This is a genomic window from Paenibacillus eucommiae (assembly GCF_017874215.1).
GTDB classification, from domain to species: domain Bacteria; phylum Bacillota; class Bacilli; order Paenibacillales; family NBRC-103111; genus Paenibacillus_AI; species Paenibacillus_AI eucommiae.
In genome coordinates this window covers 1-57,671 of sequence record NZ_JAGGLB010000035.1, presented here as the reverse complement: position 1 = coordinate 57,671, position 57,671 = coordinate 1, and the positions used below count along the sequence as shown (strand labels likewise).

The window sequence follows — 57,671 nt, the reverse complement described above, 5'->3', positions numbered from 1 at the left end:
TTAAAATTAACAAAGTACTAAGTTCATATTTTTGGAGGAATTTGGAGTTGAAAAAGGCATTTACCTTTCAAGATGAGAAATCTAGTAAATTTTGGTGGATAGATTATAGTGGCTGTGACTTAGCTGTTAATTATGGAAAGACAGGCTCTACGGGAAAATATGAACTCAAAGAATTTGATTCTGAAGAGGAATGCACCAAACAAGCTGAATCGCTTATTACCAAAAAACTGAAAAAGGGCTATCAGCCTGCCTATGATTTTGATTTTATAGATCGTTTTTATTTTGATGATGAGGAAATAGGGCCGCATTCAAAGACTTCCCATCCAAATTTTGTAAAACATTTTAACGACGATTTTTATTATGACTGCGCGGATGAAGAAGCACCGTTCGGTAGTGATGAAGGTTCAGATGCATTGTCAATACTAAGCGAAAATCTGAGAAATAAAAGTCAGCAGAACTTTGTTGATTTTCCTAAATATATGATCGAACATGAATGGGGAATGAAATATATTCCCGTTAGCAGCCTTAAAGAAGAGGAAGTAAAAAAATTAGTCGAAACTGACGAGATGGACATGACGCAAAGTGATATGATCACTTATGCTGTGGCTTTTGGTCAGATAAAAATAACAGGGAAAGTGGATAATCAACTAAGGCAATGTGCGATCGACTCCATGGAAAGGATGAAAATAACAGCAAAAGTTTTGAACTGGGGCGAGCATTCGGAACTATTAAATAAAATGATTGAAGATTTGAAATCTTTCTGAAAAAAAGGAGTTTTAGTTATGACCGATGATTGTAAAGCCATACTAGATTTTTTGAATTGTGATTATGAGCTGTTTGAAAATGAAAAGAGTGGCGAGAACATTCTCCGCCGCTTTAACGAACTCACTGAGCTAGGCAAAGAAGATGGATTCATCCCATTGATTGTTGTTGCAAGTGATACGCTGGCTGAAACAATTGAATTTATCTTTGATGATTTTGATGTGGAAAACACGACAGAGGGTATTGCTGCTTATCGTGCAAATGTCATCAAGGAAGCTGAAAAGCTGGATGTGGGTGCGTTCTTGGCTGATCGGCTTGCGGAATACATGGATATGCACAAGGATATAAATGTATTAGGCGAATTTTCGGAGGTCGAATCAAGCGGCTATTTCTACAGCCATATGGATGGAAATACACCTCATAAGGAAATTATTCTAGCTAAAATTCCTACTCGAAACCCTTGGGAGCTTGCAGCATGGATTCCTATGGGCGGTTTTAATGACTGTCCAAATCCTAAGGAGCAAATGGCGGTTTTCCGCCGCTGGCACCAGAAATATGGGGCAGTTCCTGGTCTAGTGACTTATGAGAATTGGGAGTTGGAACTTACAAATCCGCCAAAGTCCGAAGTGGAAGCAGAAATACTGGCAAAAGAACAGTTCGCTTTTTGCTATGATATTGTGATGCAGGCAGGAAAAGGTGGAGACAGTATCCGTGCGCTTGCAAGCCAATTAAAAGGTTCTACAGCATGGTACTTTTGGTGGGATTGATGAACATGATATACGAGTGATGATGAGGGCTGTGCCCACGACAAGATGGGCTGCAGCCTCTTCCACAGAAACGGTTATTCCAACAGCTTCAAACCAACCACACAAAAGATAACACCAAGTATGCAAACCATCCTCATCAGGCTTTTTGATTCTTTAAAGAAGAGCATCCCCACAACAGCGGCACCAACTGTGCCAATCCCCGTCCAGACTGCATAACCAGTGGAGAGTGAGATGGTCTCAAGTGCGCCGAGCAGTAATTGAAAGCTGCATATGAACCCTCCAATCAGGATAATGTTGTTGGTCCAGTTGTTCTTCTCAGCAACCCGCTTAATCCCGATGACTCCAACGATCTCCAACAGTCCAGCTGCGATTAACATCCCCCATGCAGAACTCATCGGATTCCCTCCTTGCCAGCCGTTAATTTCAATCCGAAAATAAACAACAGCAGCATCAAGATAAGCCCTATCTTTGCTGCACTAATACTGCCTTCTGCGATAGCTTCGACGATCACGGTGCCTACTGTCCCCAGTCCGGCGAACACCGCATAAACCGTGCCGACAGGCAGTACCTTGGTAGCTCTGATAATCAAATCGAAGCTGGTCAATAGCGAAATCAGTACGAGGATTTGGGGTACCGCCTCGTATTTAAACCCGGACGCCCAGACGATTTCCAGAGCGCCGCCCAGCGCCACATAAAGCCATGCCTTATTTTTTGAAATGACTTTATCTTTTTTATCTGTTTTCTCTAACGGGATCTTATCACTCAAGATTCATCTCGTCCTTTCGTTGTATTCTCTTGCTGTCTGAGCAAATAAGCATCTACGATCCTATCGATGTAGGCCATTGTTTCACCATCGAGTCCAAGCACCTTCTCATGTTTGCCTGGTTCCGGCCGGACCCATTCCCAATATTTTTCGAATAATTGGTCGCTCCCCTGAAACAGCTCTTCGCCAACAGTCAGCAGCTTTTCAGCTAGTCGATCCTCTGACTCCAAGTCTGATTCCGAATCGGAATCATGGGGAACATTCAGCCTCTCGTGCACCTCTTTCAGCAGCCGCAGCCAATTCAGATTCCGCGGGTCATCTGTGTCAAGTGAAGGCAATGCTTCGAGGATGGGCAGCTCTTCCTGCGTGAAATTCGCCTTTCGAAGCGCATCCCGCAGCTTACCGTTTTCCCCGGTTGCTGTATTTGCTTCTGTAATCTGGATAAATCCTAGCACTTCTTCGGCATTTACGTCCCCCCGGACCTCTACCGTATGAAGTGTTATGTGCAGCATGCGGTCCAGGAGGTGCAGACGTTTTTGCTCCTTGCGGACTTCCTCGATCTGCAGGCGAATGGCATGCTTCCAGCTTTCAGCCCGATTACCTTCTTGCTCTGCTGAAGATAGCACATTCGCAATTTCCGCGAGAGTAAAGCCGAGCTGCTTGAGCGTCGATATATGCTGAAGCCGCATAACGTCTTCGTTGGTGTAATATCTGTATCCGGATTCAGATACCATAGTTGGCTTAAGCAGCCCAAGCTTGTCATAATACCGCAGTGTCCTTATAGAAATGCCAGCTTCCTGCGCGAGCTTCCCAATTCTGTACATCGGCTCCCATCCTCCGTGTCTGTAATATGAACATAGTAAACCATGACGTATAGGGGAGAGTCAAGGTGTTGGTGGGGAAGAGGAGCGGGAGGGATTGGACCTTGCTTATTTCAACTTGGGAAACAACTTAGATAAAGTTCCTAATTACTAATATTTACAGTATACTAAGGGCACTTGAACTTCAAAAAGGGGGCACAGCATTGCTTCATCCAGCGAGTCTATGGATACCGTTTATGATATTGTTGCCGAACCTGATTTTCTTAAAATTAAAGCCGCAGATTGTGCCTAGTGAAAAAAAGAAAAGCCTGATCTTAGCGGTAGTAGAAGGCATTGGGAGATTTGGGGTGATCATAGTCCCCATATTTTTTTCTATACAAATTCAAAATGTATACGAAATAATCTCACTAATTGTGATGTTACTATCTCTTTTTATGTACTATTTTGGATGGGTAAGATATTTTAGGAATAATAGGGAGTTTAAATTGCTGTTCTCTCCATTGCTGGGTGTTCCAGTGCCTTTAGCTATTTTTCCAATTCTTTATTTTCTGTTCGCCTCAGTCATTACTCACTCCACCTATTTATTTATCTTCAGTGTGATTTTTGCCATTGGGCATATTCCAAATAGTCTTAGTGATTATTACCGGAGTATAAAAACTAAGTAAAGTGTAGTAGCACGTGAAGGGGCGATCCATAGGTCGCTTCTTTTCGTGTACTTTCAAGGAAGCGAATAAGCACACATTAACCAAACATCTATTCATCAATTGATCTTTACCAGGCACAATACCAGAATGGGAATAAAAGTACGGAAATTGCATCTATCAAGGAGAGAACATGCACCTATATAATCAAGGTGTGCTCAGATGGAAAGCTCAGGAGTACCCACTATTCTGATTGGCCAACTTCGATACAGGGGGAACTGGAAGTGAAAAAAGGGAGCATATCTTTGAACAGGTTTATGTTTGTGGTGGTTTTGGCAGGTTTTTTGGTCTTGTCAGCTTGCAGCAGTAATAGCAGCAATAGCGGTAACAGTGGAGGGAATGAAGCGGAAACTCCTGGCGCGAATACTGCGCAAAACAACTCTGAAGCTTTACAGGTCATAGAATCGGAGAATGCGGTCAAAGACGGGAAATATGATCCGCCTATTACATTGACGACGGTGAGAACTCAGGAAAACACAGTCAAGTTCACAGATGGGGATTCCATCCAGAATAATGTTTGGACTCGTGCTTATGAAGAGGAATATGGCATTAAAGTTAAGACCTTGTGGGCTGTGGATTCAAGCCAAATAGATCAAAAAATGAATTTGACCATTGCTTCCGGCGACATTCCGGATTTCTTCCGGGTAAATGCAACTCAGTTCAAACAGCTTGCCGAAGCGGGCATGCTTGCTGATCTTTCTGAGGTATATAATGAATACGCTTCCGAAAGAGTAAAGAGTTTGCTGACTGAAGAGGGAACCATGGCATTAGATTCTGCTACCATTGACGGCAAGCTAATGGCCATTCCTTTTACGAATCCAAGTAGGGAAGGTTCACAAATGGTTTTCATTCGTACGGATTGGCTAGATGCCCTCAAACTTCCAGAGCCAAAGACGATGGATGATCTCATGAAAATCAGCGAGGCTTTCTCCACCCAAGATCCTGATCATAACGGTAAACAAGATACTTTTGGTTTGGCGGTAGATAAAGATTTTATGCTTTTGAACGGTTTCTTTAACAGCTTTCATGCCTATCCGGACATTGTGGTAAAAGATAGCGATGGCAATTTGACCTTCGGAGCTACTCGATCTGAAATGAAATCCGCATTAGCCAAATTGAATGAGATGTTTAAATCGAAGCAAATCGACCCTGAATTCGGAGCAAAAGATATTACCAAAGTATTCGAGATGATCGCTAACGGCAAGATCGGAATGATGTACTATGCGTATTATGCAGGGTTGTATCCTCTGCAAGCGGCTAAAGACAAAGACCCTTCCATGGAATGGAAAGCGTTTCCGATCATGTCGGTTGACGGTAATCCTGCCAAATCCCAAGTGTCCTTGGGCGTAAATAGCTATTGGGTTGTGAAAAAGGAAGTCGAGCATCCCGAGGCGATTCTTAAAATGCTCGATTTCTGGGTTAAAACGTTTTATGAAAATACGTCGGACGAGATTTATCAGAAGTTTAATACTGCTCCTGAGGATGGCAACCAGGTCTGGCTTCTCAATAATATGGCTGCGTATAAGGCATTCAAGAATATAGAAGAAAGCTTAAGGATCATTAATGCGCTAGAAACTAACGAAACATCCAAATTAACCCCAGAAGATAAAGGTGTTTATGAGAAAATTCTGAAATTCCAATCCGGAGATCTGACCAACTGGAGCTGGAACCTGATATTCAGTAAAGGGCAAGCCTTGTCGGTATCCAACTACTATCGAACGAACAATCTCTATATGAATGATGAATTTTCAACATCACCTCTTGAATCTATCGTGCAAAATGCTCCAGCACTATCCAAGTTGCAAGCGGAAACATTCACCAAGATCATACTTGGGCTATCTCCCATCGAAGAATTCGATACATTCGTTAAGCGATGGTTGGAGCTAGGAGGAAATGAGATCTTGGCCGATGTGAATGAATGGTATAAAACGAAAAAATAAGCCGGGATCAAAGAAGGGGGGCGACAGTTGTGTAACAGATCATGGATGGGATTGAAACGCCTGCCGTCGTTATGGATATGGATAGTGCATAAGTGGGGAATGTTACCAAAGAATCTTTATCAATTCTCATATTCAGGAGGAGTACAATATGCCAGAAACCATGGATCATTTCAAGAAAAGTGATGAACAGCAAGGAACAGTTAGAGAGCAAGGCCAAGGTTCAGACGGAGATAAAGAGCTGCTTCTTTCAACGCAAGCTTTAGGCAGGAGGAAATTTCTAGCTGCGGTGGGGAGTTTGGGGGCGGTTGTTGCGGCTGGCGGTTTGCTGCTAAGCAGTCCTCAGTCCGTCCATGCATCCAAAAAAAGCAGCATTGGTGATGTCATTTCTCTGAAAAGTGTTGCAGATATTCAAAATCTTAATTTAACTTCGCTTACTGATGGCCAGCATGTCATTATAAGTGGCTTTCATCCGAGCACAAAAATGGGCGGCGGCATCTTCTATGTGGATAAAACCCGCGCAAAATCAGCTCATAATGGTGGCACCATTATTTCTGCCACTGTTCCATGGAATGGAACAGCAGCGGGTCTGGTGGGTTTTCTCAATAAAACAGGAGAAACAGCTCCAACAGGAACCGGCTGTCTGATTCGTTTGTATGAGGAAAGGTTTACCCCGTATATGTTCGGTGCACGGGCAAATGGTACGGCGGATGATACAGCAGCCATTCAGGCAGCTATTGACGCAGGCAGCCCTCTTTATTTCCCGGAAGGGACCTATTTATTAACGCTGGCAAAAAATATTACGCTTGCTGGCGGACCTTCTGTTTGTTCTTTAATTGCGCGGGATAAAATGAATCTGATAGGGGCAGGTATTGGAAAAACAATATTCAAGCTAAAGAATAATGAATCTACCGATGCTAGCCCCAAATACTATAATATAATAGCTGGAAATACGGTAATAAATAATCTTTATGTCGAAGGTATTACATTTGATGTGAACGGGGCTAACAATAGAATTAGTCCAAATAGAAGCAGCGGCAGCTATAACGCTTTTAATTGTGCAGGAATCTTCATCTCTGGAACTGTAGCCACTTCCGGCGCTGACGCGAGGTTGTATAACTCAAAGATTACTAATTGCGAATTTATTAACTCCCCTGGAGTTACTTGTATTGCTACAGGGCAGCAAGAAGCCCCCGGTGTACATAGCAATAATGTGGAGATAAGTTTTTGCAGATTTTACAACAACGGTATCGATAGTAGTGACCACTCTTCTATTTACATGTGGGGCGATTCCATAAATGTTCATGACTGCGTATTTGATCATCCTACAGTTTCCACAGGTATTGCAGGACCAGTAGTCGCTGCTGAGCTTCATGGGTCTGAAAATCTCTTCACTAATAATATTGTAAATAATTATACGCAAGGGCTATGGATTTCTGGTAATCAGCAAACACCTTCAAGGGGAATTAGCATAACAGGGAATTCCTTTACTGTTTCGTGGTTTGGTGTTGGTTTGTTCAGCATTAATCCTATAGGTCTCGGCACATCGGATGTTCTGATTGGACAAAACAGAATCCACATTATTGCAGGTGAAATTCTAAATCCGGGTATGGGCTTCCCAAAGACCGCTGTATTCCTGAATATGCAAGATGGCGGGGGTGACCGGATGACGGTTACTGGGAATCAATTGTATTGTACCGACAGATCTTCTAACATTGGAATTTTGGTCTGTGCTGCTGCAAATGGTTATATGAAAGATACGATGATAACTGATAATTTGCTCAATGGTTTTTGCAGAGGGATTTGTGTAGGGCTAGGGGCTCTTGGATCCGTTTACAATACGATAATAAAATCTAATGTAATTTGCAACCTCCAAGGGGCCACAAGTGTACCCACTCCACAAGGTATGCATGTGTCTGGAACGCAAGGTGGTATGATCATATCATCCAATGATATCAGCGGAGGGACAGGAACTACATATCAGGGCATTTTTCTAGGTAATTATGGAGCACCTGCCACACTAGAACGCCTTCACATGGAAGGAAATAGAATAGATATATCCGCATCTTACTCTATAGAGGACACTATCGTTGTAAATGGACAGAGGTCAGGTAGTCAAGCGCTTACCTTTGCAGCTCTTCCTGCACAATCCACATGGAAGATCGGTGATTCTATAACATTAGCCACCCCTCTACAAGCAGGAACAGCCCCAAATAAATACATGATTGTCGGCTGGCAAAGGATAACCAACGGCACTGGTAATGTCCTAAACACAGATTGGCTGGAGCGAAGAGTTCTTACTGGCAATTAGGTACGTGGTTTCCCCAATGATTTCATTAATGATTACAAAAAGATCCCATGCAGAACATCCCATAGATTTTATGGGATGTTTTTTTTTTGTGAAACTTATTAAAGTATAAGTTTTGGGGATGCCTGGAGTGAAAGGAATTAGTAGCATGGTGCAGCTTTATTGTGATGAAGTACTCGGTGTGACTGTTCATTCACCAAGGGAATCAGAAAGGAAACACAGATTTCCCTATTGCCACTATCCACTTCCCTCAGGAAGCAGCCTCTATGGACAGTCCTTTTGAGCGTGCGATTCATTTAACGATGTTTGAGAGTAGTATTTTTCATTGTCTGGATAAAATTGATAGCTTTTAGAATGCGTCTCATGTAAAATGTATCTTACTGAAATTTGAAACAATTTCCAATATTAAGGGGGAGAAAGACATGAAACAGACATCACACGATTCACTAGACTACTCGAAATGGTTTGAACAAGCACCGGCTAAACGTCTAAATCCTCTTCGTTTATTAGGGCGTTTGTATCATGGTCATCGTGGTAAATTATCGTTATCAGGATTATTTTATGTACTTAGAACATCTCCGCTTTGGATTTTGCCAATTGTGACAGCTAATATTATTAATATTCTTAGTTACCCAGACAATCACACTATGTTTGAATTCTGGATGAACCTAATTGTGATTGTGTTAATCACTGCGCTGAATGTTCCAACACATGTAATTCACATTCGTTTTATGAGCAAGTCTGTGCGGCATGTGGAAGCGGGTTTACGGAGTACACTTATCAGAAAGCTTCAGAAATTGTCTTTAAGCTATCATGGAGATATGAATGCAGGTAAGATACAATCCAAAGTGCTTCGTGATGTGGAAGCGGTTGATTTCTTGTCGAGGCAGATTATACTTTCTATCATTCCTGCGCTCATAAGTCTTAGTGTAATTATATCGATTACTTTAGCACATAGCTGGTATGTGGCGGCGTTTTTTGTGTTTATGGTGCCTACAGCGGCTTTTCTGGTGCGATTTTTTCGTAAGAGAATTACATTGTACAATCGGGAGTTTCGGCAAAATATTGAAAATATGTCTGGCAAGGTGTCTGAAACGGTAGAGATGATTCCTGTTACCCGGGCGCATGGATTGGAAGATTCCGAAATAAAGAAGGTTGATCATGCGTTAGAAAATATTCGTGCTGGTGGATTTAAAATGGACATGATTGAAGCGACCTTTGGCTCTATTAGCTGGATGTTGTTTCAGCTTTTCCAAGTCATCTGTTTGTTTTTTACGGCTTATCTGGCACATCTTGGATACATGGAAATAGGCGATATTATTATGTATCAAGGATTTTTTAGTATGATGATTGGCTCTGTAACACAGATTCTCAATGTTTATCCTAATTTAATGAAAGGTTTCGAATCCTTATATTCAGTGACAGAGGTGCTTCTTTCTCAAGAAGTAGAGGAATATAAAGGGAGCCATAAACCAGAGCATATTCATGGGGACTTCAAGTTTGAGGGCGTGAGCTTTCAGTATAGTGATTCCGATAAACATGTTTTAGAAGATTTTAATCTTCATGTCAAGGCGGGGGAGAAAATTGGTATTGTTGGAGAATCGGGAGCAGGTAAATCAACGATATTAAATCTGATTATTGGGTTCTATAAGCCTCAAAAAGGCAGGATTATCATGGACAATCTTCCAATGACGGAGCTAAGTATGAAAGAATATCGTCAATCCCTGGCTTTTGTTATGCAGAACAATATCTTATTTTCTGGAACTATTCGCGAGAATATCACCTATGGTCTGGATACGGTTTCGGAAGAAAGAGTTCAACAAGCCATTTGGATGGCAAACCTTCAGGATGTAATCAATGATCTGCCGCAAGGCATGGATACTTCCATCGGGGAGCATGGGGGTAAGCTATCAGGTGGTCAAAGACAGCGAATTGCGATTGCGAGAGCGTTAGTTAGAGACCCAAAAATAATTATTCTGGATGAAGCAACATCCGCACTGGATAATATTTCTGAGAAGCATGTGCAGCAAGCGATGGAACAGCTGATTAAAGGAAGAACGACATTTATCGTAGCCCATCGTCTATCAACCGTTCGTAATGTCGACCGGATTGTGGTCATGAAGAAGGGACGGATTGCCGAGGTCGGAACCTATGAAGAACTGATGGATAAGCAAGGCGATTTCTATAAATTAAAAAGTCTTTAGTATGAGTGTGGTAGATTAAGATGCCTCCACCATAAGAGCCATATTGGCTTATTGTTAACTTAAAGCAGCTCATTTGAGCTGCTTTAAGTTTTTTTAAATGTTTTTAATTGTACTTAAATGTTCATTAGTTTTTTCTATGGTCAATCGATAACAGCAATTATTTCGCTACAGGAATGGCCAGTACTTCTTTTAGATATTGTCCTGTATATGAGGCTTCAACCAACGCGACTGTCTCAGGCGTACCTTCAGCGACGATCTCGCCGCCAGCTTCTCCGCCTTCCGGCCCCATATCGATCACCCAGTCCGAAGCACGGACTACGTCGAGGTTATGCTCAACCGTAATGATGGTGTTGCCTGCATCAACCAGCTTGTTCAGAAGAACAAGAAGCTGCTTTACATCAGCAGGATGCAAACCCGTTGTCGGCTCGTCCAGCAGATAGAGCGTGTGATTCCGTGATTTCCTGCCAAGCTCCTTCGCCAGCTTGATTCGCTGACCTTCGCCACCGGAGAGGGTGCTTAAGGACTGCCCCCATTGCAGGTAGCCAAGTCCTACCTCGCACAACAGTGTGATGGCTTCGGCAATCTTGGGATTGTCCTGCAGCAGCGGCTGGCTCGTCTGCACGGTCATGTCCAGCAGATCGGAGATCGTCGAGCCTTTATAAGAGACCGCCAATATTTCATCTTTGAACCGTCGACCGCGACAGGCCGGGCAGCGGACTTCCAGGTTGGCGATGAAGTACATGTCCATCGATACGACACCTAAGCCTTGACAGTTCTCGCAGCGGCCGCCTGGTGTATTGAAAGAGAAGTGCTTGGACGTCAGTCCGGAACGTTTAGCTTCTGGCAGACCAGCATACAGATTACGTATCAATGTGAAGACGTCTGTATAGGTGGCAACGTTGGAACGACTCATCCGGCCAACTGGTGACTGGTCCACGGTAATCATCGTATCTATTGCACCCAGCCCGGTAATACGCTCGCAGCCATGCCGGTGCTGATTGTCCGTTCCACCAGCTGCAAGCAGGTCGAATAGCAGTGTGGATTTACCGGAACCAGACACACCCGTCACGGAGATGAGGCATCCTAAGGGGAAGGAGGCTGTGATATGCTTCAGGTTCCGTTCATATGCGTCGTGAATGGTCAGCACGTTTCCGTTCCCTTTCCTTCGTTTAACCGGTTTTGCATACTGAAGACTTGCTTCCCGCAGATAGGAGCCTGTGACCGATTCCGGGAACTCAGCCAACTCTGCCAGACTGCCCTCCCCAACGACGCGCCCGCCGAAGCTTCCAGCTCCAGGCCCCATGTCGATGACATGATCGGCAGCGCGCATCATCTCCACCTCATGTTCAATGACGAGCACTGTATTTTCAAGGTCTCGCAGTTGCTTGAGCACCTTGATCAGGCCTGCTGTATCCCGGGGATGCAGTCCAGCAGTAGGCTCGTCGAGAATGTAGAGCACTCCGGTCAAGCCTGAACCAAGGATCGAAGCAAGCCGAAGACGCTGCGCCTCTCCTCCGGAGAGCGTTACCGTCTGACGGTTCAGCGACAAATAACTGAGCCCCACATCAACGATCCGATTTAGTCTAACGATCATGTCGTGTAATAGTGATTCTGTTAAAGATAGGCTGTCTGGAGACAGCTCTGCCTTCAGCTGCTTCATCCAATTAAGCGCGTCATCAAGCGGCCAGCTGCCAATCTCTGCTATAGAAGCGCCACCGACTTTAACGGCAAGGATTTCTGCCTTCAACCGCAGGCCTCCACAGTCTCCGCAGGTTTGCTCCCGGAACATCGCCGCTTCACCAGGCTGGCCGTCCTTTTCCTTGTAGCGCCTCCAGATGCCGGTAACGACGCCCTCGAATTTACCCTGTGTTACGGTTTTTGGCGGCTTCTGCTCTGGAAAATGGCTCTTGAACGAATCGCTTTCTACCCCATAGTAAAGCAGATCCCGCAGGGCGGGTGTCCAATCACGAAGTGGCAGGTCAGGATCGAAGCCGAGGCCGTAATGCCGGGCAGCTGCTGACAATATACTCGTCTGGTAGGCGATTAGTGATTCGTACCAGAAGGTGACACAGCCTTCGCGCAGACTGCGGCCCTCGTCAAAGACGGCGTCGAGATTCAAACTGATCGTATGTCCTAATCCACCACAGCACTCACAAGCTCCATCCGGCGTGTTGTAGGAAAAGTGCCGACGGGTAAGCTTCTCTAAGCGGTGCCGGCAAGCCCGACAGTCGAAGAATTGCTGATCAACGGGAAGCTCTTCCTCACTGCCTGAAGCAAGCAGGTTTGCTCCGTGATCGTATGAAGGGGCAAGAGTCGTGCCGCAGTGGGGACAAGGGCGCTCGCCCAGCTTTTCGTAGATGACACGCAGGTAGGTATGTATGTCTGTTACGGTACCGACGGTGGAACGCGGATTTCGGTTCGTCACATGCTGTCCTACACTGATGGAGGGTGATAAACCAACGATGGCATCCACCTTTGGCCTGCCTACTGCATCCGAAACCATCCCCATCGATTCCATGTACTGCCGCTGACATTCTCTCTGCAGCGTATCCAAGGCGAGAGTGGATTTCCCGGAGCCGGAAGGTCCGGTCAGAACGACCAGCTTATGCTTGGGAATCTCCAACGTAATATTTTTCAGATTGTTCTCACGAGCGCCTGTTATGACGATCTTATTGTTCAAATAACATCTCTCCGTTTCAAAATGGGTTTAGGGTATTTGTTCTTATTTGATCATACGTCTTTATATTACAACATTAGTGCAAATGAGAAGGTTGGGAAAAGATTATCTAGTTATAACACAGCAATAAGTAAAGAAAGCTTAGCAATGTAGTTTAAATTAAAGTGATAAATAATTTCATTTAAAACTCCTCCTTTTAGCATGTTCGCTGCTATAGGGAGTGCGAATGCAATTTGAGGATAGTGTTCGTATCGAACTCAGTTTTAAGCCTGTCAAAAATATTCCCGAGGTTCATGACGATTCTTTGAGTAAAAGGGGCCTTTATCCGCAAAATTGGTATCCCGCTTGCAGAAAGAACGTCTGGGATACGAATATCCGCGGCAGGAGGACCTTCGTGTGACGGCTTATATCACTAAAATTAGACAACTGCCAGCTGACGCGCAGTCTTTGGTTGGATAAAAGTAATGGATGTCTTAACTTCCCTCATATACTCATAGTGCTGAACGAGCACATGAACATGGAGGAGGCGGAGGGAATAAGCGTAGTCGAAAACCAGGAGGATTTTCTTTATAGTTTGAAGATGCTTGAAGATGAGATAGCCCATTCATTGGCGGCAGTCCACAGTGTTTCAAAAGGTTTGGAAATCCTTAGCGCTAAACTGGATCATCTTTGTGAATTTATAGTGAATAAGGATAATGAGAAGCGGTGGGGAAAATGGGGAAGCAGCGAAGAAATTAAGCAAGGCTCAGGGAATGTAAGAGAAATATCGGTCCATGCGTTAAGTGTGGTTGAAAAAATGAGATCTTATCGTGCTTATAGCGGGAATTTGGACTTGAATCTATACATATCGCTGCTATCTGCATCTGTTAAGGAAGAATGGCGATATACGCAAATTGACCAGACATCCAAAGTTTTATTTATCGGTGCTGGTGCATTCCCTTTGTCCGCTTTTACAATTGCTAGAAACACGTCTGCTGAGGTAATTTGTACAGATATTGACGATGAAGCCGTTTATCAGGGAAGAAAATTAACGGAATTTCTAGGTTTGCAGAGGAGCGTTCACTATTTGGACAGTCACTTGAAGGCATCCGAAGCTGCAGGGGCATGCACACATGTCTTCATTGCGTCACTTGTTCCCGAGAAAATTGAGATTGTTGAGGAGCTTAAAACCGCAGTTCATCCCGATTGCAAAATGATCATACGTTATGGAAACGGATTGAAGTCACTTTTCAATTATCCGCTTTTTACGGATTTGTCATCAGATTGGAAGGTGGACTGGCAAGAGGATTGGCAAGTGGATTGCATAAACCGGCCTGCATGTCTCTACGACACGCTTATTTTAAGTTTGCCCAAATCAGCTCTTGCCGCAGCAGCGGCTAGGGAAATGATGGCAAGCCGGAGAAGTTGAAGGCTTAATATTTGAATACTAAAAATCATTTTGATTTGAACAAGGATGCGGCAAATGGGGATTCCTGGAAATTAAGGTAAATGCCGGTGAATCGCAGAAATGCCAACTCTTTGCCGTATCCGCGTGTTCAAATTTCATGATATTTAATGCATTCCTAGCCTTTAACAGCTTTACCCTGAGTCAGACTCACATCTTGCTCCCACTGCAGGCGAATCGATTTTCCAGTGAATAAATCATCGCTGTCGGACACCTGAAAGTGCAGATGGGGCTCGCTGGAATTACCCGAATTGCCGCACTGGCCTATAGGATCGCCCTTGGATACCTGATCACCGACTTTGACAACTGCCGAACCCTTTTTTAAATGTGCCAAAAAGCTGTATTCCCCATTACCGTGATCAATGACGACTACGTTACCTGCCGGATGTTCGGCATTCATTACCCCCACAGGGTTGTTATCCTCAATATCGTTCACCACATGGACCACTTTGCCATCTTGTGGCGCAAGGATTTCCTGGCCGAACGCATAATAGCTCTCGTTTTTCGTGGCGTCCCCCTTATAGGAATACCCGTCTTTGGCCTGAATGATATCGTAAGCGTAACGCTGACTTTCCACTTCATAGTGATAGTTGGCTAGGACATTAGCCCCGCCCCAGAACACATACCATTCCCCTTTGAAAGGCAGTCCGTAAGCGAGTTTCGTCTGAGCTGCATCAGTCTCCGGAAAGCTCTCCAGTGGCTTGACCTGCAGCCCTGAAATTTCCCCTTCTGGACTCATGGTGACAACAAGACCCTTCTTGCCTTCCGGGTCGGTCCATGTGTAGTATTGACCGCCATTCAACAGCATTTCTGATTGCATGTCCCAAGATTTGACGCCTTGGTTGAAGCTTTCCGCTGCCTCACGGAGCTGGTCTATTGTAATTTGCTTCTGGAAATCTTTGCTCAGCTGCTTATAAATGTTATCATATTCCCCGTCAAGCAAAGCTTGGCCGATTTGTTTGGCTTCATATTTCTTGCCGGCCGGTTCCGGGGATACCGTATTTTTCGGTGTACTTGTTCCTGTATTCTCAGTGGTCTCTGTAGCCGATCCGGGCTTCGGCTCTTTTTCTTTGCCCCCGCAGCCTGTAAGAACGACCGCCGCAACTGTTAACATTATGAATGCTTTCTTCATCCCTCTGCACCATCCTATATCTTTTTTTTATGTTTATAGTTTTATTATAGATGCTTAATCTTATTTCCAAGGAAACGGATCCTTATCGCTGTCTTAATTAATGAGACAAGAATTAAGGTTCTGTTAAGGAAGCTGCCGTTTTTCTAACCGTCTGAAAATGGTAGAATAAATGAAGAATGTACCAGGAAAGGAGAGAGGTTAAATTGAATGATGCCGCCATCCTTCTGGTGGACGATGAGCAGGCGCTTCTTCAGATGCTGGAGACAGTGCTGCGCAAAGAAGGTTTCGTCCATATCGACAAAGTAACAACCGCTGAAATGGCTATCGCTTCCTGTGAGCAAAACAATTATGACGTGATCGTACTCGACGTGACGCTTCCTAGAATGAGCGGCATTGAAGCCTGTCCTTTTATCAGGCGATTAACGGATGCTCCGATTTTGTTCCTGAGTGCGCGAACAACCGATTTCGACAAGCTGACTGGCTTTGCTGTTGGAGGCGATGACTATGTAACGAAGCCATTCAATCCGCTGGAGATCGTTGCCCGTATCAAGTCCTTGCTGCGGCGTACAAGCAAATCCGTATTTGCTGCTGCAAATCAAACAAGCCCGACCGTGCATGATTTTGGCTGGTTTCAAGTGAATGAGACCGCTGCTGAGCTGGTTGTTGAAGGGGTGCCCGTATCGTGCCCATTACTCGTCTTTCAATTGCTGTTATTCTTTTGCAAAAATCCGAACCGGATCTTTACAAAAAGCGAGCTGTACGAGCGGGTGTGGGGCGAGCACAGCATCAGTGATGACAACACGATCATGGTTCATATTCATCGCATTCGAGAGCGGATCGAACCCGACCCGACACAGCCGGAATACCTTGTGAACGTTCGAGGTCTTGGTTATAAACTGATCGAGAAGGAGAGCGAGCGACCATGAACGTGAAATGGCGGCTTACCTTTCGGCTTATTGCCTGGCTGGCCATTGTTGGCCTCATTCTGTCGATGCTTGCCGCAGGTGCGCTTTATTGGACTTACAACCAACTGTCGCGAATCCAGGCAGGAAGAGAATTCGAAAGCGCTGGACTATACCAGCTGGTCCAAACGATTAGAACCAGGGGAGACGACCTGCAGTTTGATCCTGAACTGCTGGAGATGGTCCGCCAAAGCGGGGGCTGGCTGCAGCGTATCGACGAGAACGGTAAGGTAACCGATGCTTTCTTTACGCCACCTGACGTGCCTGACTCTTACGGTCCTGGCGAGTTTACAGCTTATTGGCTGGGAGGGAGCCCTTTTCCTTATCATTTATACTTGTGGATTCAGGAAAAGAATGGTGTTAACCATACGCTGATTTACGGTTTGGATAAAAAGGATGAGAACCAGCTCCAGCTGCAGCAATTGATGGAGCAGGGAGTTATAATGGGAAGCACAATCCGGCTGCCTGAGGAATTGGAGGAGCAGATTAAGCTAAGCGGCTCCTGGCTCCAGGTGGTGGACGCGGAAGGGGAGGAGTTGGCCTCAGTCAACACACCAGCTGAGGCGATCGGCCGCTTCTCTGTTCAGGAACTGGCGCTCCGCTCGGTTTATCCCGATCGTTATGGCATGAAGCTGATTACCCATTATGACAAAGAAACCGGGGAAACATGGATTCTTAGCTCCCCGCTTCCCGGATACCAACCCGGCGAGAAGCCACGGATGGATCCGGAAACCCGGGTGCTGGCGGTGGGCATTGGCACGCTTTTGCTTGCGGCGATGCTTGTTTTCGTACTTTTCTCCTATTGGTTTGGTCATCGCTTCGGTTCTCCGATCATTCATATGATGAAGTGGCTGCGATCTTTGGATGAAGGCAGTTATGCCGAGCCAGCTTTACCGGACGGCATCCCGCGAAGCCAAAACCGTCTTGGCAAGAGGAAACGCAAATACCGCATTTACGGGGATGTGATCCATTCCCTCGACTCTTTATCTGGAACGCTCCGCCGCAATGAACGAATGCGTACCGAGACTGAAAGGATGAGGGACGAATGGATTTCCGGGGTGTCCCACGACCTGAAAACGCCGCTCTCCTCCATCAAAGGTTATGCATATATGCTGGAGGCCGATTCGTATGACTGGACAGCGGATGAAGTGCGGTCGTTCGCTAAGGTTATTTTGGACAAATCCTTGTATTTGGACGATCTGATCAATGATCTGACATTGACGTACCAGCTTAAGAGCGGCGGCGCAGCACCGTCTGTAGAGGTCGTAAATATGAATGAATATATGGCAGAGGCCGTTCGGGAATCATCCAACCATCCACTTTACAAAGAGGACAGCATCCGCTTCATGCCCGCAGATCATCCCGTTTGTCTGGCGCTATACAAGCCCTGGTTTCAACGGATTGTAGATAATCTTGTCGCTAATGCTCTGCTGCACAATAAGGAGGATACGAAGCTAACGATATCTGTGCAATCTGCCGGAAATGGGGATATCATCGTGACCTTCACTGATGACGGAGAGGGGATGGACGAGCAAACAGCTTCGCGGCTGTTCGAACGGTATTACCGTGGTTTGGATACCGAGAGCCGGGCAGAAGGAACTGGTCTCGGCATGGCCGTGACCAAGGCGCTGGTGGAAGGGCTTGGGGGAATGATCGAGGTGAATACTGCAGTAGGCCGCGGGACTTCCATTCGTCTGGTGTGGAAGACGGAAGAACCACAATAAAGAAGATCGTCCTCAACTTTGCTTTTACTATGAAGCCAGGTTAAGGGAGGATGAGCTGGTGGATGAGCGTTAGTAGCAGCCAGTAGCCGAGCAGCAGACCGGACTCCGCCGAAATGAGTGTGCACGCGAATATGCTCCACTTAACGATGTTTTTCATCGCTAAAACGAGTGTTCTGGGGCCATCCGTCACGTTAATGATGATTTTCATCGTTAAAAGAGGCCCGATGGCCTCTCAGGGTGGTTAAAAGGGATTTTAACGATGTTTTCTTCGTTAAAGCAAGGCTGAGGAGAGGATCTGATGCTTTTAACGATGAAAAACATCGTTAAAGTAGCAGAACCTGCACAGCTGTATAAGCTTATCATCCCCAGAGCCTGTGTCCGCTAGGAAATCTCCACTAACCAAGAGAAAAACCATTGATAGCTGTCTGTTTGAGCTTGGTGTTCGTACGTTTGTAGCTGAAAGAGGTAAGGGGGATGGGTGGAAAAGCGATAGCGTCCGCATTTAAAGATTTGTTCCATCCTTTTACATTCATTTCAGGGAACAAATCTTTAACAGCGGCTGAATCCCACAGCTATTCCCTCTCGCAACACACTCTCTCACAACACACTCTCTCACAACACTCCCTAGTTGCGAACTCTCACCTAAGGACGCCGCAAGGCGTATATTTAAGTGGGGGAAACGGTGCGAATTCAATGTGATAACTTCCGCCAGCACTTACGGAAAATCATCAACAATTCCGTAACCTGCTTTACTCGCCAACGCTTGCAAGGATTCGATTTCGTCTGATCTCACTGTAATCAATACATAGCTATCACTATCAATATCCATAAAAGCTAATGTAACTCCGAATTTTTCAAGGTTATCTCTCAACATTTGCAGTACTTCATTAGTGGGCAGTGAGTCTTCATTCTCTACCTCAATCAGTACCGATTCAGGCACAGTAAACTGCTTTCGATCAAGCAGCTTGCGCGTTGCCCACACAATGGTATCCGAGGCTTCCTTCCAATCTACTTCGAAAGCGAGCTGATCCTCCGCGAGTGCATCCACTAAAGAAATCCATGGTTGATCATCAATGGGGCTATCAATGCCGCGGTTGATCAGACGGTCCTCCCATGTGTTGAAATACTCCAGTGGCTGTTCAATTGCTAGCTTAATCTCGGCTACAATTTGTACATTGCCTGCAGACAACCTGGTACCCAACTCCAGAAGAGCTGCCTTGCTCGCTTCTTGTTTTTCATCTATTGGCGGAGGCAGCTCATCTGGTGAATCACCGTCCTGTTTCTTTTTACGAAAAAAATCAAAGATTCCCACTCCAACACCTTCCTCTTTGGGCACATTGCTTTAGGGTGAACACGATACTGTTACTGTAAGACCTAAGCTCATTATAACCTGTATTGATTGTCAATACCTGGGACTGTGGGACGAATCTGCTTGCAGTTGTGTAGATGGATACATGCTGGACACATTGCCTGAGGAAAACAAGTGAAATAAAGTGTAATAAGGTGGAATAAAGTGAAAAAAGAAGAGGTTACCCTCGCCTTTTTATGGCTGAGCAAAAGCGGTCGTGTTTTTTTGATAAGTTGGAAGGCGTTGAAATCAATTATGGGAGGAGTCCTTGATACTCGATAGTTTGTAAAATCCAATCAACTCAGGCGACATTTCCTCAGGCTTGCAATCTTTGAAATGGACTGATATTTTCACGGAATCCACATTCTGGCCGTTAATTTGTTGCGGCACTTCGGCTAAATGCGGGATGATAATGGTTTCTCCAGCATAAGCCCACAAAGGAATCAGCACGGTATTTGCATGATCTAGCTCATTGCCGGCAGCATCTTGAAACAACATCTGCAGCAATATCCAATCGGACGGAGCAATATGCTCCGGCACGTAAAAACGGCAAAGCATACCATAGGTGCCCGGTTCCGCGGCCAGTTCGCCACCGCTGCTCATTCCAGCATGCGTTCGAAGGGCTAGTGTTGCATCAGGCCGTCCACTTTTTGCAATGAAGGCTTCATGCAGGAGTGAGCCCATCTGCCGAACGGCAAGGTGTGCATGCTGCTGCGCCGAGCTAATTCGTTGCTCCAATGCATTGGAGGCTCCTTGATTCGCGCCATGATTGTCAAGCCAGTCAACGATCAACGAGAGTGCTTTGAAATTCAAAGGAATCCATGTTACATTCCATGATTCAGGCGTAATCCACTGATGAAGTACAGGGTGACCATGAAAATCTTTTACAAGTTGGATGCGCTGCGCATAATGAGCAACACGCTGCAGGTTTTCATCAAGCAATTGCAGCATCACAGCTGCGTCTGTTGGTGCTTCTAGCGCCTGTCTGCGCGGATAGCTCAGAGCGGATGCTTCATAGAACGTGAAAGCCTGGATTAATAATTGTGCTCTTTGGCGTTGCACCTCCGTTTCTGACTTTTCCAGAACAGATTCGAGCAGATGACGGCTGTGAGCGATATCCTCTTCAGTAACATCGTATAAATAAGATGCATTATAAAATGGCATGTAATTGTAACGATGAGGTGCTTCAATATAGTGTTTATACCATGAAGATTGCAAAGAGGTCTTTAACCAGAAATGCTCCCAATGCTTGTAATACTGTGCTAAAATACCACCAGCCAGCTTGCCGACAGCCGCTTCGCACCAATCATCAATCAACGCATCGACGCTCTGCTGAGGATTCCATTGCAGCCGGGCTAATACCCAGGGTTTCGGGCCTTCTCCCCAATTTGCATACAGTTCGGCGTAGTGGCCTAGCACCCCGTTTTGCTGAGCGTAGCGGTAATTTTCTGCAGCACGATGCAGGTAGACCCTAGGAACTGTATAGGGGGATCCGTAAGCATATTCGTAAAAGCCTAATGAGGGGGCAACCTCGTGCCATCGCATAGTTAAATCGTGCCCGATCTGGCCAATCGGCTTATCTTCCCAAGACATCCGATCATCTGTAATGTAGACAATAATGTTAGAAGGTAAAGTAATGGTTTCTGGCGGATCATACAAGTCTGAATAGGCATACACACTTAAATATTTATCAGGATGCTTTTGTTTGACGCCATTTGCAACTTCTACTGCCCATTTGAAAAAGATTTCTGACATATGATGCTCGCCCACCGAGTTTTTACGATGCGGGTTAAGCGGGTGGTCCGGACGTGCTTCATCAAAGCCGCCATTATCGTTGGTGCAAATGGAATAACACCATTGATCTGGATGTTCATCGAAATAAGCATTGATCGATTTGACGGCTTCCTGAGCAAGGCCTGGAGCTGTGAAGCAAGGCTGCCAATCTGTCTCAATGTCTAAATTGACTCCTTTAGGAAAGAACTGAGGATGTGTGGATGCATATTTTTTCGGTGAAAATAATTGCCAAAGGTTATGGCCAAGCTGAAAGCGATGCCGCAATCGGTTCCGTTGATCCCATACTTCATCGCTGCCTGAGAAAGACCGGCTTAGAAAGACCGGCTCCTGCTTGACAACTTCCAAAGGTAAGATAAGTTCGTTCAACTGCGGGATTGCCTCACCGAATTCTCCAGGCATCAGCCAGCGTACTCCGACATATCGCTCAAGAAACTCGTAAACGCCGAACTCAGTTCCCCACGGTGACGGACCTTTAATGGCAACCACTTTGTCTTGCACTTGAATAATAAATCCGTCTACGTCCATCCCTGCTAACAAGGAGTCCCATTCGTCAGCAATTTCATGCACAGCAGCTCCTATAAAAATTCGTGTGATTTCCTCTGTATGTATGCTACTCTGCGCTTCACTTACTGAGAGAACAGGCAGTACTGCACCTGTTGCCTTGAACACATAGCTTGCTAGTAACTCAGCGGCTTCCTTTGTCTTGGCATCGCTTTCATCAGCTACAATGACGACGGCCGCGGCTATTTTGTTCTCGATAATTTTGCAATGCTTCTCTTCTAAGCTCAAAGTTTATTTCCTCCCAAAAAATGAGATTATTTAGGTTCTTCGTTAGTATAGCATGAGTTTGGCACTTGGTGAATGCTCTAAACAAAATTTTCTTAATAATTAAGAAAACTCCTTTAGGGGGTACTTTGAGGAGGGCGTTTAACGATGTTTTTTTACCGCGAGGGAAGGAATTCTTCCTAAACTTAGCTTATTACAGAGGATACGTCTTCATAAATTCCAAGATGGTATCATTCACAAATTCCTCAGGGGCAAAAGGATCTTCCACTCCCGGGGTTGATTCCATGTTAAAATTATCATAACTATGCTTTAAGGAGAAGCTATTTTATAATCAAGTTTGGGGATCAATTGATTTTAGCAGGAGGTTAAGCCTGATATCTTTTCAGGAATATTAAATTTAGGAGTGGAACATATGTCAGCAGGAAATGGAACCAAGGAAAATCCTTGGAAATTAAAAACACCACCACAAACATCTGAGTATGAAATGTACAAGGACGAAAAAGATGGCAAAGAGATTATAGTATGCACAGTAGGGAAGACGGTTTTACATTACGATTATCGCTGTCTTGAAGACCTGCACGCTATGCTCAAGCAGCATGGGGATTGGATGGAGCTTGGCAGTGCTGATGAGCAAAAACCTGCAAAAGAAGGTACTGTTGAAGCTTGGGGCCGCTCGGCTGAAAATCCTGTTAGTGGCTGGTACGGATTAAAGAAAGGGCTGAGGGGGAGGTTTGGCATGTATATCCCACCTTTAATGGAGGAATTGGGGCTTGCAGAAGTAGAGCATAATCCTAGAAATAACCGCATGAGAGCGAAATAATTTTGAAATACTTTGCTAGGGCTAACGTCTGAAGTTGATGGATAGAAAAAATAATCGCCTTTCCTCTGATAATGGATAGGGCGATTTTTTTATTGTAGAAGACTATCTGTTCAGCAGTATGCTCTGTTTTTCATAAATGCGCACAGAAGGTACCATTGACACTATACCATCTCTCCGTGGATGAAAGTGGCCACAATTGATCATTTTCCGTCCGCAAAGGGTATGGTGATGTCCAATGTTACTCCTCTATCACCATCCCCGGCAAAAATCACCAAAGCGCCTCCAACCTGCTCCAGCCTTTCTTTCATGGCATTTAGGCCAAAGCCGAACACAATTGGGCCGGGAGGCCTGCCATTATCGGTTAAAGTAAAGCTGATAATCCCCGCCCGGCAGGTCAAGGAGAACCGGAAATGCGTGCTGGCCCCATGCTTCATGCCGTTTGTCAGGCCCTCTTGCAGTGCGCGATAAATGGCCAGTTCCATTAAAGGTGGCAAATCCGGAAGTGCTGTATCAATTTCATAGGTAATATCCACTCCGGTCTGCTTTTTTGTTTCATGGATCAAACCCATAAGCTCGGTAATAAACGGAATGCCAGAGCTGTTCTCACGCAGCAAATGTACAGATGTTCTTACATCATTCAGTCCATTGCGAATATTGTCTTCCGTTCTGACTATCATATCGAGGGCAACCGTATGATTATTTTTCCTTATCGCGTGAGCGGCTGTTTGCAGTCCCGTCAAGGCAGATGTTAATGTATGCCCAACGGAATCATGGATGTCCCGGGATATTCTTGTCCGTTCTTCTAATTTGACTTTCTGTTCCAGCTCCCTAGAAGCGATTTGCAGTTGTTCATGGTCTAAAGCCAGCTGATTTTTTTGCTGAAAAGCAATTCTCGCCAGCAGACTCATCCCGAATATGGCGAAGTAATCAATAACGCGAGGGAAGAGCAGATAGATCTCTTCGAAATTCGGAAACTGGCGATAGCTCATAACACCTATCAAAATGGTAATGTAACTCACTATCGTAAAGATAATAGAATGGGTCCTGGAGTGGTAGAAGGTAAATTCTCCAATGAGGATCAAGAGGTAAATTTGGGCAAAAAAGCTTTCTGACCATACCGAGAGGACTATAGATAAGATGAGTTGCAAAATGATAAATAGAGTGCCGGGCATTCGGCGCAGATCAAGCTTCAGGAAGTAATCCCGAAGTAGGACAAGAATAGCATAGCTGCATGAGAGCAGGCATAATGCTAGCGAAAAATTAGGGGTATGGAGCAATAAGATGACGGTCCCGCCTAAAACGAATAGGGTCAGGAAGAAAGTCATTCTTCTATGAAGATGTTCATCCATATTATTTTACCTCATCTGGAATAATCAATTGACTATCCTAATGGTAACACAAACATGACTTTAGTCATATATGGAAGTGAAAAAAATGTCGTAAATTGGCTGAAATACGAATGTCAGGTGAAGTTCTTCATCTAGGCAGGAGCGATAGAAATGGATTTGCCATTGATGAGATGTTCATTTGAGCAAGGGGAAAACCTCATTTTTTTCATATAGTTTGCGCACTTGATCTGCCATATACGCTGGGGAATGCGGCATTTCATTACGAATCCACCACTCCAAGATACCAATGAAAGCCGAGGCCATAAATTGGGCATTCACTTCATTGTCTATATCCGGTTGGAGGTTTTGCCTATCGAGCTTCTCTCTAACGTTGGTGGCCACGAACTGCAGCAGACGCTCCCGGAATACCGTGGTTCTTTGATTAGTGAACATGGCGGAGAAGAACAGAAAGTTCGCCTCAAAATAATCGAACACTGGCTTCAGATCACTGACCAGCGTTGATATTTCCCGGTTCAATTCATTTTTGCTGCAGAACGTGATGAGTATGTTTAAATGCTGCTCAATACATTTATCTAGCAAATCGTATTTGTCACTGTAATGCAGATAGATAGTACCGCGGTTAACATTCGCCCGTTCGGCAATGTCGTTAATAGTGATTTGTTCGAGCTCTTTTTCGGAAAAAAGCTCCAGAAACGCCTTGTTGATGGCTTCCTTTGTTCTGATAATCCGCCGGTCGGTTTTGGTTACGGTCTCCATTCTTCGATTGCACCCTCCAGTAAATGAACAATTTCATGGCATCTGTTGTATATGAAACAAAAGCGCATGTATTAGCGATTGAATTGATGTGTATTCTCTATATAATGATAATCAACGGCCGTTAAATAATCAACATGAATTGAATAATGAACATCTGATCGATAATTAGTATGACTAGAATATCTACTATATCTATTATGGGAATAAAAAAATTTCTTAAGGGGCGGTAACGAATGGAACATACAAAAGACAAGGTAGTCATCATAACGGGAGCATCCAGCGGAATTGGGGAAGCCACAGCCAAGTTATTGGCCCAAAAGGGAGCAAAAGTGGTTCTGGCAGCAAGAAGAGAAGAGCGTCTGCAGGCGATCGTGAATGAAATTAAACAAGAAGGCTGGGAAGCTGCTTATTATAAAGCGGACGTTGTCTCATCAGAGGATATGCAAAAACTGGCACAGTTCGCCTTGAAACAATACGGCCGCATCGATGTGCTGGTGAACAACGCCGGAGTTATGCCGGTTTCGAGACTGAATGAACTAAGGATTGCGGAATGGGATCAGATGATAGATGTGAATATTAAAGGTGTGCTGTACGGCATCGCCGCGGTGCTGCCAATCATGAGGGAACAGCAAACAGGACATATTATCAACATTTCTTCAGTTGCGGGCCATGAGGTGAACCAAACTTCGGCTGTATACAGTGCCACCAAATTTGCCGTCAGAGCAATTTCTGAAGGCCTGCGCAAGGAAGAATCTCCGTCCTCCCATATCCGATCTACCATTATTGCGCCAGGAATTACGGAAACGGAGCTGCTCAACACCGTGAATAGCCCCGAGGTTATAGCGATGGCGAGTCATTTTAGCGGCTTGGCCATTTCTCCATACAGTATCGCTAGAGCGATCGCCTACGCCATCAATGAACCCGAGGATACCGGAGTCAATGAGATTGTGATTAGACCGACTGCACAGCCGTAATACAGTGCTACTTTGAGAAAAACTGTGTAGAATGAGTTCGTTATATTCTTTGGAATTTTGTACCTTTGGGGAAAGAAAAAAAGGCACATACCTGTGCCCCTTTCCCTAGCTGTTATTGTCTGATAACTAAAATATCACGAGGAGGGATTCCAGTACTTTGGATTAGTTGAATCTGGGAATTAGTAAGATTGCGTCCTACTAAAATAAAGGAAGAAGTTAGATTATTGAAATTACCTAAATTAGACACATTTTGGCGTCCGCGAAATATTCGAATGGACCCTTGGAAGTTAATTCGGGAAAACAAAACTAGTGTTACTGAATCTATAGTTGAAACATTTCTCAGACGGAAGCTGGAGAGGACGTTATCAAAACGAAATGCTCCCAAATCTCGGACGGCAACACCTCCACGTCTAAAAACAATCCGCCGATTTGTAAAATTAATACCAGAGAATAGTTGAAGCCTTACATCTGTATTTGCCAATTCTATCACCCTTTTTTCTTGGAATGATTTATTCTATGATTGATTGATAGGAACGGTTTGGACAAAAAAAAAAGAGGACTTTTAGTCCTCTGGTGTGCGGTCAATAAAGAGATTTGATACTAAAGTGGATTATTTACATGTAGAAGGATGGTATGCACAGTTGTAAGTACGAACTGGGGTTTATTTGTGTATTCTTTGCTGACCCCTCAAATTCTGCTGTGGAGATGATGGGAGAGAAGAGCGTGTAAAATTTTGGAGCCGTCCTAACAACAAGATTGCTGCTCTGCGTGGTCACGCATTATATTTGCGGGTTGGCTGTATGAATATGCTGATAGGTACGGATTTGTAATCTGGTCTCATGTGATAACTTATATACAACAAATAAACTGTTGTATAAGGAGTAGAAACATGAACATAAGCATAGAACAACCGATTAAAATTATTGCATTTTTGATGAGCACACTTTTAATTTTTGCAAGTATTGCTTGTTCAATTCCTGTATCCGCGGAAGAAGCAAGCACTGAGGGTATAGAGAGTACTGAGAGGACTGCAAGCACTGAAAGCACTGAAAGCACAGAGAGGACGCCATCTGGCATTTTCTACAACCAGCTTGAGCAGGAGATTGACAAATATGTGGATGCCTATGTCGGGAAGTCAAGCCCAGGCGCTGCAATTGTGGTGACAAGAGGTGATGAGATGATCTTCTCCAAGGGTTACGGCTACGCCAATATTGAAAATCAAGTCCCGGTCGACTCCGCAAGCACTGTGTTTGATTATGGTTCAATCAACAAGCTGTTTGTCTGGACCTCAGTTATGCAATTGGAGGAAGAAGGGAAATTGAAGCTGGATCAAGACATCAGAGCTTATTTGCCGAAACAATTTGCCGCGAAGCTTCGCTACGACAAGGCGATTACGATGCTGGATATCATGAGCCATACCGCCGGTTTTGAGCAGCATCCGCTCGCATTATTTACCCAATCTCCGGAGAAGCTGAAATCTTTGGAGGAAACACTGCTATCTCCACAGCCCAAGCAAATATATGAGCCTGGCAAGGTCATTGCCTACTCGAACTACGCGACAGCACTGGCTGCTTATGTGGTCGAGGAGGTAAGTGGCGTCTCATTTTCTGACTATGAAATGAACCGGATTTTACGTCCGCTCGGTATGAATCATACATCCGGTCATCCGAAGCTGGAGGATCATTTGGAATTGCAGCAGGCAGCAGCTACAGGCTATGGGATTACAGAAAATGATGGCTTTGAGGCTAGAGCTCCCTATTTTGTGCCATTGTATCCTGCAGGAGCCATGAAAGGAACCGCTGAAGACCTGGCAAGATTCGCTATGGCACTGACCGCCGCTGATAACCAGTTGTTCGTTAACAAGCAAACCCTGCAAACAATGCTGACACAAAGCTATACGCCCAATAAGGACATTCTTTCCAATGCACATGGTCTTTGGGAATACACCGCACAACCCGGGTCCGTAGGACACGCTGGAAATACCATGGGCTTCTCTAGTAATTTTGTAGTTGTTCCAGAAGAAAAGCTTGGCATCGTCGTATTAACTAACGCTGAGGTTGAGCAAGAAATTACCTCCGGTATAATTGACCTGTTGATTCAGAGCAAGACCCAGGAAGTAGAGCCGACAGTCAAAGACTTGCCAAATTCAAAGGATGTGGCCGGACACTATGTACTTTCAGGCAGCAACTATTCCACCATTCAGGAGGTTATGAGTTACCTGGGTCTAATTAAGATCGAAGCAAAGGGTGAACATGATCTTTCTTTAACGGTAATGGGAATGTCGGGAGATTATAAGCAAACTAGTCCCAATGTATATAAAATGGATAAAACCGGACACCCGGCTATTCAAAAAATTGCACCTATTCTATACGCTGAAAAATCAGAAGGAAAAGTAATTCGGCTCAGCAAAGGTAAAGCTACGGATGTGCTGCCGCTTAAACGAAGCCGTTCCTTCCCGCTGCTAATCATCTATCTGATCGTTGCAGTGATCGCCATTGCTTTCTTTTTGCTAACCCCTGTTGTTCTGCTCATCCGCTGGCTCTTACGAAAAAGAAAAGGAATAACCACTTCAAGTACAGCGAATCGTTTGTTCGCGGCCTTGATCGTATTTGGTACGGCACTTGTCTTAAACGTTCTATTCATGCTGTGGAGCTTCGTCATTAATCAAAGCGAAACCGCGGTCCAATTGAACATTGGAGTTCTTGTGAACTGGGTCCTGGCCATTCTTGCTATTTTGCTGCTTGTTGTATCCAGTCAAAAAAGCAGAGAAGCTCCGCAATCCAGAGGCCAAAAATGGTTTCGGCTCGTTACAACGGAGATTCTTCTTTCTTTCCTTTTCATACTATACGATTGGAATTTCTTTCATCTTGTTGTTTAAATATTTGTCAAAAGACAGAGGTGGGGAGGGTTATGAAGGACGCAAGAGAGGTAGTTTGTGAAGCTTTGCAATTCGGATTTCCATTAATTAGTGAAACATTCCCACTTCGTATCTTTTCGGAAGCAATGGGAGCCAATGTGAATTATGAGAATGCCTCAAATCAAACGAATGGTGTGAATAAGATCGATAATTTACCAAGCTCAGTCGAATAATTGGTCACTTTACAAGGTAGACGATTGAAGCCTGGTTATTAGGTGGGTCCATTATACCCTTTTATGGATTTGAATTAAGGTAAGTTGTTGGTCAAAGCTTCTAGCGAAATACATACATGTTAAAGTTTAATTGGCTCCTTTTGTAAAGGTATGGTGGATTACACGTCATCTCCTAACATTAGGAGCCCAGCTATTCAATTTATTTTTTTCGATTTACGACCACTCACAAAAAACAAAATTCCTATTACAATTAGTACAATTCCAAAAACAAAGATAGCCCTTGGTATTAGAGTAGCAAAAGGATTAATCGAAGCATAATTAATATCAGACGCATATCCAATCATTGAAACACCGCTTCTTTTCAATAATTGTATCTCTAAGTAATCATTTGAAATATTCTCGTTGGTCTTGCTCAAACGGTCCTCATTGGTTATATGTTTAGTCTCCATTTTCTTTTGACCATTAATATAATAAATATTCCAGCTCTTCGCGTCCGGCGGCATTGATTGTACAATAGCTGTTAGATCGTTCTGGTGATTTGTCTCTTGTTTGTTGTGGATATTAAGGATGTTTACCCATACTCCGCGAGCATAGTCCCCGTCATTTGAGACAGGTACATCCATAGGTTTGAAAAGTGCTTTTCCGTTTATTAATACTTGGAGATTCACTATATTTCCTTTAGGGGTATCGATGATTTCAATACGATTATCATTTATCTCAAATTGGTTTGTGTTAAATTCTGGTTGATCAATGAAGTATTTTTTGTCTAATGTTTTATATATTTGCCCCTCTTTATACATTACATACAGAGGGTCAAATGTAGCAAGAGAAACCATGATACCTAAAATGATTAGACTTACTCCGATTATTTTCTTCATATACAAAACCACCTTAATGAACAAAATTTCGATATTAAGAATATAGCTGTCGATAACGCCATTCTATTCCGGCCAGTTCTTCTTGGATAGTTCTAATTTTTATAGAACCTACTTTGGAATAAATCTTCTTATTGCTAATTAAACATCGTATTTTCGAGCAGTTATTTTTTTAGTCGATATCCTCCAATAAAAAAAGGCCACTCAATGAATGAGTGACTACATATTTTCATTGTTTTTAATTAGGAAAGCAACAATTTGATATCATCACCCAAATCAGTTTTTACAAGTTGGCAGCCCTTATGCTCATAATCTGTTACTTCTATATGGGTATTATTCAGAGAGAAATTTTTAAGAATTAAGAAACTGGATATAGGGAAATCATGATTGCTCCAACACTTCCTGTAGCCAATAATTCCATGTGTTCTAATTAGAATTTCTAGTTCTTTGACAACAGCATTAACAAAATCATTAGTACTGCATATAGAATCTACTTGTATTTCAGGGTCAAACTTTAGATACAGGTCACTGTAAAAAACAACTTTTACATGAATATTTCCATCCTCTAGTCTAGTCAATGTCCACTGTGTTCCAGCAGGTTCTGCTTCCCATTCAAAAGAGCTTGAAACTTTAAGTTCATCATCAGGCACACAACCAGGTATTATATTGAGCAATGCATCCAAGAAATCATTCAAGGCATTTGAAAGATAACTTGCTGTAAAATAACATTCAGATTTATCAATTTCTATGTATCCATCTGCCCATCCCAAACCAGTTAATTTGTATTCAAATATCATTGGCTCACCTCACTAATTATTCATTAGAATAAGTCTACCTCAAATTTGAAATAAGTTACAGAGCATCCATAACGGGTGCTTTTTTTAACAAAAAAGAAAGTTAAGTGCTCTACAGTGTTAAAGTGTGGAATGGGGCCTGCCTTCTAATTGCGGAAAGCCAAGCCTCCACTAATCAGAAAGGAAGCTAAGAAAGCTCATCCTATCGCCACTATCCCTTTCTCTCAGGAATGCAACCTCTGCTGGCTGTCCGTTTGAGCGTGGTGTTCGTGCGATTGTAGCTAAAGAGAGGGAATGGCTGTGGGTGGAAGAGCGTTAGCGTCCGCCTTTAAAGATTTGTCCCTACCTCCTTAACTATACCATTCAAATGAACAAATCTTTAACAGCGGCTGGAGCCCACAGCCAGTCCCTCCCCGAACCACCAACATGATGAACACGCTCCTCAAAGGACGCTGCAAGGCGTTATTCTCATTTTAACGATATAAAGAGGTCTTGGTGGAAAGATATTCATATTCTTATTCGTAAGACCAACTTCTGGCCAACTAACCGGATTGACATATGAAGAAATGAAGGTTAAAATTATTTTATATTTAGTAAATCAGTAATTTAGTAATTTAGTAAATTAAAATTGGAGAGTGTGAAAAAAATGAAAATACCAACAACTTTAAAACATAAACCTGTTATCGTGTCGGAAAATTATGAGCAGGTTGACGGCCGATATGCCCAGAACACTGATGCAAAAGGTCTATCCCTGGGATTGGCCCAGTGGAATGACAGGGGGAAGGTCGATATTTCGGCAAAAGTATGGAGATACACAGGGGAAAAATGGTCAAGGCAGTCAGAGGAGTTGCCTATGCACCGTGTTCTTGATCTTGCCATTTTGATTTGCAGCAGCAGCTTGCATTTTCAGGAAGCCTACCGTTTCCCTAAAATGTATGACCCTGATAACACTACGATTGACCGCATTGGGCTGCAAGGGGATGCAATGAGTGTATCCGTTTGTACAGAAAATCCAATGATTGATAATGATATTAAGCTTTTTGCTCAGGCTCTCAGTGATGATGGCGAAATGATCGGAGAACGGCTTCGGGTATTATCCCGGCTATTAAAAGATATGGGGTATTAAAATTTTTGGACGAGGAGAAGTGGTATGAACAACCATGAGCAATATGTTTTGTCTCCTGCAAGACAACTGACTAATGTTGAACAAGAGCTAGTTTGGAAAAAGCCTTTATCTCATAAAGATAGTGAAGAAGAACTGCGCATATGTAATGAAATAAAACGCAACTGGAATCGCGGCGAAATGAAAATCGCCAATATTTTGTTAGAGGGTGACGCCGGTTCTGGTAAAACACAACTCGCAAAAGCATTGTCTGCCGATTTAGGGCTGCCATATACGAAAGTAACCTGTTTTGCCGATATGGATAAATCAGATATTATTGGGGCTATTTTGCCGGTTATTTCATCGGATCGAATAGAGACCATGGAGCCTGCGGAGCAAATCGTTTTGAAAGCATTGTATGAGAACGATGGTTTTCAAAGCGCTGCTGAAATCTTGATGAACGTGCTGGGGGTTACACAGGAACAGGCTGCGTTAAAGATGAAGCAATTACTGAAAAGGTTGCAGCAAAACACGAAGGGCGAAGAGGTTGAATATCGCTTTTACCCCTCCGAAATCGTCAGAGCCTATCAAAAAGGCTATCTTTTGGAAATTCAAGAACCAACAGTGATACGGGATGCCGCTGTGCTAATGGCACTAAACTCTGCCTTAGAGCTGGATGGGAGCATTAACCTTCCCACAGAAATCATCCGCAGGCACCCAGATTTTATAGCGGTCATCACAACAAATCGCAGTTATGCAGGAACCAGACCACTAAACGAATCACTGCGTGACAGAGTTCAGCACACGGAAAAAATGGATCTGCCAACCAAAGAAATTATGATTGAACGGGCAATATCCAAAACCGGTTATAAGGATGAAAAGGTGTTGGATGTTTTAGCAGAAATGATTATTGTTTTGGACAGAACTGCCCGGGTCAATGCGATTAAAGGCGTAGCTGGTATGCGTTCATTTTTCTACTGGGTGGATGCCGTTGCCGGAGGTGCTTCAGCAAAGGAATCCCTTTATCATAAAGTTATTTACAAGATAACAACCGATTCCGAAGAAATCAAACTATTGGAAGAAGCACTGAACAACCATGGTTTGTTAGCGGGCTTAGATAAAGTTGAGATTGAATTAAAAAAAAAAAGAATATTTGATGAAATAGAGATAAGAACATGGGGAAATATCGACGACACCGATTTTGAGCATGATAAGAAGGAAGAGGAGCAGGGGATCGCCTTAAAAAAGTCTGCAGATAGTGACGAAAGTACCTCCCAAGCTTCAGATGATTCTACCGATATGGAAAGCTCAGATATGGGAGAGGAGGGGACTCCTCAATATCATCAGGTAAATCCTGAAGCATTGTCAGACGAAACAAAACAAAAAGATCGGGATTTCCGTAAAAAGTTGAATCGCGATGCAAGGGAGGTAGTGTCCGAATCAATTCATAAAAAGGTTAAGCTCATTGTTCACCGGCCGGATTTCGGTATTGAATCCCAGCAAGAATATATAAACCTAAGTAAAGAGCTTATGCCTGTCATACGGGAAATTGCCAAAAAGACACTTCCGCTCTTAGAACACGAGACTTCTTCTGAATTTGCGAGGAATCAATTTTATGGAAGTAAATTTCAAGCGGATAGCGTTGCTTATCGGGATTTCAGGTATTTTGCCAAGAAACTCCCTCCAACAGAATCCCCCTCCCTCGTGGTAGGTTTAAGAGTTGATGAGTCCGCATCCATGTCAGCTTTTGGGAGACTATCAGCTGCAAAACGTGCGGTGATAGCCGTATATGAATTTTGTCAGATTTGTCATATTCCCATACTGATCAACGGGGATACAGCGGATGCTTCCAAGCTTGAGCAAATGTCGATTTATGCCTATACCGATTTTGATAAACCAGATTCCAATGATCGGTTCAGACTTATGGGGATTCGTGCCAGAAGCAATAACCGTGATGGGATGGCGCTTAGAATTATGGCAGACCGATTAGCTGCTTCACAACAACGGACAAAATTATTGATCAGCATAAGCGACGGGCAACCCAAAGCCATGGAAGATTATACCGGAAATTATGCAATCAAAGACATGCAACAGACCATAGATGAATACGAACGGAAAGGCATCACATTTCTTGCAGCCGCGATAGGCCAGGACAAAGATGTGATTAATCAAATTTATGGAAACGAGAGATTTTTGGATATTACCAATTTAACGGAATTGCCTGCAAAGCTGGTTCGGATTATTGCTCGGTATTTGTGATTATGTATGGATAAAAGGCTTGCCCTGCAAGGTTAACTGGACTTGGTTTGTTTTAGTAATTTATTGCCCTTAATCGGGCTTTTTTTTGTTTTACGATAAGACAAGCTTCAAGGTGTAGTAACTTTACCCCTGCTATCTAAAAGAATATATGATAATATTGGTATAATTAGGTATATAAGTGTGATGTAGAAAGAAACACATAGGAAGTGTATGGAAAAAGGCATAATTACAAAGGATTAGAAGGAACACTGCAGGTTAAGCAAATATGATACATAGAAAGCCGAGAATTAAGCCCAATGTAGCAGTTAACTTTGTACGTTTATTCATGTTATCTACCCTTTCTTTGTAGTAATGCCGTTTGCATATTGCCAATGGAATAGTAATATTATTGGCGAATAACAAGGGGAAGTTAACCCCTCCAACGTGTAACTTTGACTATTTCAAGCCATTCCAGCCAGGGAATCATCTCCTTCCCTGCAATAATCATTATATCATCCATACTTATAAATAATATAATGATAATTTACATAATTTATATATGAAATGATAGATTGCTTGATCATTACACACATGAGAATCCTATACAAACAAGCAATTATTAAATTAACGGGCATGATTGTGTGATTGTCCATTGATCCGAGTTTGGATATAAGAGAAACTTGTCGCACTTTACAGGGAAACGTATGTTTGGTAAGATTGAAGAAAAATATGGGAGCGTGAAGGGTTTTGGACAGTTCAACTATAGTGATTGACCATCTCTTAAGGAAATACAAAGCAGACCAGAAATGGACTCGCATTGCCATTGAGCAATTGTCTGACGAGGATATCGTTTGGTCACCTACGCCTGAGAGTAACAGCATCGCAAAATTTGGTAGCACACATTTCGGGAGCTTTATATCAATGGTTTGAAGCCGCATACTTTGGTGCTCCACATATTGAAGATAGGAGTAAAGAATTTGAACGCGGTCTACAAATGACAAAGGAGCAAGCATTGGAACTTTTGAAGAAATCATACGACAGCGTCATACAAGTTCTTGAAATCATAACAGCAAATCCAGAAAAGTTACTAGATCAACCTTATTTAAACTTTCCAACGTTCAGCAGTGCTGGCCTAAACAATCAATCCACAATTCTAGAAATGCTTCTGCATCAATTCAGACATTTACCTAGTCACACAGGACAAATCTATTACATTGCAAAAATGAGGAAGGGGTATCTAGTATGGGAATAAAACTTAAATCGACATACTAGTGACCATTCCGGTAAGCAATTTTAAGCGGTTTGTAGAATAGTACGGAGAACGTTTTGGTTTCGAGGTTACTATGAGGGGATATGGAGTTTAGTTTGTGTGACTAAGATAGACTAAATAAAACTGACTGCTCACATGGTCACACAAACCCAGCAGATGTTGACAACTTCTCTGTTATTCTAAATTATCTTAATGCCCCATGTGGTAAAACTGCATGCACTCCTTTTATACCATTAACAACTTGTGTAATTCTTAAATCGACAACTATACTTCCTAAAGCCATTGCTTCCACTCTATTAAGTCCAAATAATTCTCCCATCAAATTAAGCATTCCATCTAAAGCTATAACTGTAGCTTCATTCAAATCCTCATGAAACCCAAAGGTAATCCAGCCACTGGGAGTATTTGCTTGAGGCATTAATATTTTTTTGTCTTCTCTTAATGTGAATGTCAGTTCAACCAATTCAATAGGGCATTCAATTGCCTGACAACTTATTTCTCCATCACCTTGCGCAGCATGACCATCTCCAACAGAAAAATACCCACCATCAACAGCTATTGGTAAGTATAAAGTGCTACCTTTTGTTAGTTCTTTACAATCAAGGTTGCCACCGCAAAATCTAGGGGGAAATGTAGAATGAATTCCCGGTTCATCTGGAGGCATGCCGAATATACCCATAAACGGTCTTAAATTAACAGAAAATGATCTGTCAGTAATTATTGTGGTGCCGATCATAGTATTATTGTCTAACTCCCATTGCAGAGTAATCTCTTCACACTCCGTTAAACCCAGTTTCTGGTTTTGCCAATTTGGGTACTCTCCAGCAGATGTGAAGCCATAAGGTCCAGGGATGGTCTCATTAATCCTAATTTCTAAAGTCATCCCCTTCTTAGCACCATTAATGAAGATAGGGCCAATAAGAGCATGTCCGGAATCGATGTCTTTCCTTCGTTCTAATAATTTTATTCTCTTTCTATCTTCTTTAGATGGTGACCCCCAACCTGCATCAAGCGTAGAATATTTTACTGTATCCCCTGAATTTATAGATAAAATTGTTTCAAATTCTTTTGAAAAAGATCCGTGCACCGTTTCGCGATTTGGAAATATTGTGTAAACTGCCATGGAAAACCTCCAATATAATTTTTGTTTATTTATTCTGTTATTTATAAACTTTCATAATAGTTTCTAATTAAACCCTGTTATCCGAACTATTTCACTAAAAAAATTTGTTGAACCTTTTGTTTATTAGCACTAATCAAGATTATCACTCCTTCATTCATATGCTTTCTAAGTACATTATAATTTAATTGGGGGGTTAGCCCGAGTAGCGTTTATGAATTATTTTTTACATTTATTAACTATATGCCTTCGAGAAATAGATCGAAAAAACATACTGAAGGTTCAGATACCTGCTTGAAATCAAGAAATACTCCGCGCGGTGCCAAGGCCAGCGCTATGATCTACTGTTTCATCGAAACAGTAAAGCTTGCATAGATTGGTCAAATCAGAATAAAATCAGATTAATGGCCTTTATTTGTCTTATGAATACTTCCTGAAGAAGCTCTAGAGAGACTGAAATTTTTATAAGATTACGATGTCCCTGATGATCACATGAAAGATGATCAAGAATTACGTCTCAATGATGAAATAGATTGTAAGGATAGATTTATTTGGAAAGGCGGTATTAATAATGAGGAATATTCTTAACTTTCTGGTTATGGTGTTAGTTTTTTGGATTGGAAATCAGTATTATAGTCAATACATTGCTATCTCTGATACAAAGACATTAATACTTGCATCCGTACTTATGTTTTTAATTAGCTTCTTGTACAGTTTGTTAATGGCCGCGTCCATACTATCCATTGTAGTAGGTATTGGTTGTCTTACTACACCTGTGCTAATCTTAGCCTCTCTTGTCTTAACACCGATAAAGTTGTGGTTGCTCGATAGGTATTTATCTGGTTTTGAAATTCACGGTTTCTGGACATATGTGATATTGACTGTTTTATTAAGTATCTTTACTGTAAAGGTGAAGTGGAAGAAAAAGGATCAATAAAACATTTATTATAATTATCTGAGTCGGATGATTGTGATTACTAACCATGGAGGCATGCTATATTAGCACTTTAAAATAATATTGAAACCTTTTCTTATCTTGTATCGTATGGTGCTACATCTTATGAAGGGTCGTGTGAGTATGAGCAGGGTCACTTATAACGTTAGCATTACCCCATCTGTGGCTATGGATTTAATTAAAAAATTTCAATATGCAAATGCTGACTTAGTACATGAAGAATATAATGAAGTAGATAAAGATAGGTCAATTGGTACGCTAATTTATGAAAAATATTATTTCAGATCGAGGAATCGAGCAGCGTTAATAGTAATTATTGATAATTTTAAGGAAAAAACAAATATAAGGGTTATTGCTACAGGTAGTTCTGAAGGCATGATTCTCAATTTCGATTGGGGAGCAGCAAATAATTTTGTTAAATCAGTAGAAAAGATACTTGATGAATATATAATCGAATAGTATTTTGTGCTATGAAATGAAATTTTTAAAGGAAGATATGAGCAATGATGCAACCAGTCAATATGTATGAAACACTAGTAGTAGCTCAAAGAAGAGGCTTTATAAGCGAGGATATAGAAATCTTTCATTATTCCATAACCGAAAACAAGTATTCAGGCGAGTAAATTAAATGTAGATTTTATTAAACCATTCAATTCCTTCTTTTAATAGAAGGAGTTTTATTTTGATATCGAATAATTGTAACGGATAAGGCTCCCGCGAAAATTGTTTTTGAAACAGGGAAATATGACAGTGTGGAAGATTTGAAAGCTAATTATCCTCCATTTGAAGAACACAAAAAGACTGTTTGTACCCCAAGAAGGAAGAGGGTAGGACAGTCTTTTTTCTTAATATAACGATCAGATTAGCGTTTGAAACCAGTTAATTGCTGTTCAGCTATTTGGACAAGTCTACGTGTTATGTGACCACCTATGGCTCCTGTATCGCGTGAAGCCATATATCCATAATAGCCATCTTGAGGGATTTGAATTCCCAGCTCTTGAGCCACTTCGTATTTAAGTTGATCTAGAGCCTGTTGAGCCTGTGGAATGATCAATGTGTTGCTGCTTTTTCTTCTGGACATATGCACAACTCCTATTCTGGGATGTAAGTGTATTGTTTGGAGTTCCTGGTCAATTTATACATTGTCACAGCAAAGTTTTTCTTTTATTGTGGTTGTGCTAAACTAAACCCATCAACATCAAAAATATTCCAAAACCAAGGAGGTGATGCCCCATGACAACGAACAATAAACCCAATAGATTAGCCAAGGAAAAGTCGCCTTACCTACTTCAGCATAAAGACAACCCAGTTGACTGGTTCCCTTGGTCAGAAGAAGCTTTTGAAAAAGCTAAACAGGAAAACAAACCTGTCTTTTTATCTATTGGGTATTCGTAGTAGGGCACAATTGACTTGTCATTGGTGTCACGTAATGGCACACGAATCCTTCGAAAGCGAAGAAGTAGCAGCACTGCTGAATGAAAATTACATATCCATCAAGGTAGATAGGGAAGAACGTCCCGACATCGATAATATTTATATGGCGGTGTGTCAGGCGATGACAGGACATGGAGGTTGGCCGCTGACTTTATTTCTTACTCCTGATAAGAAGCCATTTTTTGCGGGGACTTATTTTCCTAAAAGTCGCAGGCATGGCCGTTCTGGCATGATGGAGCTGCTCGCGCAGATTGCAGAAAAGTGGAACGAAAACCATGAAAAGATTCAGGAGATAGGTGAGCAGGTAATTGCCGACACGACAAGTCGCTTGCTGGAGCATCAAGCAGGGGGCTCTGTTTCAGAGGCTACTTTGCACAAAGCGTTTCAAATGTATGAGCGGGCGTTTGAAGCTGAATATGGCGGGTTTGGGAATGCTCCCAAGTTTCCAACTTCGCATAATTTGTCCTTTTTGCTTCGTTACCATAAAAAAACTGGGCAAGAGGAAGCGTTGGGAATGGTCGAAAAGACGCTTGATGCGATGCATCGCGGTGGTATTTATGATCATATTGGATACGGTTTTTCGCGGTATTCTGTCGATGAGAAGTGGTTGGTGCCCCATTTTGAGAAGATGCTGTATGATAATGCGCTGCTTGCCATTACCTATACCGAGGCTTATCAAGTCACGGGTAAAATATCCTATAAAGAAGTTGCGGAGCAAATCTTCACATATGTGCTGAGGGATATGACGGATGAGGGTGGAGCTTTCTATTCAGCTGAGGATGCTGATTCCGAAGGCGAAGAAGGCAAGTTCTACGTTTGGAAGCCAGACGAGGTTGTGAATGTGCTGGGTGCTGAAGAAGGGGATCTCTTCTGTGAGCTGTATGATATCACGGAAGAGGGCAACTTCGAAGGACATAACATTCCCAATTTGATCGGGATGAGAATCGAAACGTTTGCGACCCGCAAGCAAATTCCGACTGAGGCTTTGCGTCAGCGCATAGAAGCTTCAAGGCAAAAGCTGTTTGCTCACCGCGAGGAGCGGATTCATCCTGGCAAGGATGATAAAATCCTGACCTCGTGGAACGGTCTTATGATTGTGGCGCTGGCTAAGGCTGCAAGGGCTTATGAGCAGCCAGTATATGCTCAGGCGGCCGCAAAAGCGGCGGATTTCCTGCTGAAGCATCTGCGCAGGGAGGACGGACGTCTTCTTGCCAGATATCGTGATGGGGAAGCCGCTTTTCTCGGTTACGTGGACGACTATGCGTTTCTCGTATGGGGACTTATTGAGCTGTATGAAGCTAATTTTGAGCTGCGCTATCTGCAAGAAGCCATACAGCTGAATGAAGAGATGCTGAGGCTGTTCTGGGATGATGAGAAAGGCGGCCTGTTCTTTTATGGCAGTGATGGTGAGCAACTGCTTACCCGGCCCAAGGAAATTTATGATGGCGCCATGCCATCAGGAAATTCTGCTGCCGCGCTGAATATGCTGCGCTTGTCCAAGCTGACCTACGACGCACAGCTGTCCCAGAAGGCAGATCGGCAGCTAGAGGCTTTCGCCGGAGCTGTTTCTCAATATCCAATAGGGCATTCGTTGATGCTCGCCGCAATTGACTTTGCTTATAGCGACAGCAGTGAGATTGTCATCGCAGGAGCTGCTGAAGCAAATGAGACTCAGCAAATGCTGAGCATTGTACAGCGTACATTTTTACCGAATGCGCTGATTATCCTGCATCCTAAGGGGTCTGCGGGTGAGGAAGTTCGCAAGTTGATCCCGCTTGTTCAAGACAAGCTTGCGCTTGGTGGCAAACCTACTGCTTATGTATGCCAGAATTTTGCATGTCAGGCACCAACGGCTGATATTTCTGAGCTTGCGGAACTGCTGGATGGTCAACAATTTGATAGCTAACAGGTAGAAAAGTTAGAACAGCTTGAACAGTTAGAACAACTTGATCAACCTGATCAACCTGATCATTATATTTTTAAGCCAACTCTTCTTAATCTAAGGGAGTTGGCTTTTTTTGCAATCGAAATAATGCTTCATCCAGCCCCATTCGTAGTACTCTTTTGAAAAATGTATCTAGTTCTTTGGTCTTAATATCGCAAAAAAGAGGATTTTTTCCAATCATTACAGAAGTAACATATAGCCCTTCGAACCTAAGGAGAAGAATCCATGATAAAAGCGTTTTTACATAATATGACATTGATTGTGACCATTACTTTTATATTGATTTCGCTTCGAGATTATTTAATGAAGTGGAAGCCGAATCAAAGCTTTAAATGGCTTATTTCTTTAACAACCGGGATTTTTTCTGTGGCTATTATGCAGGAGCAATTTCATGTAGATGGTTATCTGGTAGATTTAAGAAGTGTTCCTTTATTGATTATTTCTTATATGTTCGGCTTTAGAACGGGGATACTTGCGGCAATTCTGCCTTCGTTATTCAGGTATTATCAAGCAGGCTCCTTGCCTTACGTTGCAATTATAGTAACCATATTAGTTCCTGTCCTGCTGGGAGCTTTATTTCATCGCCCTGACAACAAAAGCTATCTTAAGCTGTTTGAGCTTCGGCGCATTTTACAAATTTCTGTGAGTTATTATATCATTCATGCTGTTGTGGGTTTTGTGATTTCCAAATTACCGCCTCTATATTGGCTTCGGATCAGCGGCGCTACTTTACTTTTTGGAACCATTTCCTGTGTCATTATTTATTTGATGATAAATGCGGCCGCGCGCAAAAATATTAATGCTCATGAAATGAACACAGCTGTGCTGCAAAAAGAAGCGATTCTGCAATCGGCCTCGGAAGTAGCTATTATTTCTACGGATTTGGACGGTGTCATTACTTCTTTTAATCCTGGAGCGGAAAAGATGCTTGGATACACCCAGCAGGAGATGCTGGAGCACGAGCAGGTGAAAGCCTCGATTTTTCATGATTTTATTGAATTAGAAGCGCGTGCCAAGGAAGTGAGCAGCATGCAGCAAAGAGAGGTAAGTCCTGAGCAGTCACTGATTTATAATGTGAAGGATGGACAAACGGAAAGAAGAAACTGGTCTATGATCCGCAAGGACGGCAGCGTCATTAAAGCTAGTCTGATTTTGGCGCCTATGTATGATTATGAGCAGAATCAGACAGGTTACCTTGGAGTGGCGATTGATGTGACGGAAGAAATTAAGCTTCGAGAAGAGCTTGCGGTGCAATTTGAGCTTCTTGAGGAGCAGAATGAAGAAATTTTCAGCCAGCAGGAGCAGCTTCAGTTCACACTGAAACAGATCCAAAGCCACGGTGAGCTCGTGGAGCGGATTTTAGATGCTAACCATGAGGCGATGATTATGAGTGATTCTCAAGGAATTATTCAATTTGCGAACCAAAGGATGATTGATTATTTTGGTTTTAAACCCATGCGTGGGGAGACGATCATGGCCTGCTGTGAGAGAATTCATCACTATATGCTAGTGAAAAATACGAAGCTGTTTGAACAGGTCAAGTATATTGTAGAGGGGAATTCAGAGGAAATTAAAGTGAAGTTCACTTACAACAGCTTACAAGGGCAAAGAAAAGTGATCGAGCTGATCGCGTCATCTATCGGGAATGCCAGGGAGCAGACGAGGGAAATTTTGTTCGTTTTTTTGGATCGGACCGAGCAGGAGCAATTGGATGAGATGAAGAGTGATCTAATTTCAGTAATCTCGCATGAGCTTAGAACGCCCCTTTCTTCTATACTTGGATTTATAGAGATCCTTCTACATAGAGATATTCCTCAGGAAAAACAGGACAAATATTTAGAGATCGTACACCGCGAAGCGAATCGTCTTACGGATTTGTTAAACGATTTTCTTGATATTCAGCGGATGGAATCCGGGCGTCAGGATTATCATTTTGCTCCGACGGATGTTACGGTTTTGGTTCATGAAGCTATTGAGCAATGGCAGAGAAAGCCTCACTACATAGAATTGAGTATACCGCCTGAAGATATGATCGTAAGAGGGGACAATCAGAAGCTGCAGCAAGTTTTACATAATTTAATTAGCAATGCGGTGAAATATTCGCCGGACGCCGAAAAAATACATATAGGGATGAAGCAGACCCATGACGAGGTTCAAATCGATGTCACGGATTATGGCTTAGGCATTCCCGAGAAGGATATTAGCCAGCTGTTCACCAAATTTTTTCGTGTGGAGCACTCCGATCGCATGCAGATTCGGGGTACCGGTCTGGGGCTGTCGATTTGCAAAGAAATCGTTCAGGCACACGGAGGAATTCTTACTGTAAAATCAGAACTGGGACAAGGCAGTACATTTACCATTCATTTAAAAAAACTAAAGCTGGGTATTTAATAGACTGACTGGCGGATTTCGGTTAACATTATGGATAAGAGCTTGACAGGTGGGGGCTCATTTCTATGATCGAGAAGGTGAGTGCTTCGTGAAGACATATCCGCTAGCATATACAGAATATGTGGTTTATTTTCAGGCAGAGCGCGATTATTTTGAATGCCATGAAGTTATGGAGGAATATTGGAAGGAGCATCCGGCGGATGAACACAGTCTGGCTTATGTCGGATTGATTCAACTGGCGGTTGGTCTATATCATCAACGCAGAGGCAATATGGCCGGCGCCGTGAAAATGCTGCAAAGTGCCTATAAACATTTAACAGATGAGCACCTCGAATGGCTTGGTTTGGACAGCGTGGAGCTAAGGCAATCCATTGCTGCGCGCATACAGGCTTTACTTGAGGGAGCCATTCTCTATGCTGATATTGATCTGCCGATTAAAGATCCGATCCTGCTTGAACAGTGCCAGGACATTTGCCAGAGCCGCGGTTTAAGCTGGAACGATCCTAGTGATTGCAGCAATGAACATTTAATTCATAAGCATACCTTGCGAGACCGTTCTGAGGTTATTGAGGCACGTAAAAATCAGATACTCCTCAGGCAGCAGCGCAAGGGAGGCTCATCTAATGAGCTTGGGTAAAATTCTGGTCGTTGACGATGAGGTTAACATTGCGGAAGTTGTAAGACTTTATATCGAGCATTCAGGCTATGATTCTTTAGTGCTGCATCGTGGGCAAGAGGTGATAAAGACACTGCTAACCGAACAGCCGGAGCTTATCGTCCTGGACATCATGCTGCCTGATATATCAGGATATGAAATTTGTGAGGGTATCCGCAAGCTGGACGCTCCTATATCTCATATCCCGATTATTTTGCTTTCAGCTAAAGGGGAGTCGATTGATAAGCTCAGAGGCTTTAATCTGGGGATCGATGATTATATCGTGAAGCCTTTTGATCCCAATGAGATGATGGCGCGAATCAAAGCCGTACTTAGAAGGACGAAGACTATGTTACCGTCAGAGCCAGATCAGCAGGAAAAGCAGGGAAAACAGGAAAAGATGCTGGCTCTTGGGAGTGTCTGTATAGATATGGAGCAATTCCGCGTTACAATGGCAGGCAGGAAAGTTGAGCTAACACTCAAGGAAATTGAGCTGCTCTATTTTTTTGCCAGTCACCCTGGACGTGTTTTTTCAAGAGAAGATTTGCTTGGTTATGTATGGAAATTTGATTTTATAGGCGGGACAAGAACTGTGGATGCTCATGTGAAAAATCTCCGCAAGAAGCTGGGGACACATAAAGAATGGACGATTCAAACCCTTTGGGGAATTGGATACTCCTTAGAGGTACACAGCCAGGTGCAAAGTCATGAATAAAACAAACATTCGGGGACTTTACCGCAGCTTGTATTTTAAAATATTTGTATCCTTTCTGGCGATATGCGTGCTTTTTTTTGTAGGACTCGGCATCTTTTGGAACTATTATTTTTCAGATTATTTTTACAAGGATAAAAAGGAGCTGCTGCATTCCAGATTTGAGGAAGTGTCACAGCTGCTTGATTCCTACCAGGATGGATCGATCAGTACCAGAGAGCTGAGAATTACAATGAGGCTTGTAGCGCGAAGCATCAACGGACATATTTGGCTGGTGGATAAGCGAGGCATCATCCTTACAGGCTCCACGGAAATGGAAGGCGTTATGCTGCCTAAGCCGATGGATTTCATGTTTATTGAAGGGATGAAAGGAAAATCTGGCTTTGAAGTTTTTTCTCCATGGCCATCTGAAACGAATCCAAGAAATTTGTTTGCCTACTACGCTCCATTACAATTTAGTGGACAGCCGATCCTTGCCTTTCTGCAAATCCCGGCAGGTGATATTAACGAGGGTATATCGACGGTAAGGTTTAATATATTGCTGCCCTTATTATTTTCTTTAATTGCAGTAGGAGTGATCTTGTATTTTATATCTCGCCGTTTGGCTAAACCGCTGCAGCAGATGAATACTGCCGCACTTGAGCTGGCAAAAGGGGATTTCTCTACAAGGGTGCCAGTCCAAACGCATGACGAGGTCGGCCAGCTTGCAGCAAGCTTTAATTTCATGGTCGATCAGTTAGAAAATTGGGAGGGAGCCCGCCAGGAATTTCTGACCAATGTGTCCCACGAGCTCAGATCTCCCTTAACTACACTGCGCGGCTTTATTGTCGCTATGAACGATGGGGTCATCCCGCAGGAACGATACTCACATTATTTACAAATATGCGATCTCGAAGTACAGCGTCTGCAGAGGCTTGTTAACGAGCTGCTCGATCTGGCGAGAATTCAAAACGGGGCCGATAGCTTTCAGATGCAGCCGGTTAAGATCCGCCATAAGATGGAAGAAGTGCTGGAGCTTCTTAAAGATCCTATTGCCGAGCAGGGAATTACGCTTACTCTTGTTGTCCCGCCCCCTCAATATGACGAGGTAGAGGTTTATCTGGATCCGGACCGGTTTGCGCAGATCATTCATAATTTAATCTACAATGCTATTCATTTCACACCTTCGGGTGGAAAGCTTACTATCGCGTTAGAGGTTACAAGCAGTGATGCTATCCTATACATTCAAGATACTGGCCGTGGTATGACGGAGGCTGAGCTGGCACGCATTTGGGAACGCTTCTACAAGGCAGACGAATCCAGAAGCACGCGCCCTGATGGCGGTACGGGAACAGGTTTGGGGTTGACCATTGTCAAGCATCTGGTTAACGGAATGAAGGGTACAATCAGTGTTCAAAGCCGGGTTGGCGAAGGCTCGGAGTTCCGTATTGTTTTTCCGGTTATGATGAAACGGTAACTGCGTTTTACAATTATTTTACAACTGCATCACACATTATTCATAGTTATCGCTTATCCTGTCCACAGTGACAGGATTTTTTTTATTTGGAGGTGCGTAAGTATGAAAGGTTCATTTAAAGTTTGGATGATTGTAGTACTCATGCTTTTGCTGCTCAGTGGTTGTGCTTCCCAAGCTTCTGATTCGACTGGCTCAGCTCCAACTGCACAGCCTGATGAGTCTCCCGGTATGGAATCGGAGATGCAGAACAGGCGCCCCGAACTGCAAAATGGCCAAGAGAGACAGATGGTGATGCTGTTTCAGGCGATTCTGCAGATGGATAAGCAGGAAGGGCTATCAATCGACAAGACGCAAGCTGAACAAATGCTCCCGCTTATTCGAAAAAGCAAGGAGGAGGGGCAGATGACAGCAGAAAATGAAACGCAAGTTATGGCCCTCTTCACCCCCGGGCAAACAGAGTTCTATACAAAGCTTGAAGAGGATATGAAATCGAGAAGGAATGACGTGAGCCGCAGAAATTCACAGGATTTGACTCCAGAAGAACGGGAGAAGATGATCGAGGAATTTAAAGCAGAGAGAGGCGGCAGCCCGGAAGGCGAACCCCTTGGAAAGAAGGATTTTGGGCAAGGAAATGGACCTGCGAATGCTCGCGGAACGGGACAAAGCATGGAGCAGCAGGTCATAGATTTACTGGAAGCAAAGCTCAAGGAGGTTAAGGAATGAAGTGGTGGCGAAGCAAAGGGCTAATCATTTTAATTGTTGTGGCGGTTTGTGCTGGCGGTACTTATATATTCTTGAGCAAAGGCACCGAAACCGCTGCAAAGGAAGAACAGCAAACGATCGTTGAAGTGAAAAAGGGCAGTATCCGCTCCTCGGTATCTGGGACCTCTCAATTCGAGCCGAAGGATAGTCAAATCATTGCTGCTCCGGCGGATGGAACGATCAAAACGATGAATCTGGCCCGGGATTTAGCCGTTAAAGCAGGAGATACTTTGTTGGAGCTGTCCAGTCCGGCGCTGGAAAACGATTTGCAAAAAATCCAAGTCAGCTATAATGAGTTGCAAAAACAGCTCAGTGATCTGCTCAAAGAGCAGGGAAATATGCAAATAACAGCCCCAATCACCGGAAAAATTACATATGCAGCCAACTTGGAAGTAGGCTCAAACGTCAACAAAACAACGAAGATAGCTACGATTTCCAATATGAAAACGCTGATAGTGACACTTCCCTTTGGGCTCGAGGACGCTGTCCAGCTACATGTTGGAGATGTGATTGATCTTACCATCGATAATTTCATGCTGACTAAATCCGGCACGATTCAATCGATTGGCAAGGAGCCAAGAGCGGATGGTAAAGGCGGGAAAATGATCGATATCGAGATTTCCATTGCCAACGACAACTCATTGTATGCTGGTCTTGTGGCCAAAGGAACCGCTGTGATTGGTGAGAGAGAGGTGGATTCTCAAGAAACCGGGGTTTTGCAGTACAGCCAGGTAGCGACTGTGCTTGCGAATGTATCCGGCTATGTAAAAACTTTGCCATACTCCAACAACAGCCTGGTGAACGCAGGTGATCTGCTGGCTGTCTTCGCGAATGATTCTTTAAATGATGATATCCTCAGCAAGCAGGCAGCGATTGATCAACAGAAGCTAAGCCTGGATAACGCCCAGGAGCGAATTAATGAGCTAACCGTTAAGGCACCTTTTGATGGCGTGTTTTCAACGGATTTCGTTAATAAAAAGACAAATGTGCTAAGCAGTTATCCGGTAGGAAGCAAAATAACAAGCGATACACAGCTCGGTGGCGTTGCCAGTCTTAGTACGATGCTGCTGCCGATTCAGGTGGATGAGCTGGACTTGCCTAATATCAAAACGGGCATGACGGCTGAAGTGAAGGTGGATTCGATCACCGGGAGAATGTTCAAAGGGGAGGTCGCACAGGTTTCCACTGTTGGAACAACTACCAATGGTGTTACTTTTTTTGATGTAGTTTTAGCAGTGACCAACACCAATGAGCTATTGAAATACGGGATGACAGCAACTGCGGAAATTCTCATACAGGATAAAAAGGATATTCTTTATTTGCCACCAGAGGCTCTGCAATCACAGCAGGGCAAGCGTTATGTGACTTTGAAAAATGCAGATGGAACAGAGGAAGCCAAGCATGAGATCAAGATCGGCATTCGTTCCCAGACGCAAATAGAAGTGACTGAAGGTTTAAAAGAGGGGGATAAGGTCGTAACTCCGGTTATACAAAGGCAGCAAGCCTTAAGTCAAGAGGAAATCCAACGGATGAGGCAGGAATTTATGCAAAATGGCGGAGCTGGAGGCGCAGGTGGCTTTGGTGGCGGAGGCTTTCCCGGCGGCGGCGGTGGCGCAGGTGGAACCGGAGGTACTGGAGGTGGCGGAGGCATGGGTGGTGCTGGAAGCAGTGGCAGCACAGGTGCCGGTGGAGGCGGAACCCGCAGCAGATAAAAGGGCTGATCCCAGGTTCCTGGAAGGAGGATGAAGGTATGAATATGATTGAACTCAATGAAATCACCAAAATCTATATGCGCGGCGCAGAAGAACTCCACATCTTGAACGGTATATCGCTAGTGGTTGCCCGGGGAGATTTTATTGCGATAGTTGGTCCCAGTGGTTCAGGCAAGTCGACGATGATGAATATGATCGGTTTACTGGACATCCCCACCTCGGGCAGCTATAGCCTCGACGGTGTTGCGACTGAAAAAATGTCGGATAATCAGCTGGCCACGCTCAGAAATCAGAAGATCGGCTTTATTTTCCAGCAGTTCAACCTCCTTCCCCGGCTTAATGCACTGGAGAATGTGGAGCTTCCGATGATTTATGGCGGCATTGCCAGAAAAGAGCGCCGGGAGAAAGCTCACAGCATGCTGGAAAAGCTTGGGATGGGAGAAAGGGGCCATCACAAGCCAAGTGAGCTCTCCGGCGGGCAGCAGCAGCGGGTAGCTATAGCAAGAGCACTGGCCATTTCCCCGGCTTTATTGCTGGCAGATGAGCCCACAGGAGCACTCGATTCCAAAACAGGGGCAGAGGTGCTTGAGCTGATGATTGATTTAAACGAGCAGGGGAATACCATCGTTCTGATTACGCACGACTCACATATCGCAGAGTGCGCCAAGCGGGTAATCACGCTGAGAGATGGTTCGATTATTAGCGATCATCAAGTTTCCAGAATGATACGTGGTTATGAGGTGACGGTATGAGAGTGATGGAATTACTGGGCATGGCAATGAGAACAGTGATAGCCAATCCGCTCCGTACAATCCTTACCATGCTGGGTGTCATTATTGGCGTCAGCTCCGTGGTTACTCTAGTGGCTATAGGAACGGGAACCTCTGATCAAATTTCGAAGCAATACGAGGAAATGGGGACCAATTTGCTAGTTGTTAGCGTGAATGGTGCAGGAAGAGCTACACAGCTCGATTATGATGAACTGATGAAATTTGAGGGATTTCCGGAGTTTACAACGATTGCTCCCACGATGACCAAAGCTGCTTCAAATATCAAATATGACCGCACACAGGAGCAGTACAATGTTATAGGAACCAATGACCGCTATCTCTCGATAGTTAAGGGGCAACTGGACTCTGGTCGTTTCATAGCCCCTGCAGATGTGGAGTTCCGCAATAATGTAGTTGTATTGGGGAGTGAGGTTGCTAAAGCCTATTTCGGATTTTTGGATCCTGTTGGGGAACAGATCAATATCGACGGGGTTGTTTTCACAGTCATCGGCAAACTTAAGGAAAAAGGCTCGAATATTAGCGGCACTTCCGTGGACAGTGCAGTCATAGTGCCATTGGAAACGGCAAGAAGGCAGTTTAAGCTCGGTCAAATCCGCACGACCTACATTGAAGCTCCTACGAAGGAAGATATTTATAAAGCGCAGGAGACGATTAAGCAATATCTGACTTATAAATTCAAGACGGATCAGGGCTATACCTTAACGAATCAAGACGAGCTTTTGAAAGCGAGCACGGCTGCTACGGATACATTAACGAACCAGCTTGTAATGGTAGCATTCATTTCCTTGCTTGTAGGCGGTATCGGAATCATGAATATTATGATGGTGACGGTAAGCGAAAGAACAAGAGAAATTGGCATCCGCAAATCGATTGGAGCCAAGCGCCGCAATATTTTGCTGCAGTTCCTGGTTGAGGCCGTGGTAATAAGCGGTTTAGGAGGCTTAATAGGCTTATTGCTAGGTATAGGCATATCCTACTTCCTGCCTTACTTTAATCCGGAACAGACTACGAGAATTTCGGTTGATATTAGTATCTACGCGTTCCTCTTTTCCGTAGTCGTAGGAATCGTGTTCGGCCTTTATCCCGCGCTGAAAGCTTCCAAGCTGCGTCCGATTGATGCGCTTCGTTTCGATTAAATGGCGTCCATTGAGGAGCATATTCGTGACTTGGGTGCGTTGCGGAGGGAATGGCTGTGGGCTCCAGCCGCTGTTAAAGATTTGTTCCCATGATTTGTACAGATGAGAGGTAGGAACAAATCTTTAAATGCGGGCGCTAACGCTCTTCCGCCCACAGCGATTCCCTCTCTTTAGCTACAATCGCACGAACACCAAGCTCAAAAGGACACCAGACTCATACGAACATCAGGCTCAAATGGACAACCAGCAAGGTTTTTCCTCTTGATAGCAAGTGATTTCCTTGCAGCAAAGAGAGCGCTAGGCTGAGAAGGATCTGCTACTTTAACGATGTTTTTCATCGCTAAAGCAGCAGGTGTTCTCAACATCCCGATTCTAACGATGAAAAACATCGTTAAAATCGCTTTTACACACGGATTGGGGCCATCCGCCCACTTTTAACGATGAAAATCATCATTAACTTGCTGATTGACCTGGAAACGCTAACTTTAACGATGAAAAACATCGTTAAGTGAAGCATACGCTCACCATTCGTGGGATACGGGCTGCTATCTGGCTGCAGCTGTTGAAGCTGCTGCTGCTGCTGCGGGCTGCTACTAGGCTATTAATGTGCTGCTGCTTATCGCTCTTTCTCCCAAAAGGACAGTCATTAGGCGTCTATTTTAACCAATGCTTTAAAAAGTAAGTTTTGCTGAAGTAAAACTCCGAGGAGGAAGTTACTGAATGAAATTCAAAGCAATGAAGAGAAGTTTGCTCTCTAGAACTGCTATGTGGTTGACTGCGGCCAGTATGATGGTTGTTCCGTTTTCAACTGCGGCTCTGGCAGCCAAGCAAGGTGTGTATATTAGAGATGCTGTTTATTTTTCACTGGGACAGGTGGCGTATTCGGCAGGAACGGATAAGGGAACTCTGCGATTCAACTTGGAATTGAATAATGGCAGTGCTCAAAGCATCGATTTTAATCAATATGGAGTCACTATTACAGATGGCAGTGGAGCAAGTTACACAACAGCATTAAGTGAACAGGTAACGGCGAGAGCGAAGCCGCATCAGGTGCAGAATTTTAAGTTTACCGCCCAACTGCCTTTAACTGCGAAATTGGATCAGCTCAAAGTGAAAATTTTTCAATGGGACTACAGCAAAGCTTCGTATATGAAAGATGTTGGATCTTTGTCCGTGGCAGCCGCTATGTCCGTTACAGCTTCTGCAGCCAAACAAGTTCAACTTAATATGTACGATCTGGATGCTGCATTGCGGGAAGACGCTATAGCAGCGTTTGATTTGGGAAATAGCTACAGAGTTTTGAAGGATGGGACGTGGCACGTTTATACGGATTTGTTCGTTCAGAATTTAGGCAGCTCAGGATTCAAGCTCCCAGCTAATCTAGCCTATAATTTAAAGGATAAAAACGGCCTCGTATATGCTGCTCAAATGGTAAATGGTACAAGTACAAGCACAGGTACAAGTAATGGGACAAATAATGTGGCAAATGTAGATTTGCTGCCTAAACAAAAGATCAAGGTAACTCTGCAAACCCCAGTTTCAAGCTCTCTGGATAAGGAATCACTTGTTTTGCAAATGTTTAATAGCTCTTCAACTACCAAAGAACTTGCAGGCACACTCGATCTTAAACAATCTTGGGCAGTTAGTAAGGTGGGAGATAAGGTTGCCTATCCTACCTCTGACCAGAATCTGCAAGGAGCTACTTTGTCCACAACATGGGCGGTAGTTAATCAGCAGTTGGATGGGCTTCATGTGCAAGCAAATGTAACATTGACTAACAATGGCAGTGAAATTATCAGTGTACCTGCGTTGACGGGGGCTTTTCAATCCGTGCGGGGGAGTGTGACTCTGAACTCGGTTGACAATGCTGTGCGTTCCGCTTATCTATCAACTAAGGAATCAACAACGTTCCAATTTACAGCCATTCTGCCTTCGGGGTTAAATGTGGATGATTTGCAGCTAGCCGTGCTTGAAAATAAAGCCGTGCAACAAAGCACAACGGCGCAAAGCAGCAGCAATCAGCAGGGCAGCGGCGATCAGTCATCCAGCGCACAAACAGCTTCAGCTCTGCCTATACTTATTACTTCTCTGGCAGGAACTAGCAGCGGGAAGGAACTTACCCCATATGCAAATGCAAAGGAGTACACCTTGGGGAGCGCTATGCTTTTGGATGCGAATCCATTGATTGACTCGAAGATAGAGGTTTCTTTAATGGAGCTTCATTTGCATGAGAATGAAGAGTTTGGTTACAACACGGTTATTGCAAAATATAAGATTAACAACAAAGGAACTTCGACGCTTGATTTGCCAGAATTCCAAACTGATTTGACAAGCTCGAATGGGTTTACTTACGCAGGAGTCAGACAGACGAATACGGCCAAGCAAATACTCCCGAATACGAGCAATGTGATCAGCTATTCATTCCAGGTTCCTCCTTCAGAAACCTCCGAGCAGCTGGCGATGACGCTCTATAACAATGACCGCCTCGGGATCGGCTCCTTTAAAGTGAAGCTTCAGAAGGAGGCAGCGGATGGTCCGATATCGTTCTACCCTTTTCAAGTGGAAGTAGAGGATTCCTACTTTACCTGGAATTATAGCAACTCTTCATTTACGTACAGATTGCTGCTGTTCCTGGATGTAACCCGGCAAGAGCAGGTTATTGTGGATACGAATTTTTCGAAGGTGTACTTTGAATTGGTCGATGGCTTAGGACGTTTGCTGGGCAGTCAAACCTTGCCATTCTTGGGATTAGATAAGCTGGTGAGCGGCAAACAGACGGTCAGCTTTAACGGTGTGAAAATAGATCAAGTCGAAAGCGGCACAAGCATTAACATGTATGAGCTTATTGAAACGCCAAATGGCAATGCCAAGCGCTTAGTCAAGGTTTTTAAAAATTAAATCAGGTTGCTTGTGCAGGCAATGACAGACGGCGCTCATGTTACGTGAGCATCGTCTGTTTGTTTATCAATAACATTTAAATTGGCATTATATATCTGATTGTTGCTTTTAAGTATATATGCTTTGCTCTCTGCCTGATAATCGATTTTCATATGGTCCTCGAAAAAAACCTCATGTTTAGGACTATAGACTACACGAAAGGGCTCAGCCTTCGCTTCCAGATCTTTGTCATCGGCTTCAGCTATAATCCACAGTGTAGGCACTCCATTCATCGCACAACCGCAGCCTTCAGAATCAAAAACCAGCTTAAGCAGTGCTCCTTCTCCAGACAGGCCAGACAGGAGAGGTTTAAGCTTGCTGATTGCTGAGTCTGTAAATGTGATATGCATTACTTGCCACTTCCTTTCACTCTGTTACAACTTATTGTAGCATACAAGGGCTGTGACTGTGAGGTTGATTCTCTTTTGGGAAGGAAGTATGATTACAGAAAGAAACTTTTGGATAAATAAGGAGGCAGCCCGATGAGTCGCTTAAGTCAAGTGGAGGTTGAAGCTCAGCTAGCAGGCTATAAGAAGCTTGTTCGCAAAATGAAGCAATACGAGGAAGCCGTAGGTTTATTGTACTGGGACATGCGCACAGGTGCCCCGAAAAAAGGCTTGGAGACAAGGTCAGAGGTAGTTGGAGAGCTCTCGACTGAAATATTCCGAATGTCCGTATCTGATGAAATGGGTGGATACCTGGAGGTGCTCACAGCGCCCGGACAGCTTGAAGAGCTTGACGCCATTAGCCGTAAGATGGTAACGGAAAGCAAGAAAGAGTATGACGAGAGCAAAAAAATCCCTCCTGACGAATATCAGGCTTATGTAGTGCTTACTTCCCAAGCGGAAACCATCTGGGAGGAAGCGAAGAATAACAATGATTTTAAGCTTTTCGAACCATATCTAGAAAAAATAGTTGCAACGACTATCAAGTTTATCGATCTCTGGGGCTATGAAGGAGTTAAATATAACTGTCTCCTGGATATGTACGAGCGGGGTATGAACGTGGAAAAGCTCGATAAAGTGTTCGGGGCGCTCCGTGAACGAATTGTTCCTCTGCTTAAGCAAATTCAAGCATCGCCCAATCATCCAGACAGATCCTTCTTAAATCAGCAGTTTGATAAGGACAAGCAAAAGCAATTCAGCTTATTTATTTTACGGGAAATGATTTATGATTTCGATGCGGGACGTCTGGATGAGACGGCTCATCCGTTCGCAACAGGACTGAATCCAGGTGATGTGCGGATTACGACCCGTTTTCTCCCTAATGATCCTACGAGTGCTTTATTTGGTACTATTCATGAAGGCGGCCATGCACTGTATGAGCAGAACATCGCTGCTGATTTGATCGGAACGAATCTCTGTACAGGTACTTCGATGGGTATTCATGAGTCACAATCACTTTTCTGGGAAAATGTGGTGGGGCGCAGCCGCGGCTTCTGGGAGCGTTATTACGGCGAGCTGCAGCAGAACTTCAAAGGACAGCTTGATGATGTGAACGTGGACACCTTTTATCGGGCGATTAATCATATCGAACCTTCGTTAATCCGGATAGAAGCCGACGAGTTAACTTACAATTTACATATTATGATCCGCTATGAACTCGAGAAGAGCCTTATTAACGGCGATATCAAGGTCGCTGATCTCCCTGAGGCATGGAATGCCAAATACAAAGATTATCTAGGCGTTGAGCCTGCCACAGATAGTGAAGGAGTGCTCCAGGATGTGCATTGGTCCGGCGGGGCTTTTGGTTACTTCCCTTCCTATGCCTTAGGCTATATGTATGCCGCACAAATTACGAACACGCTGCGCAAGCAATTTCCAGAGTTCGATGACTGGGTGGCTGCAGGCCATTTACTGCCGATCAAAGAATGGCTGGCGGATCAGATTCATCAGTACGGAAAGCTGCTAACCCCGGACGAAATTATTCTGAAAGTAAGCGGAGAACCGTTAAACCCGGAATATTTGATCCAATATCTCGAGAATAAATACAAGCACGTATACGGATTGTAGCTGGAAGAGTAAGAGGGAATGGAATGGGATAGGTAGAGGTAGAGGTAGAGGTAGAGGTAGAGGTAGAGGTAGAGGTAGAGGTAGAGGGATAGGAAGAGGAGGAGGGATTGGGACTGAGACTGAGTGTGGGTTTGGGTGAGGGACTGGGAGTAGATGTAGATGTAGATGTAGATGTAGATCTGGATGTCGATGTCAATGGAAGAGCCTTAACGTCTGCATGCAAAGATTTGTCCCAGTCCGCCTCCCTCTGAATGGAGCGTGAGCTTGACTTAACGATGTTTTTGATCGTTAAAGTAGGTGTTACCAGGTCAATCTGTCACGTTAATGATGTTTTTCATCGTTAAAAGTGGACGGATGGCCCCAATCCGGGGATAAAAGGGATTTTAACGATGTTTTTCATTGTTAAAATAGGGTTGGGGAGACAACCTGGTGCTTTTAGCGATGAAAAACATCGTTAAGTAGCAGATACTCTCGGTTGTGAGCGCTGGAAAATTCCCTCCAATCCAGAGAAAAAACCTTGCTGGCTGTTCGTTTGAGCTTAGTTTTCGTGTGATTCGTGCGATTGTAGATAAAGAGAGGGAATGACTGTGGGCGGAAGAGCGGTAGCGTCCGCCTTTAAAGATTTGTTCCTACCTCTTCCTTTATACCATTCAAAGGAACAAATCTTTAACAGCGGCTGGAGCCCACAGCCATTCCCTCCGTAATGCACCAGCGCCATGAACACGCTCAAAGGACGCCGCTAGGCGTTTGCTTTTAACAGGAAGATTGGCTGGGCAGAAATGAGGAAGCAGCTATGGGCTTTAGAGTAGTGAAGACTGCAATAGCAGTAGTAATATCCATTTATATCGCGCAATTCCTTGGATTAATAGCACCACTGTCCGCAGGGCTGCTTGCTATAATAGGTGTAGAAGTTACAAAGAAAAAGGGCATAAGAAGTGCGCTTCAGCGAATAGCTGCCTCAGTGCTTTGTCTTTTATTCGGCTCGCTCATGTTTGTTTTATTTGGATTCCATATATGGCTGATTGGTGTGTTTGTGCTGATTGTGTTTCCGCTGCTGCACAGGATGCGTATTAGTGAAGGTGCGGTGACAGGATCCGTCGTAATGTTTCATATATATGCCGGTGGGTCTGTAACTTTTGCCGGTATTTGGAACGAAGTACTGCTGCTCATTGTGGGCCTCGGGACTGCAATCCTTATCAATATTGCTTATATGCCCAAAGCGGAAAAGAAGATATTGGCTCATAAGCTTGAGGTGGAGCAATTTTTTTCGGGTATATTTCTGCAGATAGCAGCGCATTTGCGGGATAACAGCATGGTTTGGGACGGTAAAGAAATTTTGGATGCATCAGCGGCGGTTGACAACGGTTCTGAGCTCGCCAGAAAATCACTGGATAATACGCTTATTTTTGGTGGTGAAACCTATTGGAGGGTTTATTTTTACATGCGGGGGGAGCAGCTTGAATCTATCACCCGAATGGCGGCGCTTGTGGCACAAATATATAGTACATTGCCTCAGGGAGCATCGATCGCCTCCATATTCGAAGGTCTTAGCGCGGATGTTAAGGAAGAGTATTATACTGGCCGTACAGAAGAGGTACTCTTGGCTATGGAACAACAATTCAAGCAAATGCCACTGCCTCAAACGCGTGAGGAATTTGAAGTCAGGTCTGCTATGCTGCAGTTAAATTTAGAATTAAAGCACTACTTGTCCATTGCCAAAAAGCAGAAGAAACAGAAACCGGAGAATAGTTAACCCGTATTTTTAAATAAAATTTCGTCATCTTTGTAAAAAAGCCCGCCCTCTTTCCTGTAATAGGATCGAGGGTTTATTCAGTTTAATAATTGCTTAGAATGAAAATGTTACAGAAATGATAACTAAGAGAATGAAGAGAACCAGAATTGCTGCAGTGCTGGTGCTATGACGGAAAATTTCTTCGGACATATTCGCCACTCCTTTCATAGAAAAAGTTCTTACTCCATCAATATACGCAGAATATTTAAAACGTATTGGACATGTGTAGGGTATGTATAATTTATAAAAGCTGGAATTTTATATGGAAACAGATAACCTGTCCAAAAAAATCATTGTTTATTTTTGCTGTTTTATTTTTGGCTCACCACCACAATCAGTGCTTGACAAATGAATGGATAGCTAAAACAGGAAAAACATCTGCCAATCCTGTACGGTTGAAAGTCCTACCCAACAACAAAAGAGGAATAGACCGATGCAGAATCCGTATATCACAACGACGGAA

General features: G+C 43.7%; 45 protein-coding genes and 1 pseudogene. 32 read left to right on the top strand and 14 right to left on the bottom strand.

Translation table 11 applies throughout. From position 1 onward, the window contains the following. Positions 1 to 47: 47 nt before the first annotated feature. Both J2Z66_RS34525 and J2Z66_RS34520 read left to right on the top strand, forming a co-directional pair. Positions 48 to 764, top strand: a complete 717-nt coding sequence (locus tag J2Z66_RS34525) for a WGR domain-containing protein (RefSeq protein ID WP_209977333.1) — start codon at positions 48 to 50, stop codon at positions 762 to 764. Positions 765 to 782: 18 nt separating this feature from the next. Next, positions 783 to 1,529 (top strand): DUF4253 domain-containing protein, encoded by a 747-nt coding sequence (locus J2Z66_RS34520; RefSeq protein ID WP_209977332.1) that lies wholly within the window; start codon positions 783 to 785, stop codon positions 1,527 to 1,529. A 74-nt stretch (positions 1,530 to 1,603) separates the two neighbouring features. Here J2Z66_RS34520 and J2Z66_RS34515 read toward each other — a convergent pair whose 3' ends face one another. The 3 genes from J2Z66_RS34515 to J2Z66_RS34505 are packed head-to-tail and all read right to left on the bottom strand — an operon-like array spanning position 1,604 to position 3,116. Then, on the bottom strand, positions 1,604 to 1,924 hold the full coding sequence (locus J2Z66_RS34515; protein WP_209977331.1) for a DMT family transporter: 321 nt from the start codon (positions 1,922 to 1,924) through the stop codon (positions 1,604 to 1,606). Then, a complete protein-coding gene (locus J2Z66_RS34510) occupies positions 1,921 to 2,295 on the bottom strand; it encodes a DMT family transporter (RefSeq protein ID WP_245376068.1) in 375 nt (124 codons plus the stop codon). Before J2Z66_RS34510 ends, J2Z66_RS34515 begins: the two co-directional genes overlap by 4 nt. After that, positions 2,292 to 3,116, bottom strand: a complete 825-nt coding sequence (locus J2Z66_RS34505) for a MerR family transcriptional regulator (RefSeq protein WP_209977330.1) — start codon at positions 3,114 to 3,116, stop codon at positions 2,292 to 2,294. The genes J2Z66_RS34510 and J2Z66_RS34505 overlap by 4 nt, the downstream gene beginning before the upstream one ends. Positions 3,117 to 3,316: 200 nt before the next feature. On the opposite strand from J2Z66_RS34505, the gene J2Z66_RS34500 reads away from it, so the two are divergent. From J2Z66_RS34500 to J2Z66_RS34485, 4 genes are all read left to right on the top strand, one after another. Continuing rightward, positions 3,317 to 3,778, top strand: a complete 462-nt coding sequence (locus tag J2Z66_RS34500; protein ID WP_209977329.1) for a hypothetical protein — start codon at positions 3,317 to 3,319, stop codon at positions 3,776 to 3,778. Between the two features lie 260 nt (positions 3,779 to 4,038). Then, positions 4,039 to 5,754 (top strand): extracellular solute-binding protein, encoded by a 1,716-nt coding sequence (locus J2Z66_RS34495; RefSeq protein ID WP_209977328.1) that lies wholly within the window; start codon positions 4,039 to 4,041, stop codon positions 5,752 to 5,754. 148 nt (positions 5,755 to 5,902) lie between these two features. Beyond that, complete coding sequence (locus J2Z66_RS34490) at positions 5,903 to 8,062, top strand: putative phage tail protein (RefSeq protein ID WP_209977327.1); 2,160 nt, start codon at positions 5,903 to 5,905, stop codon at positions 8,060 to 8,062. Between the two features lie 419 nt (positions 8,063 to 8,481). Further along, complete coding sequence (locus J2Z66_RS34485) at positions 8,482 to 10,263, top strand: ABC transporter ATP-binding protein (RefSeq protein WP_209977326.1); 1,782 nt, start codon at positions 8,482 to 8,484, stop codon at positions 10,261 to 10,263. 157 nt (positions 10,264 to 10,420) lie between these two features. Here J2Z66_RS34485 and uvrA read toward each other — a convergent pair whose 3' ends face one another. Further along, positions 10,421 to 12,943 (bottom strand): excinuclease ABC subunit UvrA, encoded by a 2,523-nt coding sequence (gene uvrA, locus J2Z66_RS34480; RefSeq protein WP_209977325.1) that lies wholly within the window; start codon positions 12,941 to 12,943, stop codon positions 10,421 to 10,423. A 577-nt stretch (positions 12,944 to 13,520) separates the two neighbouring features. Here uvrA and J2Z66_RS34475 point away from each other — a divergent pair. Continuing rightward, a complete protein-coding gene (locus tag J2Z66_RS34475) occupies positions 13,521 to 14,348 on the top strand; it encodes a nicotianamine synthase family protein (protein WP_245376072.1) in 828 nt (275 codons plus the stop codon). 154 nt (positions 14,349 to 14,502) lie between these two features. On the opposite strand, the gene J2Z66_RS34470 is transcribed toward J2Z66_RS34475, so the two are convergent. Further along, positions 14,503 to 15,516 carry a peptidoglycan DD-metalloendopeptidase family protein gene (locus J2Z66_RS34470; protein ID WP_209977323.1) on the bottom strand — a complete coding sequence of 338 codons (1,014 nt, stop codon included), beginning with the start codon at positions 15,514 to 15,516 and terminating at the stop codon, positions 14,503 to 14,505. Positions 15,517 to 15,719: 203 nt separating this feature from the next. Between J2Z66_RS34470 and J2Z66_RS34465 the strand changes: the two genes are divergently transcribed. Beyond that, on the top strand, positions 15,720 to 16,442 hold the full coding sequence (locus J2Z66_RS34465; protein WP_209977322.1) for a response regulator transcription factor: 723 nt from the start codon (positions 15,720 to 15,722) through the stop codon (positions 16,440 to 16,442). Then, complete coding sequence (locus tag J2Z66_RS34460) at positions 16,439 to 18,202, top strand: sensor histidine kinase (protein ID WP_209977321.1); 1,764 nt, start codon at positions 16,439 to 16,441, stop codon at positions 18,200 to 18,202. The genes J2Z66_RS34465 and J2Z66_RS34460 overlap by 4 nt, the downstream gene beginning before the upstream one ends. 715 nt (positions 18,203 to 18,917) lie before the next feature. On the opposite strand, the gene J2Z66_RS34455 is transcribed toward J2Z66_RS34460, so the two are convergent. Both J2Z66_RS34455 and J2Z66_RS34450 read right to left on the bottom strand, forming a co-directional pair. Next, positions 18,918 to 19,514, bottom strand: a complete 597-nt coding sequence (locus tag J2Z66_RS34455) for a DUF6630 family protein (protein ID WP_209977320.1) — start codon at positions 19,512 to 19,514, stop codon at positions 18,918 to 18,920. A 285-nt stretch (positions 19,515 to 19,799) separates the two neighbouring features. Next, positions 19,800 to 22,133 carry a DUF4838 domain-containing protein gene (locus J2Z66_RS34450; protein ID WP_209977319.1) on the bottom strand — a complete coding sequence of 778 codons (2,334 nt, stop codon included), beginning with the start codon at positions 22,131 to 22,133 and terminating at the stop codon, positions 19,800 to 19,802. A gap of 409 nt (positions 22,134 to 22,542) precedes the next feature. Here J2Z66_RS34450 and J2Z66_RS34445 point away from each other — a divergent pair, with 409 nt between their 5' ends. Next, complete coding sequence (locus J2Z66_RS34445; RefSeq protein ID WP_209977318.1) at positions 22,543 to 22,950, top strand: DUF6855 family protein; 408 nt, start codon at positions 22,543 to 22,545, stop codon at positions 22,948 to 22,950. A gap of 200 nt (positions 22,951 to 23,150) precedes the next feature. On the opposite strand, the gene J2Z66_RS34440 is transcribed toward J2Z66_RS34445, so the two are convergent. Continuing rightward, positions 23,151 to 24,299 (bottom strand): sensor histidine kinase, encoded by a 1,149-nt coding sequence (locus J2Z66_RS34440; protein ID WP_209977317.1) that lies wholly within the window; start codon positions 24,297 to 24,299, stop codon positions 23,151 to 23,153. A 174-nt stretch (positions 24,300 to 24,473) separates the two neighbouring features. After that, positions 24,474 to 25,055, bottom strand: coding sequence for a TetR/AcrR family transcriptional regulator (locus tag J2Z66_RS34435; protein ID WP_209977316.1), 582 nt, complete (start codon positions 25,053 to 25,055; stop codon positions 24,474 to 24,476). Positions 25,056 to 25,288: 233 nt separating this feature from the next. Between J2Z66_RS34435 and J2Z66_RS34430 the strand changes: the two genes are divergently transcribed. From J2Z66_RS34430 to J2Z66_RS34420, 3 genes are all read left to right on the top strand, one after another. Further along, positions 25,289 to 26,029, top strand: a complete 741-nt coding sequence (locus tag J2Z66_RS34430; protein WP_209977315.1) for an SDR family oxidoreductase — start codon at positions 25,289 to 25,291, stop codon at positions 26,027 to 26,029. Between the two features lie 889 nt (positions 26,030 to 26,918). Beyond that, the gene (locus J2Z66_RS34425; protein WP_245376067.1) at positions 26,919 to 28,907 is read left to right on the top strand and encodes a serine hydrolase domain-containing protein; all 1,989 of its coding nucleotides are present in this window, start codon (positions 26,919 to 26,921) and stop codon (positions 28,905 to 28,907) included. Positions 28,908 to 28,939: 32 nt separating this feature from the next. Beyond that, positions 28,940 to 29,119 (top strand): stalk domain-containing protein, encoded by a 180-nt coding sequence (locus J2Z66_RS34420; RefSeq protein WP_209977314.1) that lies wholly within the window; start codon positions 28,940 to 28,942, stop codon positions 29,117 to 29,119. A gap of 194 nt (positions 29,120 to 29,313) precedes the next feature. On the opposite strand, the gene J2Z66_RS34415 is transcribed toward J2Z66_RS34420, so the two are convergent. Further along, a complete protein-coding gene (locus J2Z66_RS34415) occupies positions 29,314 to 29,997 on the bottom strand; it encodes a hypothetical protein (RefSeq protein ID WP_209977313.1) in 684 nt (227 codons plus the stop codon). Between the two features lie 239 nt (positions 29,998 to 30,236). Then, complete coding sequence (locus tag J2Z66_RS34410; protein WP_209977312.1) at positions 30,237 to 30,791, bottom strand: hypothetical protein; 555 nt, start codon at positions 30,789 to 30,791, stop codon at positions 30,237 to 30,239. A 643-nt stretch (positions 30,792 to 31,434) separates the two neighbouring features. Here J2Z66_RS34410 and J2Z66_RS34405 point away from each other — a divergent pair. The 3 genes from J2Z66_RS34405 to J2Z66_RS34395 all read left to right on the top strand — a co-directional run bounded on the left by J2Z66_RS34405 (position 31,435) and on the right by J2Z66_RS34395 (position 35,380). Beyond that, positions 31,435 to 31,914: a DUF6530 family protein gene (locus J2Z66_RS34405; RefSeq protein WP_209977311.1), complete on the top strand. Its 480-nt coding sequence runs from the start codon at positions 31,435 to 31,437 to the stop codon at positions 31,912 to 31,914. Positions 31,915 to 31,938: 24 nt separating this feature from the next. Beyond that, positions 31,939 to 34,149 (top strand): AAA family ATPase, encoded by a 2,211-nt coding sequence (locus J2Z66_RS34400; RefSeq protein ID WP_209977310.1) that lies wholly within the window; start codon positions 31,939 to 31,941, stop codon positions 34,147 to 34,149. Between the two features lie 868 nt (positions 34,150 to 35,017). Then, a complete protein-coding gene (locus J2Z66_RS34395) occupies positions 35,018 to 35,380 on the top strand; it encodes a DinB family protein (RefSeq protein ID WP_209977309.1) in 363 nt (120 codons plus the stop codon). A gap of 202 nt (positions 35,381 to 35,582) precedes the next feature. Here J2Z66_RS34395 and J2Z66_RS34390 read toward each other — a convergent pair whose 3' ends face one another. Then, positions 35,583 to 36,521: an acetamidase/formamidase family protein gene (locus tag J2Z66_RS34390; protein WP_209977308.1), complete on the bottom strand. Its 939-nt coding sequence runs from the start codon at positions 36,519 to 36,521 to the stop codon at positions 35,583 to 35,585. Between the two features lie 1,057 nt (positions 36,522 to 37,578). Between J2Z66_RS34390 and J2Z66_RS34380 the strand changes: the two genes are divergently transcribed. Continuing rightward, positions 37,579 to 37,932 (top strand): DUF6054 family protein, encoded by a 354-nt coding sequence (locus J2Z66_RS34380; RefSeq protein ID WP_209977306.1) that lies wholly within the window; start codon positions 37,579 to 37,581, stop codon positions 37,930 to 37,932. A gap of 59 nt (positions 37,933 to 37,991) precedes the next feature. Further along, positions 37,992 to 38,096: pseudogene (locus tag J2Z66_RS44315) on the top strand (cyclic-phosphate processing receiver domain-containing protein); the annotation flags it as partial. 239 nt (positions 38,097 to 38,335) lie between these two features. Here J2Z66_RS44315 and J2Z66_RS34375 read toward each other — a convergent pair. Further along, positions 38,336 to 38,554, bottom strand: coding sequence for an alpha/beta-type small acid-soluble spore protein (locus J2Z66_RS34375; protein WP_209977305.1), 219 nt, complete (start codon positions 38,552 to 38,554; stop codon positions 38,336 to 38,338). 152 nt (positions 38,555 to 38,706) lie between these two features. On the opposite strand from J2Z66_RS34375, the gene J2Z66_RS34370 reads away from it, so the two are divergent. The 11 genes from J2Z66_RS34370 (at position 38,707) to J2Z66_RS34320 (ending at position 53,365) form a co-directional block, all read left to right on the top strand. Further along, complete coding sequence (locus J2Z66_RS34370; protein ID WP_209977304.1) at positions 38,707 to 38,868, top strand: DUF255 domain-containing protein; 162 nt, start codon at positions 38,707 to 38,709, stop codon at positions 38,866 to 38,868. 34 nt (positions 38,869 to 38,902) lie between these two features. Continuing rightward, on the top strand, positions 38,903 to 40,813 hold the full coding sequence (locus tag J2Z66_RS34365; protein ID WP_209977303.1) for a thioredoxin domain-containing protein: 1,911 nt from the start codon (positions 38,903 to 38,905) through the stop codon (positions 40,811 to 40,813). A gap of 264 nt (positions 40,814 to 41,077) precedes the next feature. Beyond that, positions 41,078 to 43,243 carry an ATP-binding protein gene (locus J2Z66_RS34360; protein ID WP_209977302.1) on the top strand — a complete coding sequence of 722 codons (2,166 nt, stop codon included), beginning with the start codon at positions 41,078 to 41,080 and terminating at the stop codon, positions 43,241 to 43,243. Between the two features lie 88 nt (positions 43,244 to 43,331). Further along, the gene (locus tag J2Z66_RS34355) at positions 43,332 to 43,880 is read left to right on the top strand and encodes a DUF309 domain-containing protein (RefSeq protein ID WP_209977301.1); all 549 of its coding nucleotides are present in this window, start codon (positions 43,332 to 43,334) and stop codon (positions 43,878 to 43,880) included. Continuing rightward, on the top strand, positions 43,867 to 44,613 hold the full coding sequence (locus tag J2Z66_RS34350; RefSeq protein WP_209977300.1) for a response regulator transcription factor: 747 nt from the start codon (positions 43,867 to 43,869) through the stop codon (positions 44,611 to 44,613). Before J2Z66_RS34355 ends, J2Z66_RS34350 begins: the two co-directional genes overlap by 14 nt. After that, complete coding sequence (locus tag J2Z66_RS34345) at positions 44,606 to 46,066, top strand: sensor histidine kinase (RefSeq protein WP_209977299.1); 1,461 nt, start codon at positions 44,606 to 44,608, stop codon at positions 46,064 to 46,066. Before J2Z66_RS34350 ends, J2Z66_RS34345 begins: the two co-directional genes overlap by 8 nt. A 102-nt stretch (positions 46,067 to 46,168) precedes the next feature. Next, the gene (locus J2Z66_RS34340; RefSeq protein WP_209977298.1) at positions 46,169 to 46,789 is read left to right on the top strand and encodes a hypothetical protein; all 621 of its coding nucleotides are present in this window, start codon (positions 46,169 to 46,171) and stop codon (positions 46,787 to 46,789) included. After that, entirely contained in the window at positions 46,786 to 48,540 is a 1,755-nt protein-coding gene (locus J2Z66_RS34335) for an efflux RND transporter periplasmic adaptor subunit (RefSeq protein ID WP_209977297.1), read from the top strand. Before J2Z66_RS34340 ends, J2Z66_RS34335 begins: the two co-directional genes overlap by 4 nt. 38 nt (positions 48,541 to 48,578) lie before the next feature. Next, positions 48,579 to 49,292, top strand: coding sequence for an ABC transporter ATP-binding protein (locus J2Z66_RS34330; protein WP_281068922.1), 714 nt, complete (start codon positions 48,579 to 48,581; stop codon positions 49,290 to 49,292). Continuing rightward, entirely contained in the window at positions 49,289 to 50,467 is a 1,179-nt protein-coding gene (locus J2Z66_RS34325) for an ABC transporter permease (RefSeq protein WP_209977296.1), read from the top strand. Before J2Z66_RS34330 ends, J2Z66_RS34325 begins: the two co-directional genes overlap by 4 nt. A 720-nt stretch (positions 50,468 to 51,187) precedes the next feature. After that, positions 51,188 to 53,365 carry a hypothetical protein gene (locus J2Z66_RS34320; RefSeq protein WP_209977295.1) on the top strand — a complete coding sequence of 726 codons (2,178 nt, stop codon included), beginning with the start codon at positions 51,188 to 51,190 and terminating at the stop codon, positions 53,363 to 53,365. A 35-nt stretch (positions 53,366 to 53,400) separates the two neighbouring features. Here J2Z66_RS34320 and J2Z66_RS34315 read toward each other — a convergent pair whose 3' ends face one another. Then, positions 53,401 to 53,754 (bottom strand): iron-sulfur cluster biosynthesis family protein, encoded by a 354-nt coding sequence (locus J2Z66_RS34315; protein ID WP_209977294.1) that lies wholly within the window; start codon positions 53,752 to 53,754, stop codon positions 53,401 to 53,403. Between the two features lie 132 nt (positions 53,755 to 53,886). Between J2Z66_RS34315 and J2Z66_RS34310 the strand changes: the two genes are divergently transcribed. From J2Z66_RS34310 to J2Z66_RS34300, 3 genes are all read left to right on the top strand, one after another. Next, positions 53,887 to 55,416, top strand: a complete 1,530-nt coding sequence (locus tag J2Z66_RS34310; RefSeq protein WP_209977293.1) for a carboxypeptidase M32 — start codon at positions 53,887 to 53,889, stop codon at positions 55,414 to 55,416. A gap of 107 nt (positions 55,417 to 55,523) precedes the next feature. Continuing rightward, positions 55,524 to 55,667 carry a hypothetical protein gene (locus tag J2Z66_RS34305; protein ID WP_209977292.1) on the top strand — a complete coding sequence of 48 codons (144 nt, stop codon included), beginning with the start codon at positions 55,524 to 55,526 and terminating at the stop codon, positions 55,665 to 55,667. Between the two features lie 542 nt (positions 55,668 to 56,209). Then, the gene (locus J2Z66_RS34300; RefSeq protein ID WP_209977291.1) at positions 56,210 to 57,169 is read left to right on the top strand and encodes an aromatic acid exporter family protein; all 960 of its coding nucleotides are present in this window, start codon (positions 56,210 to 56,212) and stop codon (positions 57,167 to 57,169) included. Positions 57,170 to 57,671 lie beyond the last annotated feature (502 nt).

Excerpts from the sequence above, each read along its gene's own strand:
- J2Z66_RS34520 (WP_209977332.1), top strand. The coding sequence starts at position 783 with ATGACCGATGATTGTAAAGCCATACTAGATTTTTTGAATTGTGATTAT.
- J2Z66_RS34515 (WP_209977331.1), bottom strand. The coding sequence starts at position 1,924 with ATGAGTTCTGCATGGGGGATGTTAATCGCAGCTGGACTGTTGGAGATC.
- J2Z66_RS34505 (WP_209977330.1), bottom strand. The coding sequence starts at position 3,116 with ATGTACAGAATTGGGAAGCTCGCGCAGGAAGCTGGCATTTCTATAAGG.
- J2Z66_RS34490 (WP_209977327.1), top strand. The coding sequence starts at position 5,903 with ATGCCAGAAACCATGGATCATTTCAAGAAAAGTGATGAACAGCAAGGA.
- J2Z66_RS34485 (WP_209977326.1), top strand. The coding sequence starts at position 8,482 with ATGAAACAGACATCACACGATTCACTAGACTACTCGAAATGGTTTGAA.
- J2Z66_RS34475 (WP_245376072.1), top strand. The coding sequence starts at position 13,521 with ATGCTTGAAGATGAGATAGCCCATTCATTGGCGGCAGTCCACAGTGTT.
- J2Z66_RS34470 (WP_209977323.1), bottom strand. The coding sequence starts at position 15,516 with ATGAAGAAAGCATTCATAATGTTAACAGTTGCGGCGGTCGTTCTTACA.
- J2Z66_RS34460 (WP_209977321.1), top strand. The coding sequence starts at position 16,439 with ATGAACGTGAAATGGCGGCTTACCTTTCGGCTTATTGCCTGGCTGGCC.
- J2Z66_RS34445 (WP_209977318.1), top strand. The coding sequence starts at position 22,543 with ATGTCAGCAGGAAATGGAACCAAGGAAAATCCTTGGAAATTAAAAACA.
- J2Z66_RS34440 (WP_209977317.1), bottom strand. The coding sequence starts at position 24,299 with ATGGATGAACATCTTCATAGAAGAATGACTTTCTTCCTGACCCTATTC.
- J2Z66_RS34435 (WP_209977316.1), bottom strand. The coding sequence starts at position 25,055 with ATGGAGACCGTAACCAAAACCGACCGGCGGATTATCAGAACAAAGGAA.
- J2Z66_RS34430 (WP_209977315.1), top strand. The coding sequence starts at position 25,289 with ATGGAACATACAAAAGACAAGGTAGTCATCATAACGGGAGCATCCAGC.
- J2Z66_RS34425 (WP_245376067.1), top strand. The coding sequence starts at position 26,919 with ATGAACATAAGCATAGAACAACCGATTAAAATTATTGCATTTTTGATG.
- J2Z66_RS34420 (WP_209977314.1), top strand. The coding sequence starts at position 28,940 with ATGAAGGACGCAAGAGAGGTAGTTTGTGAAGCTTTGCAATTCGGATTT.
- J2Z66_RS34415 (WP_209977313.1), bottom strand. The coding sequence starts at position 29,997 with ATGAAGAAAATAATCGGAGTAAGTCTAATCATTTTAGGTATCATGGTT.
- J2Z66_RS34410 (WP_209977312.1), bottom strand. The coding sequence starts at position 30,791 with ATGATATTTGAATACAAATTAACTGGTTTGGGATGGGCAGATGGATAC.
- J2Z66_RS34405 (WP_209977311.1), top strand. The coding sequence starts at position 31,435 with ATGAAAATACCAACAACTTTAAAACATAAACCTGTTATCGTGTCGGAA.
- J2Z66_RS34400 (WP_209977310.1), top strand. The coding sequence starts at position 31,939 with ATGAACAACCATGAGCAATATGTTTTGTCTCCTGCAAGACAACTGACT.
- J2Z66_RS34390 (WP_209977308.1), bottom strand. The coding sequence starts at position 36,521 with ATGGCAGTTTACACAATATTTCCAAATCGCGAAACGGTGCACGGATCT.
- J2Z66_RS34380 (WP_209977306.1), top strand. The coding sequence starts at position 37,579 with ATGAAGGGTCGTGTGAGTATGAGCAGGGTCACTTATAACGTTAGCATT.
- J2Z66_RS34375 (WP_209977305.1), bottom strand. The coding sequence starts at position 38,554 with ATGTCCAGAAGAAAAAGCAGCAACACATTGATCATTCCACAGGCTCAA.
- J2Z66_RS34370 (WP_209977304.1), top strand. The coding sequence starts at position 38,707 with ATGACAACGAACAATAAACCCAATAGATTAGCCAAGGAAAAGTCGCCT.
- J2Z66_RS34365 (WP_209977303.1), top strand. The coding sequence starts at position 38,903 with ATGGCACACGAATCCTTCGAAAGCGAAGAAGTAGCAGCACTGCTGAAT.
- J2Z66_RS34360 (WP_209977302.1), top strand. The coding sequence starts at position 41,078 with ATGATAAAAGCGTTTTTACATAATATGACATTGATTGTGACCATTACT.
- J2Z66_RS34350 (WP_209977300.1), top strand. The coding sequence starts at position 43,867 with ATGAGCTTGGGTAAAATTCTGGTCGTTGACGATGAGGTTAACATTGCG.
- J2Z66_RS34345 (WP_209977299.1), top strand. The coding sequence starts at position 44,606 with ATGAATAAAACAAACATTCGGGGACTTTACCGCAGCTTGTATTTTAAA.
- J2Z66_RS34340 (WP_209977298.1), top strand. The coding sequence starts at position 46,169 with ATGAAAGGTTCATTTAAAGTTTGGATGATTGTAGTACTCATGCTTTTG.
- J2Z66_RS34335 (WP_209977297.1), top strand. The coding sequence starts at position 46,786 with ATGAAGTGGTGGCGAAGCAAAGGGCTAATCATTTTAATTGTTGTGGCG.
- J2Z66_RS34330 (WP_281068922.1), top strand. The coding sequence starts at position 48,579 with ATGAATATGATTGAACTCAATGAAATCACCAAAATCTATATGCGCGGC.
- J2Z66_RS34325 (WP_209977296.1), top strand. The coding sequence starts at position 49,289 with ATGAGAGTGATGGAATTACTGGGCATGGCAATGAGAACAGTGATAGCC.
- J2Z66_RS34320 (WP_209977295.1), top strand. The coding sequence starts at position 51,188 with ATGAAATTCAAAGCAATGAAGAGAAGTTTGCTCTCTAGAACTGCTATG.
- J2Z66_RS34315 (WP_209977294.1), bottom strand. The coding sequence starts at position 53,754 with ATGCATATCACATTTACAGACTCAGCAATCAGCAAGCTTAAACCTCTC.
- J2Z66_RS34310 (WP_209977293.1), top strand. The coding sequence starts at position 53,887 with ATGAGTCGCTTAAGTCAAGTGGAGGTTGAAGCTCAGCTAGCAGGCTAT.
- J2Z66_RS34300 (WP_209977291.1), top strand. The coding sequence starts at position 56,210 with ATGGGCTTTAGAGTAGTGAAGACTGCAATAGCAGTAGTAATATCCATT.